At 44.5% G+C, this 53,815-nt stretch carries 40 protein-coding genes (1 of these 40 only partly in view); 18 read left to right on the top strand and 22 right to left on the bottom strand.

Going from position 1 to position 53,815, the window contains the following annotated elements; translation table 11 throughout:
• Positions 1–86: 86 nt before the first annotated feature.
• The 3 genes from R7Z10_RS09350 to R7Z10_RS09340 all read right to left on the bottom strand — a co-directional run bounded on the left by R7Z10_RS09350 (position 87) and on the right by R7Z10_RS09340 (position 5,110).
• Positions 87–1,760, bottom strand: a complete 1,674-nt coding sequence (locus tag R7Z10_RS09350) for an alkaline phosphatase D family protein (protein WP_318056239.1) — start codon at positions 1,758–1,760, stop codon at positions 87–89.
• A 329-nt stretch (positions 1,761–2,089) separates the two neighbouring features.
• Positions 2,090–2,467: a hypothetical protein gene (locus R7Z10_RS09345; protein WP_005377965.1), complete on the bottom strand. Its 378-nt coding sequence runs from the start codon at positions 2,465–2,467 to the stop codon at positions 2,090–2,092.
• 288 nt (positions 2,468–2,755) lie between these two features.
• A complete protein-coding gene (locus R7Z10_RS09340) occupies positions 2,756–5,110 on the bottom strand; it encodes a helicase-related protein (protein ID WP_318104694.1) in 2,355 nt (784 codons plus the stop codon).
• Between the two features lie 213 nt (positions 5,111–5,323).
• On the opposite strand from R7Z10_RS09340, the gene R7Z10_RS09335 reads away from it, so the two are divergent.
• From R7Z10_RS09335 to R7Z10_RS09325, 3 genes are all read left to right on the top strand, one after another.
• Entirely contained in the window at positions 5,324–7,012 is a 1,689-nt protein-coding gene (locus R7Z10_RS09335; RefSeq protein WP_005377977.1) for an NAD-dependent malic enzyme, read from the top strand.
• A 154-nt stretch (positions 7,013–7,166) separates the two neighbouring features.
• Positions 7,167–7,901, top strand: coding sequence for a vancomycin high temperature exclusion protein (locus R7Z10_RS09330; RefSeq protein ID WP_005388862.1), 735 nt, complete (start codon positions 7,167–7,169; stop codon positions 7,899–7,901).
• Positions 7,902–8,120: 219 nt separating this feature from the next.
• Positions 8,121–9,491 carry a DASS family sodium-coupled anion symporter gene (locus R7Z10_RS09325; RefSeq protein WP_017634863.1) on the top strand — a complete coding sequence of 457 codons (1,371 nt, stop codon included), beginning with the start codon at positions 8,121–8,123 and terminating at the stop codon, positions 9,489–9,491.
• A 142-nt stretch (positions 9,492–9,633) separates the two neighbouring features.
• Here R7Z10_RS09325 and R7Z10_RS09320 read toward each other — a convergent pair whose 3' ends face one another.
• Positions 9,634–10,971 (bottom strand): GGDEF domain-containing protein, encoded by a 1,338-nt coding sequence (locus R7Z10_RS09320; protein WP_031781257.1) that lies wholly within the window; start codon positions 10,969–10,971, stop codon positions 9,634–9,636.
• A gap of 333 nt (positions 10,972–11,304) precedes the next feature.
• On the opposite strand from R7Z10_RS09320, the gene R7Z10_RS09315 reads away from it, so the two are divergent.
• On the top strand, positions 11,305–12,129 hold the full coding sequence (locus R7Z10_RS09315; protein WP_318104689.1) for a DUF2797 domain-containing protein: 825 nt from the start codon (positions 11,305–11,307) through the stop codon (positions 12,127–12,129).
• A gap of 90 nt (positions 12,130–12,219) precedes the next feature.
• On the opposite strand, the gene R7Z10_RS09310 is transcribed toward R7Z10_RS09315, so the two are convergent.
• Both R7Z10_RS09310 and R7Z10_RS09305 read right to left on the bottom strand, forming a co-directional pair.
• Positions 12,220–13,455 carry a cysteine desulfurase-like protein gene (locus tag R7Z10_RS09310; protein ID WP_005377986.1) on the bottom strand — a complete coding sequence of 412 codons (1,236 nt, stop codon included), beginning with the start codon at positions 13,453–13,455 and terminating at the stop codon, positions 12,220–12,222.
• A complete protein-coding gene (locus tag R7Z10_RS09305; protein WP_193837436.1) occupies positions 13,439–14,095 on the bottom strand; it encodes a 2OG-Fe dioxygenase family protein in 657 nt (218 codons plus the stop codon). Before R7Z10_RS09305 ends, R7Z10_RS09310 begins: the two co-directional genes overlap by 17 nt.
• Before the next feature lie 359 nt (positions 14,096–14,454).
• Here R7Z10_RS09305 and trxB point away from each other — a divergent pair, with 359 nt between their 5' ends.
• From trxB to cydC, 3 genes are all read left to right on the top strand, one after another.
• Positions 14,455–15,414 (top strand): thioredoxin-disulfide reductase, encoded by a 960-nt coding sequence (gene trxB / locus R7Z10_RS09300; protein ID WP_318104687.1) that lies wholly within the window; start codon positions 14,455–14,457, stop codon positions 15,412–15,414.
• 103 nt (positions 15,415–15,517) lie between these two features.
• Positions 15,518–17,305 (top strand): cysteine/glutathione ABC transporter permease/ATP-binding protein CydD, encoded by a 1,788-nt coding sequence (gene cydD, locus R7Z10_RS09295; RefSeq protein WP_318104684.1) that lies wholly within the window; start codon positions 15,518–15,520, stop codon positions 17,303–17,305.
• Entirely contained in the window at positions 17,298–19,019 is a 1,722-nt protein-coding gene (gene cydC, locus R7Z10_RS09290) for a cysteine/glutathione ABC transporter ATP-binding protein/permease CydC (protein WP_285334930.1), read from the top strand. The genes cydD and cydC overlap by 8 nt, the downstream gene beginning before the upstream one ends.
• Before the next feature lie 97 nt (positions 19,020–19,116).
• Here cydC and R7Z10_RS09285 read toward each other — a convergent pair whose 3' ends face one another.
• The 3 genes from R7Z10_RS09285 to R7Z10_RS09275 form a co-directional block, all read right to left on the bottom strand.
• The gene (locus R7Z10_RS09285) at positions 19,117–20,448 is read right to left on the bottom strand and encodes a D-serine ammonia-lyase (RefSeq protein WP_318104680.1); all 1,332 of its coding nucleotides are present in this window, start codon (positions 20,446–20,448) and stop codon (positions 19,117–19,119) included.
• A 90-nt stretch (positions 20,449–20,538) separates the two neighbouring features.
• Entirely contained in the window at positions 20,539–21,633 is a 1,095-nt protein-coding gene (serC, locus tag R7Z10_RS09280) for a 3-phosphoserine/phosphohydroxythreonine transaminase (protein ID WP_031781349.1), read from the bottom strand.
• A 137-nt stretch (positions 21,634–21,770) separates the two neighbouring features.
• A complete protein-coding gene (locus tag R7Z10_RS09275) occupies positions 21,771–23,039 on the bottom strand; it encodes a DUF945 family protein (protein ID WP_064368075.1) in 1,269 nt (422 codons plus the stop codon).
• 186 nt (positions 23,040–23,225) lie between these two features.
• On the opposite strand from R7Z10_RS09275, the gene R7Z10_RS09270 reads away from it, so the two are divergent.
• From R7Z10_RS09270 to R7Z10_RS09260, 3 genes are all read left to right on the top strand, one after another.
• On the top strand, positions 23,226–25,166 hold the full coding sequence (locus tag R7Z10_RS09270; RefSeq protein WP_318104678.1) for an ATP-binding protein: 1,941 nt from the start codon (positions 23,226–23,228) through the stop codon (positions 25,164–25,166).
• Positions 25,163–25,660 carry a response regulator gene (locus R7Z10_RS09265; protein ID WP_285334934.1) on the top strand — a complete coding sequence of 166 codons (498 nt, stop codon included), beginning with the start codon at positions 25,163–25,165 and terminating at the stop codon, positions 25,658–25,660. The genes R7Z10_RS09270 and R7Z10_RS09265 overlap by 4 nt, the downstream gene beginning before the upstream one ends.
• Before the next feature lie 291 nt (positions 25,661–25,951).
• On the top strand, positions 25,952–26,500 hold the full coding sequence (locus R7Z10_RS09260; RefSeq protein WP_005378006.1) for a hypothetical protein: 549 nt from the start codon (positions 25,952–25,954) through the stop codon (positions 26,498–26,500).
• A gap of 193 nt (positions 26,501–26,693) precedes the next feature.
• Here R7Z10_RS09260 and R7Z10_RS09255 read toward each other — a convergent pair whose 3' ends face one another.
• Positions 26,694–27,281, bottom strand: coding sequence for a TfoX/Sxy family DNA transformation protein (locus tag R7Z10_RS09255; RefSeq protein ID WP_318104674.1), 588 nt, complete (start codon positions 27,279–27,281; stop codon positions 26,694–26,696).
• A 369-nt stretch (positions 27,282–27,650) separates the two neighbouring features.
• Here R7Z10_RS09255 and R7Z10_RS09250 point away from each other — a divergent pair, with 369 nt between their 5' ends.
• From R7Z10_RS09250 to R7Z10_RS09230, 5 genes are all read left to right on the top strand, one after another.
• Positions 27,651–28,571, top strand: coding sequence for an HDOD domain-containing protein (locus R7Z10_RS09250; RefSeq protein WP_285334935.1), 921 nt, complete (start codon positions 27,651–27,653; stop codon positions 28,569–28,571).
• Between the two features lie 146 nt (positions 28,572–28,717).
• Positions 28,718–29,623, top strand: a complete 906-nt coding sequence (locus R7Z10_RS09245) for a lysine exporter LysO family protein (protein WP_285334936.1) — start codon at positions 28,718–28,720, stop codon at positions 29,621–29,623.
• Between the two features lie 208 nt (positions 29,624–29,831).
• Positions 29,832–30,344: a hypothetical protein gene (locus R7Z10_RS09240; RefSeq protein ID WP_017634875.1), complete on the top strand. Its 513-nt coding sequence runs from the start codon at positions 29,832–29,834 to the stop codon at positions 30,342–30,344.
• 211 nt (positions 30,345–30,555) lie between these two features.
• Complete coding sequence (gene panP / locus R7Z10_RS09235) at positions 30,556–32,202, top strand: pyridoxal-dependent aspartate 1-decarboxylase PanP (protein ID WP_047100728.1); 1,647 nt, start codon at positions 30,556–30,558, stop codon at positions 32,200–32,202.
• A 311-nt stretch (positions 32,203–32,513) separates the two neighbouring features.
• A complete protein-coding gene (locus R7Z10_RS09230; protein ID WP_005378021.1) occupies positions 32,514–33,368 on the top strand; it encodes a MurR/RpiR family transcriptional regulator in 855 nt (284 codons plus the stop codon).
• A gap of 76 nt (positions 33,369–33,444) precedes the next feature.
• On the opposite strand, the gene R7Z10_RS09225 is transcribed toward R7Z10_RS09230, so the two are convergent.
• Positions 33,445–34,689, bottom strand: coding sequence for an iron-containing alcohol dehydrogenase (locus tag R7Z10_RS09225; RefSeq protein ID WP_017820842.1), 1,245 nt, complete (start codon positions 34,687–34,689; stop codon positions 33,445–33,447).
• Between the two features lie 377 nt (positions 34,690–35,066).
• On the opposite strand from R7Z10_RS09225, the gene R7Z10_RS09220 reads away from it, so the two are divergent.
• Together R7Z10_RS09220 and R7Z10_RS09215 are read left to right on the top strand one after the other, a co-directional pair.
• The gene (locus R7Z10_RS09220) at positions 35,067–35,333 is read left to right on the top strand and encodes a GrxA family glutaredoxin (protein ID WP_005378026.1); all 267 of its coding nucleotides are present in this window, start codon (positions 35,067–35,069) and stop codon (positions 35,331–35,333) included.
• 175 nt (positions 35,334–35,508) lie between these two features.
• Complete coding sequence (locus R7Z10_RS09215) at positions 35,509–37,191, top strand: aspartate:alanine antiporter (RefSeq protein ID WP_005378028.1); 1,683 nt, start codon at positions 35,509–35,511, stop codon at positions 37,189–37,191.
• A 78-nt stretch (positions 37,192–37,269) separates the two neighbouring features.
• Here R7Z10_RS09215 and fabV read toward each other — a convergent pair whose 3' ends face one another.
• From fabV to R7Z10_RS09175, 8 genes are all read right to left on the bottom strand, one after another.
• On the bottom strand, positions 37,270–38,472 hold the full coding sequence (fabV, locus tag R7Z10_RS09210) for an enoyl-ACP reductase FabV (protein WP_005388648.1): 1,203 nt from the start codon (positions 38,470–38,472) through the stop codon (positions 37,270–37,272).
• Between the two features lie 174 nt (positions 38,473–38,646).
• Positions 38,647–40,929 carry an acyl-CoA dehydrogenase gene (locus tag R7Z10_RS09205; protein WP_017634878.1) on the bottom strand — a complete coding sequence of 761 codons (2,283 nt, stop codon included), beginning with the start codon at positions 40,927–40,929 and terminating at the stop codon, positions 38,647–38,649.
• Positions 40,930–41,000: 71 nt separating this feature from the next.
• Complete coding sequence (locus R7Z10_RS09200; protein ID WP_053306960.1) at positions 41,001–41,636, bottom strand: TetR/AcrR family transcriptional regulator; 636 nt, start codon at positions 41,634–41,636, stop codon at positions 41,001–41,003.
• 717 nt (positions 41,637–42,353) lie between these two features.
• Positions 42,354–43,505 (bottom strand): Na+/H+ antiporter NhaA, encoded by a 1,152-nt coding sequence (gene nhaA, locus R7Z10_RS09195; protein WP_005378034.1) that lies wholly within the window; start codon positions 43,503–43,505, stop codon positions 42,354–42,356.
• Between the two features lie 330 nt (positions 43,506–43,835).
• Entirely contained in the window at positions 43,836–44,960 is a 1,125-nt protein-coding gene (locus R7Z10_RS09190; protein ID WP_318104669.1) for a lipocalin-like domain-containing protein, read from the bottom strand.
• Positions 44,960–47,413, bottom strand: coding sequence for an ABC transporter permease (locus tag R7Z10_RS09185; protein WP_017820845.1), 2,454 nt, complete (start codon positions 47,411–47,413; stop codon positions 44,960–44,962). Before R7Z10_RS09185 ends, R7Z10_RS09190 begins: the two co-directional genes overlap by 1 nt.
• Complete coding sequence (locus R7Z10_RS09180) at positions 47,394–48,065, bottom strand: ABC transporter ATP-binding protein (protein WP_005378040.1); 672 nt, start codon at positions 48,063–48,065, stop codon at positions 47,394–47,396. The genes R7Z10_RS09185 and R7Z10_RS09180 overlap by 20 nt, the downstream gene beginning before the upstream one ends.
• Before the next feature lie 187 nt (positions 48,066–48,252).
• A complete protein-coding gene (locus R7Z10_RS09175) occupies positions 48,253–49,629 on the bottom strand; it encodes an MATE family efflux transporter (protein WP_017820846.1) in 1,377 nt (458 codons plus the stop codon).
• A gap of 94 nt (positions 49,630–49,723) precedes the next feature.
• On the opposite strand from R7Z10_RS09175, the gene R7Z10_RS09170 reads away from it, so the two are divergent.
• The gene (locus R7Z10_RS09170; RefSeq protein ID WP_017634881.1) at positions 49,724–51,175 is read left to right on the top strand and encodes a DUF2867 domain-containing protein; all 1,452 of its coding nucleotides are present in this window, start codon (positions 49,724–49,726) and stop codon (positions 51,173–51,175) included.
• A gap of 30 nt (positions 51,176–51,205) precedes the next feature.
• On the opposite strand, the gene R7Z10_RS09165 is transcribed toward R7Z10_RS09170, so the two are convergent.
• From R7Z10_RS09165 to rsuA, 3 genes are all read right to left on the bottom strand, one after another.
• The gene (locus R7Z10_RS09165) at positions 51,206–51,868 is read right to left on the bottom strand and encodes a DUF2913 family protein (protein ID WP_017820847.1); all 663 of its coding nucleotides are present in this window, start codon (positions 51,866–51,868) and stop codon (positions 51,206–51,208) included.
• Entirely contained in the window at positions 51,868–53,070 is a 1,203-nt protein-coding gene (locus tag R7Z10_RS09160; RefSeq protein ID WP_017820848.1) for a Bcr/CflA family multidrug efflux MFS transporter, read from the bottom strand. Before R7Z10_RS09160 ends, R7Z10_RS09165 begins: the two co-directional genes overlap by 1 nt.
• A gap of 436 nt (positions 53,071–53,506) precedes the next feature.
• Positions 53,507–53,815, bottom strand: partial view of a 16S rRNA pseudouridine(516) synthase RsuA gene (gene rsuA, locus R7Z10_RS09155; RefSeq protein WP_017820850.1) — the end only. Its footprint extends 393 nt past the window's final position; the window shows 309 of its 702 coding nt (coding positions 394–702); its start codon lies off the right edge, out of view; its stop codon occupies positions 53,507–53,509.

Genomic DNA, 53,815 nt, shown 5'->3' with positions numbered 1-53,815 from the left:
CTTTAAAATACAAAACGCCCGATGAAGTACATCGAGCGTTTTAGTTAAAAAGTGTCAACCCATATCAGGACGGGTCAAGGCTCAGTTTAGCCGATATTTAACGTAGTGCCATCTGTTGTGGAGGCTGACTTGGTCGTCACCTGATATGTTTTGTCTTTAATCGTTGATACGAAATACCAGGTCGACTCTGCTTTGTCGGGCGTAAAAGTAACGCGCATAAAGCCACGCTGTTTGATGTCTGCCCACTGTAATTCTGACACTAAGTGCGGCAGCGTGTATTCCATTTGAGCGATCGCGACAGGGTCTAACGCGAGGTAGGCCTCTAACCCAGGGGAACTCACAGAGCTAGTCGCAAACTCTACCCCGATAGGATGCTTAGATATGTCTTTAAGCTCACTTGCCCATGCGTTGTGCGTATCTCCTGCCAAGCAGACAAAGTTACCACTGCTGGCTTTGGCCAGTTGATAAACTTTCTCTCGCTCAACGTAGTAACCATCCCATGCATCTAGGTTATATGGCAAAGCAATGGTATCTAAACTTGGGTCAGAGAGATAACCCGTAATCGCAGAGTTTACCGCTAATAACGCCTCTGTTTTTTGTTCTTCAGTGGCAGTAAACAATTGAAACATCGCGGTCATAACCGAACTTGGCAACTCCATACGAGACATTAACACTTGTTGCCCTAGCACATTCCAAGTTGCGTCGTGCGTACTGAACGCATCCATCAGCCAAGCGAGTTGGTCACCGCCTAACAGCTCTCGGTCTTGACTGCGCGACTGAGCAACTAAACCGCCAATAGCTTCCATCGTTGGTGAGCTGAGCGAGAAATAATCCAACGGTTTATCACGCCCCACAAGTCGCGTGTCGAGCATCATCAAATTGACTAAACTTCCAAACGAAAACTGACGGTAAATCAGCATGTTTGAGAAAGTGTTTTCACGAACGGGCAACCATTCTGTCCACGCGGCAGCCGCAGATGCACGACGATCATTAAAACTGCCTTCCTCTTCTTGATGGTTTTCCGCACCATTTTTCCAAGTATCATTTGCAAGCTCATGGTCATCCCAGACAGCAATCATTGGTAGGCTCGCATGTAACGCTTGCAGATCAGCATCTTGGCGATATTGCGCATACCGTTTTCGGTAATCATCTAAGGTAATACATTCAGTGCCTTTGCTTGGCTCTCGCCCTAGTGCCTCAGCATCTTCACTAGCGTAGCCACCAGCACCATACTCATAAATGTAATCACCGAGATGAAGCACCACATCAAACGGGTCTTGCTCATGTTGATTTAAAATCTCTCGATACACATGGAAATAGCCAGCAGGATAGTTTGCACAAGAAACAACCGCCATGGATGCCTTTTCTACACCATCCTCTGGTAATGTTTGAGTTTGCCCGACTTCGCTAGTGACATCTCCAACCATGAATCGATAGTAGTAGCGAGAATTTGCGTTGAGATTTTGAACATCGACTTTTACCGTGAAATCTCGGCTCGTGTCTGTGGCAAAAGTGCCACTTTGCACGATATCAGTAAAATTTTCGTTAGATGAAACTTGCCAGCTTACATCTGCGTAGCTCGCTGAGGTTGTAACACGAGTCCAAATGATTACTTGTGTTTGAGTAGGATCTCCACTCGCCACTCCGTGCTCAAAGGTAACCGCAGCAGATTCACTAGCATCGCTACCACAGCCCACCAGCCCGGTAACAATCGCCGTTGAAGAGGCAGCTTTCATAAAGTCTCGACGAGACAAAGACATATTGACTTCCTTTCTTATTGTGTTTGTTTTTATGCCCAAATGACGTGGTGACTCGATCATCCTTGTATGCCAATAAGGGACGTTAATTCGAACTTACAGTACCAACCACTTAGTCGGTAATTTGTCCTAAAAACACAAAGTTAGAAGCTAGTTATGACAATTGCATTTCCAAACGTTACATTTTTGTTAATTTAAGTGCAAATACTCTATATTCATCACATTTCCTAAGACCTGTGACAAAAACCTCAAAATAAAAAGCGACCTACTTTGAGGTCGCTTTTCATTGCACTATTGTTAAGTAGTACATCGATGAAGTGGAAATACTCAGCCTAAAACTTGATGTTAAGGACATCTTGTTCTGACGTATCCACCTTCAACTGACTGCGAGATTCTATGTACTCGATTTGCTGAACATCGAGCGAATATGGCATAACGACTCGCAATTCATTGATCCCTTCATGTTTAGCTAGCTGGGTTAAGCGGACCAAATTGGATTCATCACTTTTACGAGAAGACATCGATTTTAATGCGGCATCCCACAACCGATCTTCAGGCTTGCTCAATTCCGCAATGTTCTGTTTCCACATCAAACCGAAAATAGGCGCGATGGTGGCAAATGCCTCTAAAAAGGTCCATTTCTTACTACCTGTCGCTCCTAAAAAGCTAGTGTAGTCGAATTCAATGCACGTCTTTCCTTGTTGATCCATTCTATGCCCCCGACACTCGAAAATGAGATATACCAAATATCGTTCAACTGTTTTGATATAGCAATGGGATATAAAACATTCGTCTTTTATGCCCTAATATACATACAAAAGGAAATATTAAAACCAGCTTTGTAACAACTGATGTACAGCTTCGCCATATATAAGCATTCAATTGATTAATATTTCAATTAAGAAACTAAAAACAACACACAAGTAACGCTATCAATATGAAATCATTATAGATTCACCAAGAAAATATCAATTCTTGTCACAACGTCATCCGCCGACCTACTTCACATCAATCACTCGACTGGCCTTTTTATACTGTATCTTCCAACCAGCCCAGCGTGGCAGCTCCCAACGCTTCGGGTCTCCCTTACGGTTTCCCTCTCGATAAACGACCTGTACCAGCTTGCGAGACGCGTAATACTCGACATCTAGTTGGAGTTCTGGCAGCGAAAGTTCTAAAGGGTACTGCTCCGTGAAATCGTCGTATTCCCATTCTGGAACACCGTTAAATGTTAAGTCTTCTGGTTCAAACAACGCCATATCATCGATATTTTCAACGCCTAGTGTTTCCAACTGATCCTTTAACCAGCTAGAAAATGTCAAGGAGGCCAAGCCGTTAACCTCTTCTCCTTCGGCATTAAGGCCCAATGCGTTATAGAGCTTCCAGTGTTGTATTTGCTGTTTTCTTTGAGAAGCAAAACCTGGTAACAGTGTCTCGTCTTCTATCATTTCGACAATAGACTGAACTGCCACATCACCTTTTAACGCTTGATGTTCAGTACAGATTATTCGCCCGGCGTAGACCAAGTGCATCGTTGCTCTTGGGGTCTCTTCTTCATAATTCGTCTCACCTTGTTGCCACTCCCCTAGCTCAAGTTCGCGTAATAACGTCAGCGGGATAGGCATCATAACCGATGCGAGGTTTAGTGTTTGCTTAACACCTCGTCCTGGCACGCTATGGCTATCTAGCACGATGGCCGCTTCTTCTTTATCAGGAAAGCGGCTGTTACGCCCAACCAGCATCTCGACTACGCCATTTCCTAGAGCATCCCTTCGACGAGCTCGTCGGACAAACACAAGCTCAGGGTGCAATGAGGCGATGGAGAAAAAGAGCGCTTCACGTTTATATCGAGAGGCAACGTCAAGTTCCGGCAATTCAAACACTTCTCGCATTTGTTTCGCTAAACCTTGTGCCTCTTCGAGCGCGCTAGCATCAATGATAATGCCTGAGAGTTGCTCCCCCCGAACCAAACGGATCAACAAAGAGACATCACATCCGTATGGCTCCTCTTGAGATAGAAGCTCAGCAACTTCACCACTTTGTCGCTGATAGAGCTGCGCAGGCACAGATAAGGCGGCAGCCAAATCAATCATTGCTTCCTTCTCTGGCTTCGCTTGAATTCTGGTAACGAGATCGGCAAACAGTGCATCAATGGGTAGTGGATATACTTTTCTACCATGCTGCGTGACATTGCCATCCTCATCAATCGCTTCCATAGATAACAACGTCGAATGAGATGCCTCTAGCGACTTTGGAGGAATTGAGTCGAGAAAATCGAGTGTTGAAAGACGGTACCCACAACAAGCCGCTGCCAGCATGGGCTCGACGAGCTCTTCTCTGTGTAATTCTGGAGGTGTCACCAACTCTAAAGGCGCGTGCTCACCATATAGACGAATACAAGCCCCTTCGGTAACGCGACCTGCTCGCCCCATTCGCTGCGCGGCACTGGCCTTAGAAATGTTGGTTAATGTCAGTGCTGTACGTCCATTTCGTTGTACAGTTCTGCGCTCTAAACCACTATCGATTACCACACGGATATTAGGAATGGTCAGAGAGGTTTCCGCGACGTTGGTTGCCAATACGACTTTCCGTTGCTTTTGTACCGTCAGCGCACGATGTCGTTCTTCATCACTGACCGAGGCATGAAGTTTAACCACCATGACATCACTGCTGCTTTGTAGCATCTGCGCGCATTGGGCGATCTCTTTACGTCCTGGGAGAAAAACAAGAATATCGCCATCTTCATCTTCCAGTGCTTCTTTTACCGCTCCGACAACCTCCTGTTCACATCCCTTTTTGTTCGGTAAATAGCGGCTGTCTGTAGAACGATGTGTCACCGTGACTGGAAAGCAACGTCCCTCCGAACTCAGGCGCTTAGCATTCAGGTAACGAGCAAGCTTTTCGCCTTCTAAGGTAGCGGAAGTGACGATCAATCGATGTTGATTTTCTTGCTTCAAAATGGCGGTTAATAGATCAATATCCCAGCGTCGCTCGTGAAATTCGTCCACTATCACGACATCAAAGTCTGCTAGCTTGTTTTCCGAAAACCAACGCAGTGCAACCCCCGGAGTCACAAATACAACTTCGGTTTTTTCATCAAAGTAGGCATGAAGCTTGACCGCGTAACCGACTTTGCGACCTATTGGCTCTCCAGATTGCTCCGCAAGAAATTCAGCCAGCGAGGTACAAGCAATTCGACGTGGTTCAATAACCAGAACGCGTCCGTGTTTTGCCGCCCACATGGGCAAGCGGGTAGATTTACCCGACCCGGTTTCGGCTTCCACCACAAGATGGTTAAGGCTTACATGATGGTCAAACTCGGCTTGCAGGCTGTCGATAGGTAGTTGAAACATAGAAATTGGATTTGATTTGATGATGCAAAACATTATACCCAAGTAAAAAAATCCTGCTTTAGGTATCTCTAAACAACCAATATTGCCGATATTTTCGTCGGTATCTGAATTTTTTTGCGACATTACATTGATGTGCATCAACGCATGTTTACAACTAAATAGTGAACCCGTTAAAATTTGGTGCGCATCCTTCAACCCTACATAAGGCACCCAATGAACAACGATAAACGCCCACTATATATTCCATATGCGGGTCCGGCTCTTTTAGCAACCCCTCTTTTGAACAAAGGCAGTGCATTCTCTGCTGAAGAACGTAGTTCATTCAACTTAGAAGGTCTGCTTCCAGAGTCGACCGAAACTATCCAAGAGCAGGTGGAACGTGCCTACCAGCAATACAAAAGTTTCGAAAGCGATATGGATAAGCACATTTATCTGCGTAACATCCAAGACACCAACGAAACATTGTATTACCGCCTAGTGCAAAATCACATTTCTGAGATGATGCCTATCATCTACACGCCGACTGTTGGCGCAGCATGTGAAAACTTCTCTAACATTTACCGTCGTGGTCGCGGTCTGTTCATTTCATACCCGAACCGTGATCGTATTGACGACTTGCTGAACAACGCAGCAAACCACAACGTTAAAGTGATTGTTGTGACAGATGGCGAACGTATCCTTGGCTTGGGTGACCAAGGTATCGGCGGCATGGGTATTCCTATCGGTAAACTGTCACTATATACCGCGTGTGGTGGTATCAGCCCTGCTTACACGCTACCAATCGTGCTTGATGTGGGTACCAATAACCCGCAACGCTTAGCTGATCCGATGTACATGGGTTGGCGTCATCCTCGTATTACGGGTGCAGAATACGATGCATTTGTAGAAGAGTTTATCCAAGCGGTACAGCGCCGTTGGCCTGATGCTTTGATCCAGTTCGAAGACTTTGCTCAGAAAAATGCGATGCCTCTTCTAGAGCGTTACAAAGACCGCGTGTGTTGCTTCAATGATGATATTCAGGGTACTGCAGCTGTTACTGTTGGTTCTCTACTTGCAGCTTGTAAAGCAGCAGGAACTCAGCTTTCTAAACAACGTATTACCTTCCTAGGCGCAGGTTCTGCTGGTTGTGGTATCGCAGAAGCGATCATCGCACAAATGGTATCGGAAGGAATTTCTGACGAGCAAGCTCGCTCACAAGTTTACATGGTTGACCGTTGGGGTCTGTTACAAGAAGGCATGCCTAACCTTCTTGATTTCCAACAACGCTTGGTGCAAAAGCATACCAATACGAAAGAATGGGAAAATGAAGGAAATGGCTTCTCACTACTCGATGTAATGCGTAACGCGAAGCCAACGGTACTAATTGGTGTTTCTGGTGCTCCTGGCCTATTTAGCCAAGAAGTCATCGAAGAAATGCATAAACACTGTAAGCGTCCGATTGTCTTCCCACTGTCGAACCCAACAAGCCGCGTGGAAGCGACACCGAACGACATCATTCGTTGGACAAATGGTGAAGCACTGGTTGCAACAGGTAGCCCATTTGAGCCAGTGGTTCATGAAGGTCGCACTTACCCTATTGCACAATGTAACAACAGCTACATCTTCCCAGGCATTGGCCTTGGTGTACTTGCTGTCAATGCAAAACGTGTCACTGACGAGATGCTAATGGAATCAAGCCGCGCGCTCGCAACATGTTCTCCTCTAGCAATCAACGGTCGTGGGGCTCTACTTCCACCACTGGAAGAAATCCACTTAGTGTCGAAAAAAATCGCATTCGCCGTTGGTAAAAAGGCAATTGAACAAGGTGTCGCATTAGAAATTACTGATGAAGCATTGAACGTGGCGATTGAACAGTCGTTCTGGCAACCTGTTTACCGCCGTTACAAACGCACTGCGTTCTAAGCTTGAGACAATTCGTTTAATAATTAGCCCCTACCATGTAGGGGCTTTTATTTTTTTATCATCCTAACCAGATTTTGGCATAAATGGGCTTCTCTCTTTTTGTTTCTATCAGATATGATGAGAACTACATTTTTAGTTAAGGATATAAAACGTTTTGTTGTTTTCTCGCATAAGATCAAAGTGGAAGCTGAAATTTTCCTGGAAGCGATTTGCTTTGATTTTGTCGATCTCTGCACTTAGTCTGCTTGTTTCTGTTATAGCCATCGACCGGTGGGTGGTTTTACAAGCCAAAGAGAGCATTTTCACTGAATACGAGCAAATCCCTCAACATGAGGTTGCCGTAGTTCTTGGTACCAGTAAATACATCGGAAAGATCCTCAACACTTACTACACTCATCGCATTAATGCGGCGATTGAGCTTTACAACCAAGGCAAAGTAAAACAGTTTTTATTGAGTGGTGATAACGCCCACCGTTCATACAACGAACCGTGGACAATGAAACGCGACTTACTTAAAGCAGGCGTGCCTGAAGAAGTGATTCACCTTGATTATGCTGGCTTTCGTACCTTAGATTCGATTGTACGAGCAAAAAAAATTTTTGCTTCGGAGCGATTTCTGATTGTGACTCAACGCTTTCACTGCGAACGCGCACTGTTCATCGCTGATGCTTACAGCATTGATGCGCAGTGTCTCGCGGTAGCAGGGCCGACGGCCAACAAGCAAAAAACATCGATGCGTGTTCGAGAACTGCTAGCCCGTGTGAAAGCGTTTTTAGACCTGTACATTATCAATACGCAGCCTAAGTTTCTTGGCCCTCAAGAACCTATCGTCGCAGTAAAAGAGCCAAATAAAGCAGCTAACGAGCCTCTTCAAGTCCCCGTCGAATAGAGGAATAACGTGGCTCACAAGCCTAGTAACATTTCTATAAAACAAATGGGTAGTTTTCTACCCATTTCCAATTCTCAACATCACACTTTCTAATTTGCTCTACGATTCAGGCAAAACTCTTTTTCGCATTCAAAGTAACATTTCATCAATAAATAACTACAAGTCAGTTACTTTGCCATAAAAAAACCGACAAAAGGCAATGCAAAAGGAGCACTACCCATGACCGCACTCGCTGTGACATTGAAGAATTGGTTCTTCACTCGCAACAGCATGATTTTGAACGCGAATATCCTATTGTTCATTATCTTGTTTAATACCTTACCCTTTGAACCACAAGTAGTAACCGGCCTGAGCATCTTAGTTTTTGTTGCTATTTTGTGGCTAACCGAAGCGATTCACGTCAGCATTACTGCGCTGCTCATACCACTACTTGCGGTATTTTTGGGTGTGTTCAACACTCAAGCCGCACTGAATAACTTTTCCAACTCCATCATTTTTCTATTTTTGGGTGGTTTTGCACTAGCTGCGGCTCTACATAAACAAAAGTTAGATCAAGCTATTGCAGATAAAGTACTATTGCTGGCAAGAGGAAAAATGTCTGTCGCTGTATTCATGCTATTTGGTGTGAGTGCTGGCCTGTCAATGTGGATTTCAAACACCGCCACCGCCGCGATGATGTTACCGCTTGTGCTGGGTGTGATGACAAAGCTAGACGCCAAGAAAAACCACAACACCTTTTTGTTTGTTCTACTCGGTATCGCTTACAGTGCTTCAATTGGTGGTATTGCAACACTGGTTGGTAGCCCACCAAACGCAATTGCAGCAGCTGAAGTTGGCCTTAGCTTCACTGAATGGATGAAGTTTGGTGTACCTATTTCCCTAGTATTAATGCCAATCGCTATCCTCGTATTGTACACGATGACTAAGCCTGACCTTAGCCACAAGTTTGACCTTGACCATCAACCAGTCGAATGGACAAACGGCAAAATGATTACGTTGGCGATTTTCTTACTGACCGTAACTTTGTGGATATTCAGTAAGCCTATTAACGCTATGCTGGGTGGCTTCGCGAAGTTCGATACTCTTGTAGCCATTGGCGCCATCCTTCTACTTGGTGCTTCTCGCGCCGTCGAGTGGAAAGATATTGAGAAAACAACCGACTGGGGTGTGTTAATCCTATTTGGTGGTGGTATCTGTCTGAGTAACGTCCTAAAAGCAACCGGAACAAGCGTATTTTTGGCTCATAGCTTGTCAGGCTTCCTTGAGCAAGCCGGTATTCTCTTAACGATTCTTGCAGTGGTTGCTTTTGTTGTCTTCTTAACTGAGTTTGCGAGTAACACCGCCAGTGCTGCGCTACTTGTCCCTGTATTTGCGACCATTGCAGAAGCCTTAGGCATGTCTCCGGTTATTCTCTCTGCACTGATTGCCGTCGCTGCATCTTGTGCATTTATGTTACCTGTTGCAACACCTCCAAACGCGATTGTGTTCGGTACGGGTCATATCAAGCAAAAAGAAATGATGCGAATTGGTTTCGTATTAAACATTGCCTGTATTGCTGCACTAACGCTTTTCGCTTGGTTGTTCTGGTAAAAATAGCAAGTTCGATTAGCACTACACTGCTGCTCACGGTAATCGTATCGATAACCCAAACTTCCCCCCTAAGTGGTGTTCAGCAGTTTCCCTCTTGGTGGCCAGTTGGCCACCTTTTTTCTTTCCTTTTAGTGAACGGCTATCAGGCTTGCTTCTTTTCGCAAGCAAGTAAACCATAATGAGCTTCCACTCGGTTGCGACCATTGCGCTTCGCCTGATACAGCACTTCGTCAGCTCTCGCCATGGTTTCTGAGACGCGTTCATTCTGCATTTGGGCAACGCCAATACTGCAAGTTAATGATTCACCGTGCACCCACAAATGATCCTCCACATTTTTGCGAATCATTTCTGCCTTCTCTAACGCTTGTTCAATATTGGTATCAGGGCAAAATACGACAAACTCTTCGCCGCCCCAACGAACGAGTCGATCGTCTGAGTAAATAGAAGTCGCTACCACCATGACAAATTCGCGCAATATGTCATCCCCCATTTGGTGCCCAAATTTGTCGTTCACCTTTTTAAACTTATCCAAGTCCAAATAGAGAATACTGAAGGTGTTATGCCCCCAGCGAACCTGACGAGATTGTTGTTCCAGCCAGTGTTGCACAGCATATCGGTTCATCGCGCCCGTCAAAGCATCTCGATGCGCTAGCTCTGCAAACTCATAGTTTTGAGCTCGCAAAGTATCATTCACCTTTTCCAAATGACGGTGACGCTTTTGCGCTTTTTCATAAGCCACTCTATTTTTTCGTAACTCATGCAGTGAAAAAGCCAGTCCAAGCGCCATCCAAGAGAGTAATAATGCATACAACAATGTTTCTTGCGCAAGGTAAGCGCCTTCAAACTCAATTTTATCAATCACAATTCTATGTTTACCAAGTGCCGCACCAGACCCAGTTGCAATATCAATACGTGTGATGTTTGAAAATTCAGGTGCAGAGTGCTCAATCGCGACTCCGTTATCTGCTAACCACCAGGTCATCACCTGAAGATTTTTAATCGGAATTTCGACAATATCGCTCGAACCCGACGGAGAAAACTGCATGCCATTATATTTAATGGTGTACTCGTCGTCCGGCTTGGAATACTCAGAATTATAATTGCGAAGATACAAACGTAGGTCGTGGCTAGGGTTAGCCCCTATTCCTGCCTCTTCATATCGCACCTTCAATCGAATCGTATGGTAGTTGGAAAGGTCAATACCCTGTGTTGGCGTTGCTGAATCGGTATAAACCGAGATTCCGCAGTAAGGCCAAGCATACGAGCTCTGCTTTAGTTCACAGCTAAGGACTAGGCTTTGCCGATCGTATGTGATATCTGCCTCACTCACACCTCCTTCACTGGCATCTTTAGTTGCATAGATATTGAAATGCTCAGGTGTAATGGTCAGCTTTCGCGTATCGCCAAGCACACTATAAAGGGCAACCAAACTGATAGTGCAAATAGAAAGAGCAAAGATAAAGTTATGGATCCACTTCATGGGCAAGTGACCTGCTGAGATTATACAATACGTGGGGTTCAATAATTTCAAAAATGAAATCAAGATGATTTATCAAGAAATAAAATCGCTTTTTCATTCAATTCTTAGTTTCGACACATGGTAACGGATTTTGAACCGTTATCACGTTTTAAAATTTCTAAAAAGTGCAGCCCAACTTCTATTTGCGAAGCATTTCACAGCCATAATTTTTAGAAAATAAAACACGATGCATAATAATTTAGTGCAAGACATTTACTTTAAAGCTCCTGTCAACCCTGCATCTCTTCTCCACTTCAGTATATACTGTGCAAAAACACAATAATGAGTAATGTCATGTCATTAATTGCAACTGGCACGCTAAACAAAATGCGTGCTTCTCTGGACGGTGCCGTCAACTACCGTCTTCCTGTCGGTGAGGAAGAAATCGACTTAACTCCTTTTCTGGGTAAAACGCTCACACTGATTCACACTGGCAATATTTTTTGTTGCTCATGTGGAAAGAAAACGAAAAAGAGTTATTCGCAAGGCCACTGTTTTGTATGCATGAAAAAGCTAGCAAGCTGCGACATGTGTATCATGAAGCCAGAGACCTGCCACTACGATCAAGGGACTTGTCGCGAACCACAATGGGGTGAAGAGAATTGCATGGTGGATCACTTTGTCTACCTGTCCAACACATCCAGCTTAAAAGTTGGTATTACTCGTCATACTCAAATCCCGACTCGTTGGATTGACCAAGGCGCGACTCAGGGCTTGCCAATTTTTAAAGTAAAAACTCGCCATATCTCCGGTTTAATTGAAGTTGAACTGGCGAAACATATCGCAGACAAGACCAATTGGCGCACACTGCTAAAAGGTGACGGTGAACCTATGGCATTGCAGGACCGTTTTGCTGAGCTATTGCCTTTAGTCGAAGAGAAAATTGCCGAGATAAAACAGCAATTCGGCGAAGATGCCATTGAAGTATTAAACGAAAGCATTACCGACCTTAGCTACCCGGTACAACAGCACCCAACGAAGATCACTTCGCATAACTTCGATAAAAACCCGGTTGTTACTGGCACTTTGCAAGGCATCAAAGGTCAATACCTCATCTTTGATACCGGCGTTATTAATGTAAGAAAATTCACTTCCTATGAAGTTGAAGTTAGTGAGTAATCGCTTGCAGAACGCGTTGATTCAAATAAAAATGAAAAAAGCTCGATTTTGACTCGAGCTTTTGTTTTTCTATTAGGAAGAAATCGTTAGTTATGCGTCAAGGATGCTTTCTAGCACATCGAATAACATATCGACTTCTTCTATTGTGTTGTAATGCATACAACCAATTCGCACTACACCACCCGATTCTTCTAAACCAAGTTGACGAACTAAGCCCAACGCATAAAAGTGACCATTCCATACACAAATGTTATGTTCACCCAGTGTTTTCGCGATGAACTCTGGAGAATATCGGTCAAACGTTAGCGCAAAAGTTGGCGTGCGGAGTTGGCTATCTTCCTTTGCGATACCGAATAGATTGACACCATCTAATGCATTCAAACGCTGCAAGAAACGCTCACTCAAGCGCTGCTCATGTTGTTCATACAGTTGGTAGCTTTGCTCCAACCGTTGGCGAAGAGGTAAACCGACTTCACCAAATTGAGCCAGATACTCAACCGCAGAAACGACACCAGCAAGACCTTCAAAACTTTGCGTTCCTGTTTCAAATCGACCAGGGCCTATATTAGTGGCAGGCTCGACTTTGTAAGGGCGAATACTGTGGAGCCACTGATCGGCTATGTAAGCAATACCAACGTGCGGTCCGAAAAACTTGTAAGCTGAGCAAGCTAAAAAGTCACAACCTAACGCTTGAACATCAACCAAATGATGAGGCGCATAATGGACGGCATCCACATAAACTTGTGCCCCAACATTGTGCGCCATGCTGACTACTTGCTGTACATCCACAATAGAACCCGTCGTGTTCGATGCATAAGTCACAGCGACAAGGCGCGTTTTATCAGAAAGAAGGCGGCTTAAATGCTCCATATCCAGCGTACAATCTTCTTCGTTGATACGAACTTGATGAACCGTAACGCCTTTATCTTCTGCCGCTTGCTGCCAGCTGGATACATTTGAATAGTGATCCAAAGCGGAGACAATGATCTCATCTCCTGCTTGCCAATCTCGACTAATCGCGCGACTAAGCTGAAAGGTTAGTGAGGTCATATTGGCACCGAAGACAATATTGCCAGATGAAGGGGCATTAAGTAGCGCCTGAGCCGACTCACGCGCATTTTGCATTACGTCAACGGTCACTTGGCTAGAAAAATAATGCCCGCCTAAGTTAGCGTTGAAACGACCTAAATACCCAACCATGCTGTCTAGTACTGGTTGAGGCACTTGTGAGCCACCTGGACCATCAAAAAACGTCACGGGCTTGTCGTTGTGGTATTGAGCCAACGCCGGAAATTGCTCTCTGATCTGATTAAGATTGAAGTTCATTACGCTTATCCGTAGCAGTAAGTACAAATACATCCATATGGCCCGCTTCGTCATCAATAACAGAGCGGATTGGGCACGCGTTATGCCACAGCTTGCTATCAGCCAAGATTGCGACCTCTCCGGTTTCTAGCACTTTACGGAAAAATGGGGCTTGGTTATGGCTGCTGTACAGCATGATGTCGCCACCGATGATGTTATGGCGTCCCACACCAACCATTGCAATGTGATCAAAACCGTCTTGGTGCACACCTTCAGGTGCTACTTGGGTTTCTTCTTCCAGTGCCCTGATACGGATTTGGTGAATTTCTATTTCTTGACCGTTTGGCAGATGATTCACATTGACAAACAATTCACACATTTCCCGAAAGCCATCGCTGGTAAGAATATCCTTCTCAATTGGCTCGAATTGTCTTACTACATCACCTTGAAATCGGTTGATATCAGAGGATTGAACAAAGCTATTTTTATTTAAGTCGATGACTTTGCCGTTATCAAAACCAACCACAGAATAACGTCGTAGTCGATACTGACCATCTGCATGTTCGGTACGAGGCAGTTCTTCAAACGATGGGGAAAGCTGCTCAATTGCTGCCATGCTGAGCTGTGTTAAATGTAGAGTATTCTCACGTGAATGTAACATCATTTGCTCCTTTAATGAGGTACATTAATTAACATTTAATTTACACACTAGGTTACGCAAATATTCTGCAATTACCAGCTTTTAACGTTGATAGCTTCAACAAAACGACGAAAACAACACAACAAACCAAGTCAAACCGCAAAAACAGAGCCATGTTTCAGTTTTACGCTTTGACAACATTTGAAACTAGACTTCTCTACTACGAATAGAATTTTATGCTAGAAGTCAACGTTCTCTATCAATATTTAGTGGGTTCTAATCTATAACCAATTATTCGATCACAATCGTTGTTTATGCTTTTAAAGCACTAAGAATTTCCATACAATCGAGGGAAATGTTACGCCCTTTTTGGAGCCATAATGAGCGACGTAAAACACTGTAAATTATTAATTCTTGGTTCTGGTCCTGCAGGATACACAGCTGCCGTCTACGCAGCGCGTGCAAACTTAAACCCTGTGCTTGTGACGGGAATGCAACAAGGTGGTCAGCTAACCACCACAACTGAAGTTGAAAACTGGCCAGGCGATGCTGAGGGACTGACAGGTCCAGCATTGATGGATCGCATGAAAGAACACGCCGAGCGTTTTGAAACTGAAATCGTATTTGATCACATCAATGACGTAGAGCTATCACAACGCCCATTTCGTTTAAAAGGCGACTCAGGTGAGTACACTTGTGATGCCTTAATCATATCTACCGGCGCATCAGCAAAATACCTTGGCCTTGAGTCTGAAGAAGCATTTAAAGGTCGCGGCGTTTCTGCTTGTGCAACCTGTGACGGTTTCTTCTACCGTAATCAGAAAGTTGCAGTTGTGGGCGGTGGTAACACGGCTGTTGAAGAAGCGCTATACCTATCTAACATTGCGTCAGAAGTTCACCTGATCCACCGCCGCGATTCATTCCGCGCAGAGAAGATCCTTGTGAAACGTCTGATGGATAAAGTTGAAAGCGGTAATATCGTTCTTCATACCGATCGCACTCTCGATGAAGTACTGGGCGACGATATGGGCGTAACGGGCGTCCGCATTAAAGACGTGAACAGCGGTGCGACAGAAGATATCGATGTAATGGGTGCATTCATCGCAATTGGCCACCAGCCAAACACACAAATCTTTGAAGGCCAAGTAGACATGAAAGATGGCTACATCATCGTTCAATCAGGTATTGAAGGCAACGCAACACAAACTAGTATCGAAGGTGTATTTGCAGCTGGCGACGTAATGGACCACAACTACCGTCAAGCGATCACCTCTGCAGGTACAGGTTGTATGGCTGCATTAGATGCTGAACGTTTCTTAGACTCACTTGGTGACAAATAACTTTTCACATTTGTGTCATATCCTTAAAGCCCAGCGGTATTCCCGCTGGGTTTTCTTTTGTATACTACCGCCTCATTAAAACAATTATCATTAAGCCTTCACGATGGATAAGAAAAAGCAAAGCAGCTTGAATAAGTGGCTGAAGCAACAAAGTAAGTTAGCCAAGCGCTGGCTTATGATTGCGATAGGCCTAGGCGTACTTTCAAGCGTGTTTTTATTGGCTCAAGCAGCCCTGCTCGCCTCCATTCTGCACCAGTTAATCATTGACCAAGTCGACAAAGCCGACCTCATTTGGCATTTTGTTGGGCTCGGTGGCACGGTTATCGGTCGAGCTGCTTGTACCTGGGGTCGAGAGCTTGCCGGTTACCGTTGCGGGGAGCAAATTCGAGTTTATATTCGCCAACTCATTTTAGATAAAGTTCATAAACTTGGGCCAGCTTACATCAAAGGCAAACCTGCTGGCAGTTGGGCAACGCTCATCTTAGAGCAGGTAGAAGATATGCAAGATTTCTTCTCACGCTACTTGCCTCAAATGTCATTATCGGTACTAGTGCCTTTCATCATTTTGGTTGTCGTATTCCCAGTAAACTGGGCAGCAGGCTTGATCTTCCTGGTCACTGCACCACTAGTGCCTATTTTCATGGCACTGGTTGGGATGAAAGCCGCAGAAGCAAACCGTAAAAACTTTAAAGCAATGCAGCGTTTGTCGGGTCACTTTTATGACCGCTTGCAAGCAATGACGACCATTCGCTTATTCGATAGAACAAAATCTGAAACTGAAACTCTTAAGGGTGCTTCGGAAGTCTTTCGTACTCGTACCATGGACGTTCTGAAAATCGCGTTTCTGTCTTCTGCGGTGTTAGAGTTTTTCACTTCTATTTCTATCGCAATTACCGCTGTCTACTTTGGCTTTAGTTATATCGGGGAGCTCGATTTCGGCTACTACGGCGCAGGTGTTACGCTCTTTGCTGGTTTGTTCATTCTGATTCTTGCTCCAGAGTTTTATCAGCCATTACGTGATTTGGGCACGTTCTATCATGCGAAACAGCAAGCGGTTGGCGCAGCAGAAAGCATTGTCGAGTTTCTGGATTTGGAAGTCGATCAAATCAAAGATGGTACCCAAGCGTTAGATAAAAACAGCCCTATCCATATTGAAGCGGACCAGTTAACCATTTTTAGTCCGGAAGGTAAGCAGCTCGCAGGTCCCCTATCCTTCTCTCTTGAAGCCAACAAAAGTACAGCGTTGGTTGGACCAAGTGGCGCAGGTAAAACAAGTTTAGTAAACACCATCCTCGGTTTCATGCCTTATCAAGGTAGCTTGAAGATTAATGGTTGTGAATTGTCGCAACTGGATCTAGCCACATGGCGAGAGGCAGTAAGCTGGATTGGTCAAAACCCGATGCTATTACACGGTAGCATTCGAGATAACATCACACTAGGTAAGCACAATATTAAGGATGCAGACGTACATTCTGTGTTGAATGACTCTCACGCTGCTGAATTTGTTGAAATGCATGGGTTGGATTATCCGATATCTGATCGTTCTGGTGGTTTATCTGTCGGCCAAGCGCAGCGTTTAGCACTGGCTCGCGCCATGCTACAAAATGGTCGTTTTTGGTTATTAGATGAACCAACCGCAAGCTTAGATGCTCGCAGTGAAAAACTCGTGATGGAAGGCATTAACAAGTATGCGCATGCCACAACGAATTTGATGATTACTCACCAACTTGCGCCTTTACAAAACGTATCGCAAATTCTTGTTATGCAGGACGGCCAGATTGTTCAACGTGGTGATTACGCCACACTGTCGACAGAAGATGGCTTATTTAAAGACATGTTGGAAGCGAACCTCGCACAACGTGAAACAGACAAGGGGAACTTAGATGCGTGATTTACTCCCTTATCTAAAACTCTATAAAAAACACTGGTTTGGTCTTTCGCTAGGTATGCTACTGGCATTTCTGACCTTAGCGGCGTCTATTGGCTTATTAACGCTATCAGGTTGGTTTATTTCAGCCGCAGCGGTGGCAGGCTTGACGGTTGCTCGTGAGACCTTCAACTACATGTTACCAGGTGCCGGGGTACGCGGCGCTGCAATGGCTCGAACCGCAGGTCGATGGGGAGAACGTGTCGTTAGCCACAATGCAACGTTCAAGCTGCTTACCGATCTACGCATCTTCTTCTTTAAGAAACTTGCACCACTGATTCCGGGTCGTGTTTCTACGATGCGTGATGCCGATCTGCTCAACCGCCTAGTAGCGGACGTAGATGCGATGGATCACGTATACCTTCGACTTATCAGCCCTGTCGTGATTGGTATTTTTGGCATATTGAGTTTAACGGCTGTCCTGGCGTTCTTTGATTGGCATCTCGCCCTACTGCTTGGCTCGATTCTTACCGTCATGTTGTTTGTATGGCCAGTGCTGTTCTATAAACTGGGTAAAAATAATGGCGAGAATCTCACTCATCATAAAGCGCAATTGCGAGTGGCGACACTGGACTGGCTTCAAGGCTACAGTGAACTGAGTATCTTTGGAGCAGAAGAACGTTATCGTAATCTCATTCTAGAGAAGCAGAAGCAGTTGCTGTCTAACCAATTTGTGAACGCGAATTTAACGGGCATGGCTTCAGGCCTGCTTATGCTGGTGAACGGCCTTACACTGGTTGTGATGCTTTGGTTTGCTGCAGACGGCGTAGGTGGTCGTGCTCCTGATCCTTGGATTGCGCTGTTTGCGTTTGCAACCATGGCGAGCTTTGAGATTCTGATGCCTATCGCGGGCGCATTCCAGTATCTCGGTCAAACGTTGACCTCTGCTCGTCGTTTAAATGAAGTAATTTTGGCTGAACCTGACGTTGTCTTCCCTGAGCAGTCGAAACATAAAGACACAACGTTAGACATTGAATTCGACAACATAGATTTTACTTACCCTGACGGTCAGCAAAAGGTACTGAAAGACTTGTCACTCTCACTACCGTTGGGCACTAAAACTGCAATTGTAGGTCAAACAGGTTCAGGTAAATCAACACTGATTCAGCTTCTTTGCCGCTACTGGGATGTTAACCAAGGTGAAGTTCGAATCGGTGGTGCAAAACTGCAAGATTGGAGCGAGTCGGACCTGCGAGCAGCAATGACTGTGGTCAGTCAACGCGTAGATGTACTAAACGGGACACTACGTGACAACTTACTCATGGCCGCTCCGGATGCAAGTGATGAGCAACTGTCTACTATTTTACAAAAAGTCGAGCTTGGCGGACTTCTTGAAGAACCGGGGTTAGACGCTTGGTTAGGCGATGGCGGCCGTCAGTTATCTGGTGGTGAGAAACGCCGAATCGGTATTGCTCGAGCATTGCTACGTGATGCCCCAATCCTACTCTTAGATGAACCGACTGAAGGCCTCGATAAGCGTACGGAACAAAAAGTGATGGCGCTTTTCAATGAACACTTTGCTAATAAGACAGTAGTATTCATTACACACCGACTGATAGAGCTAGAAAGTATGGATAGCATCTGTTTGATGGAACAAGGTGAGATCATCGAGCAAGGCGACCATCCAACGCTACTCGCTCAAAAAGGTCGTTACTACCAGCTATTACAATCTCTATAATTCGATTTTCAGTGACGAGAAGGGCTCATCAAACGATGAGCCCTTTTGTTATTCCTGTATTATTAGTTACCTAATTAAGCACGTATACAGTGCTGATTTACCGACCAGATTTTTTGAGATAAGCCGCCATTTCATCTTCCGGAACCATGCCCCCACCTGTTGCCCAAACAAGATGTGTTGCGTTTTTGAGTTTTTCTTCGTCAAATTTCATTCGAGACTGATAAGCATGGTTATTCGAGACGTGCACTGCCCCAATCATACCGGCTAATGCAGAAGGCTCTAGATTAATACCTTCCAGTTCACTTAACTCACCCAAGTGGTGATACATACGAGCGTCATCAATGGTGTAAAAACCATCAAGTAGCCTTTCCATCGCTCTTCCGACAAATCCCGAGGCACGCCCGACTGCCAAGCCATCAGCGGCGGTGATGTTATCGATACCCAAATCTTGTACCGAAATATCGTCATGCAAGCCTGTATGTACGCCCAACAGCATGCACGGGGAGTGCGTTGGCTCCGCGAAAATACAATGGACATGCTCGCCAAACGCTACCTTCAAGCCAAATGCCACGCCACCAGGCCCGCCGCCAACACCACAAGGAAGATAAACAAACAATGGATGATGCTCATCAACCACGATTCCCAAGTCATCAAACTGCTGCTTAAGACGCTCACCCGCAACAGAGTAACCTAGAAACAGCGTCCGTGAGTTTTCATCATCGATAAAGAAACAGTTGGGATCTTTTTCTGCCTCTTTACGACCTTGCTCGACAGCAATACCATAATCTTCTTGGTGCTCTACGACATTAACACCATGTGACCGGAGCTTATTTTTCTTCCATTCCCGCGCATCCGCAGACATGTGGACTGAAACTGAAAAACCCAGCTTCGCACTCATGATGCCGATGGACATACCAAGATTGCCGGTTGAGCCAACCGCAATACTGTACTGCTTAAAAAACTGCCGAAACTCATTGCTGAACAATTTGCTGTAATCATCGCTTTCACAGAGCAAGCCGGCTTCAAACGCCAACTTTTCTGCATGAGTGAGCACTTCATAAATACCACCTCTCGCTTTGATCGAACCAGAAATTGGCAAATGACTGTCTTTTTTGAGCATTAAATGGCCCAATATTGGTGTGTCGTATTGCTGCTCCAAACGCACTTTCATATTGGGAATATCCACCACTGCGGACTCAATAACGCCACGCGACGTTTCCGTTTCGGGAAACGCTTTCATCAAATAAGGCGCAAATCGTGCTAGCCGTTCACTCGCCGCTTGAATATCTTTTTCATCTAACCCGACATGAGGTAAGCCTTCCTCCAAGGAAGTGATATGGGGGTTAAACCAACAAACCTCTTCAAGATCAATAAGTGCTGCCAAGAGTGGGAACTGCTTAGTCAGCGCTTCAATATTTGCCTTGGTCATTTTACCTTCCTGGAATGATGTGAGTTGAGATAAACAAAAGCGCCGCAATAGCGACGCTTTGGAGAACAAATATCAGTTATCAGTTTGAGCTTACGCGTAGTTTTTCTCAAACTCTTGCATGAAGTCTACTAACGCTTGAACGCCTTCAAGCGGCATTGCGTTATAAATGGATGCTCGCATACCACCAACTGCTCGGTGACCTTTTAGCGCTTTCAGCCCTTTAGAGTCTGCTAGCTCAAGGAAGGTTGCATCCAGTTCAGGCTTAGCAAGTTGAAATGGCACGTTCATCAAAGAACGGTTTGCTGAGTGCACGCCATTACGGTAGAAATCAGACTGATCGATGTAATCATACAGTAGCGCGGCTTTAGCGCGGTTCACTTGCTCAATCGCTTTTACTCCGCCCTGTGCCTTCAGCCATTTGAAAACAAGACCAGACAGGTACCATGCAAAGGTTGGTGGCGTGTTGAACATTGATTCTTTTTCGGCCAAAACAGTGTAATCCAAAATACTTGGTAGTACCTGCTTCGCCATACCTAATAAATCATCGCGCACGATAGCAATAGCAATGCCGGAAGGACCAATATTTTTCTGAGCGCCCGCGTAAATCACACCGTATTTCGACACATCAATTTCACGAGAAAGAATTGTCGAAGACATGTCAGCAACAATCGGTTTGTCGGTGATAGGAAGATCGTTAATCTCAATACCATCAATGGTCTCATTTGGACAGAAGTGAACGTAAGCCGCTTCTGGAGCAATTTTCCATTCACTTGCAGGTAGAACCGCGACTTTCCCGTTGATTTCTGTTTTTGCATCAAACACGTCTGGTTCGCAGTATTTTTTCGCTTCAGCTACCGCGCTTTCAGCCCAATAACCACCATCGATGTAAGTTGCCGTATCGGCATCACCAAGTAAGTTTAGAGGAACAGCAGCAAACTGAGCACGAGCACCACCTTGGCAGAACAGCACTTTATAGTTGTCCGGAATATTCAGAAGATCACGTAAATCCTGCTCGGCTTCTTCTGCAACTTTGATGAACTCTTTGCTTCGGTGGCTGATTTCCATGACCGAAGTGCCAAGACCTTGCCAATCGATTAGTTCCTTTTGTGCTTGCTGCATAACTGCTTTAGGCAGACCTGCTGGCCCTGCACTGAAGTTAAATACGTTGTCCGTATTTTGTTCCATGATGCTCATTGCTCCTGCTATGTAAATATTAAGAAATTAATATCACGTTTTCGCAGTGATAAAAACAAGAAAAGAGGTCTTACGACCTCTTTTTAAAGACTAAGCGTTGAATTGGAACAAATTCGCAACAACACGAATTACTGTTGTTGCATCAAAGCAGGCATAAGTAGAGCCACCAATGGGAACTCATGCCCATTTTCGAACTTCAATTTGCCTTCACCAATTTCTGCTTTTAATTGATAACCGCCCTCTACTTTTTCGATCAACTCCATAATAAGGAGCTCATCAATCCCTTCTTGAATAAATGGGTAATGCGTTACTAATTCATCAGAGAAGTAAGTGCTAAGTTCACCAGTAGTGGCCGTCACCAACTTCATTGGATCTTGAGTAATATGCTCAGTACCTTCAGGGATGGATAGTTGCCACTCGTTGTGGAACTTGCCGTCACCGAACGCGAGTGAAAGCTCGTTCACGGATAAATCAAAACCTTTGCTAAACAGCGTATCGACATGCGGCAATAAATTCGCAATTTCCTGCTCATCTAGCATAGGAGAGCCTTGATAGATAGACATAATTTGATCAAAAGACTGGCTATCCACATCTGCAATTGAGAAATCCAACTTAAAGTTATCGACATCCGTCCCATCAGTTAAACGTAGTTTCTTAGCATCTAGGTTTAATTGACTGTTCAGCTTATCACCAGACTCACTCATCGTAGTGTTACCACGGTAGCTCGCATTTTCAATCAAAAAGACAGGCGTTAAGTTCGCATCAACCACATCTAGCTTCTCTAGAGAGAAAGATTGCTCGCCTAACCAGTAGCCTTTTGCTTGCTTTCCTTTACCTTGCCCTGTCAATGCATTCAGATGAAGCTCTTCACCGTTTTCAAAATCCACTTGAACAGAAGGAACGGAAACTTGGTAATTGAGATCACCCAATACCGTCACATCACCTGTTACTTTTGCAGGGCTTGTAGAAACAGAAACGCCTTGCGCTTCGTTACGATAATGCCAACTGTCTAGGTCGAGGATAAATGCTGTATTGCCATTTAGTTGAGTCTGGCTATGCATCGTGAGAGGCAAAAAGTCATTGTCCACCAATTTTGAATCTGCTGTTAGGCTTGTTAGACCGTGGCTAACATCACTGGTTACGTCAAACGTCGTTGGCATACCATCACGCTCTAACTGCGTTTTAAGCTCAGGATCAACAACTGAATAACGAGTCAGCACGACTGAAGACAAATAGCCACGCTGATACTCGACCACTTCGCCTTTAATCATTTCATCATTCATATTGGTAATACCATCTTCAATGATGGACTGACCAATTTGTCCGACAGCCAATGGCCAACACAGTGCTAATGAGATAGCACCACCAATGGCGCCGATTTTTTTAAGATTTTGCATAACGTCACTTATTAGATATTTTCGGTCAGTCTACCCCAAACCACCTGCGGAGAAAACATTGAGACAAATCAGACTATTGATGCTTATTCTAGTCCATTAATCAGGAATCATACTTGGCTCCCACTCATCATGTCCTTTTATTGTTAAAGTTTGCGTGGCGAAGTTTTAACCGGAGCTAAAACATCTGTGAATCGTTATGCTGTGTTGTGTCTCGACAACAACCCAATCAGTGCTGAACAGTTTCGATTGGAGCTGTCTGCCTTCTCAAGTAAGTTTGATATTTTTTCTGTCGAATCGATAGAAGAGGCTCAAAGCGCTTTAGAGTATCTAGAAGAAAGAGAACAGACTGTTGCTTTAGTTATAGCGAGCCATCACGCTCATTTTAACGGCGTGGATTTTCTTATTGGTTTAGACCGGATGCCACATACCGAGCAAGCAAGAAAAATTCTTATTAGCTGCTCGTCTGATATAGAGGCAATTCTCACTGCCGTTAATGAGGGCAGGCTCGACCACTGCCTCACTAAACCTTTGCCAGATCACGTCTTATTTAACACAGTGCAAAAAGAGCTGACCCAATTTATCTTGCGAAATGGCAAAGAAGACCTGCTAAGTTACAGTCAGATATTGGATCATCACAGCTTGTTGCGAGCGCACATCAATAACCAGATGAGCCATTATCAAGCCGGATTCTTACACGACTACCACTCGATGTCTGATGCCGAGTTAGCCGAGCAAGTGATCTCCGCTCTCCAGCAATTTTTCAAAGATAATGACGAAACAAGAGCTTGCCGTACATACTCACCTGAACACTTATTAACCGTGGAAGGCGAGCCAAATTGCTTTTTGTGGTTTATCACCGAAGGTGAAGTGGCTCTGTACAAGCGCGATGAGCAAGGCATGCAGCGAGAGGTTGTACGCCATAACAAAGGGAATATTGTCGGAGGCATGTCGTTTGTTACTGGGGAATGTTCTTTCTCGACAGCTCTAACACTAACCAAAACAGAAGTTATCAAACTCGATCGCAACGTATTCAATAAAGTGATGCAAAGCGACTCAAACTTACTGCCTCTTTTTACAAACTTGCTTTTACGCCACTTCAACCGCCGATTGCAAAGAAGCATCAACACCAAACTGCAACTTCAAAAAACGCTCGAATCTTTAGAATCAGCCCACCAGCAGCTCATTGAAAGAGAAAAAATGGCGATGCTTGGTCAATTGGTTGCTGGAGTGGCCCACGAACTAAACAATCCAGTAGCCGCGATATTAAGGGGCGTAGAGAATTTAACGCATACACTAGAACGATTACTTAACGATGCGCCTAGTTCCGATATACAAAGCAAAGGCATTGAATTACTGAGCAAAGCGCAAACCTCAAAACCCGCTTCAACCGCCGAGCTCAGATCACGCGTAAAAGCGCTTAGCCATATACTTCCAGACAGAGCATTAGCAAAGAAAGTGGTGAGCCTTGGTTTAGAATCCGATCACGAGCTACTTACCCAACTAACGAGAAAGCAGCAAGCGTCTTATCATGCCCTCAATACACTTGAGCAATACCACAAAGCAGGTTCTACACTTCGCTCAATTAATGTCTGTGCAGCACGAATTGCTGATATGGTAAAAAGCCTGAAAGGATATGCTCGGTCAGATGATGAAACCCTGCACTATGCCGATATTCATGAGGGTATTGAAGACACCTTGGTGATTTTCGAGAACAAACTAAAAATGCACCAACTTTCAACCGACTATGCAAACTTGCCTTCCATCCTTTGTCAACCGATCGCACTCCAACAGGTGTGGACGAACTTGGTCTCTAACGCCATTGACGCATTTCCAGAAAAAGGGGTGTTAAACATACAAACACGCCTTGTAGAAAAAGAGCACACACATTATGCCGTTATCTCATTTGAAGATAATGGATGTGGCATTCCTGAGTCGCAAAGAGACGCCATTTTCGAGCTGAACTTCACCACAAAAAAAGAAGGTAACTTTGGCTTAGGCATCGGGCTGTCCATCTGCCAGCAAATCGTAACAGCACACAGAGGGTGGATTGACGTCGAATCAGAGATCGGCCAGTTCACACGAATGACCGTCTGGTTACCAGTCATCGAAGAAGGAGATGAAACATGACCAAGTATCTAATTTTATGTGTCGATGACGAACGAGAAGTCTTGGATAGCGTGCTCCAAGATCTTGCTCCCTTCGAGGAGAACTTTGTCGTCGAAGGAGCGGAATCGGTGACTGAAGCTCGGCAAGTGATTGATGAGATGGCGGAAGAAGAAGTTCAGCTTGCGCTCATTTTATGTGACCACATTATGCCGGAACAAACTGGGATCAGCTTCTTAATCGAACTCAGTCAAAATGGTGACACAAAAGCAGCGCGCAAAGTTTTACTCACAGGACAAGCTGGTTTGGAAGACACCGTAGAAGCCGTAAATAACGCGAGTCTCGATTATTACATTGCCAAACCTTGGAAAGGCGAAGCATTGAGAAAGGCAATCGTGTCTCAGCTTACCGCGTTTGTGATTGAGAATGATGATAACCTGCTATCCTGGACTCAAATCCTTGATTCTGAGGCAGTCCTCAACGCCATGGCAGAAAGAAGAGCAAGCTTTGGCGAGTAATAAAGTGTTTGGTTCTAACTTGAACTCAACGATGCTCATTGAACCACCTTACCTCGCATAGTAGAACGAGGTTAGAAAAACATCGTTACTTGTTCGAGTGAAATTCTCGGACACTACGTATATGGCGTAGTTTTTGCTTAAACCAAGGAACTATTAAGTTAATTGACAAAACATCGACACATTTTTGTTGGTCGTGGACCTTCCTTTTTATTATGATGTCGGACAAATCAGATTACGGTTCAAGTGGTTGCTTGAATCCATGGAAATAATGAACAAGGTTTATCGTTAGTTATGCGTAAAACACTATTAGCCGCTGCCTTACTAGTGGCATCAAGCCATGCCCTAGCTGCAAACGATCGCAATGCGCCAGCAACTATGAGCAACTTTAGCTACGACTATTTCGAAGCACGTATTGGCGCAAGTCCTGTGACATTTGGTGCTGGATTCAGCAAATCAATTCACCCGAACGCGCATGTTATTGCTCGTATTGACTCTGAGTTTGAAAGTGATTTTGACTCAGCTGCAGGCTTTGGCTTCCATTCTCCGCTAAACAACTGGGCAGATCTTACTGGTGAAATGCTAATGCGCGTTGTGCAACCTTCGAATGAGAGCAGCACAGATGTTGGTATGGAGCTTAACTTAGGTGTTCGCCAATGGTTGGGCCCTCAATTAGAAGTAGGCGGCAAAGTCGGCTACGTTTCTATCGATAACGATGACGATTGGACTGGCTCTGCCTACGCTCGATTCCACTCAACAGAGCTTTTCTCTTTGGGTGCTGAAGCACGTATCAACGATTTTTACGGTGATCAGGTAATGTTCACTACGCGTTTTAAGTTTTAAGATTTGTGCTGTAAGAAAAGAGCAAATTAAAAAAACAAAAACCGAGGTCTCTGCCTCGGTTTTTTTGTCTAATTTAATGACTAACTCAATGAAGTGGTAAAAAACTTCAACGTCCTTTTTCCGCTTTTCACACTTGCCTTTACGACCCGCTAACTCCATCGAAACGAGTCAATCATTGTGCGATCAGCTTCGCTTAGTCACACAGTGCCAATAACTGTTTTTTACGCGGCTCTTGGATCAGTTTCCAATGTACGCCATCAGTTGCACCAGCAAATTTCCACAGTAGCTTTACATCAACATCATTACCGTAAGCCGTTTTAACTTTGTTGAAGACTTTTACAGGTCCAAGTTCTAAAAAGGTTTCTACGTCATCAACACCGGCTTTCTTGACCATACGTTCAAGGGTTAGTTGCATGTTGGGTAAGTCTCTTAAGCGCCTACTGGCAGAGGACTTTTGATATTTCTGTTCCTTAATTGAGTATTCAATTGATTTCTGTACCAGTTCATCAAGCCCTACATATCCGGATTCGAATAAATCGGTTACATCATAATAATTTACGGTTGCCGTCGTCTGTTTTTTGACGTGCTTATACTTCTCACAGCTCAGTTGAGTAAACACTTCATCTAGCCCATTACCACCACGTAAGTAGCAGCAATCATTGCTGACAAGCGCAAACATAGCATCATCGGTGAATAAACCAATACCACCGAACATAGAACGTTTTTGGTACTCACTGAAGGTGCGTACATATTTAAAAAAAGCTTGGTCTGTCATGTCCATTGACCTCTTTAATCTGAATAAATTACCCCGATTAGCGATGTCACCAGATAAACAGCAGCTTATAGCGAATTATAAATGTCGATTTGTTGGCGATATTTTTGTGAGTTGTGCTCACCAACTTGCTTAATCATACTTAACGTTGAAAAATAAGTTAGGACATAGGTCACATATAAAAAAGTATAAATTCTGCATACGTGATTAGTTTCACACTTATTATTCGTGTGGTGATATTTTTTTGACGCATAGCATGCCTAAAACGCGCCATCATTATGATCTCGCTGGCAATTACGGGCACATAATACGCATTTAATTGATAAAGAATACGCTGTAAGGGTACACTGTACGAAAGATCTCAAGTACAGCGTCACAATGGAACATTTATCATTTTTTTGGCTGCCAAATAATAAAGATAAGCTTATAAACGCACTGGAATCCGAGTTTGCTCAGCTGGTAGAACAGTCCATCTCCACGGGTAAGATTTCGTTACCTCCTATTCCTGATGTCGTGCTTAAAATTCAGCAGTTATGTGTTGAAGAACACACCACGATTGCCGATGTTGCTAACTGTTTATTGGAAGATCCCGGATTAGCAGCGGTCGTTTTACGAGTCGCTAACTCTGTGATTTTCAATCGCAGAAATATCACCTGCAACGACTTAACTACAGCGGTATCTCGTCTCGGAATACTTCGTGTACGTGATATTGTTACCGCACAAGCGATTGAGCAACTTAAACACTCAGTTAATCTCACTAAAGAATGCAATGCCATCTTGGTGAAGAGTGCCGCGATATCGCGTGAGCTCGGTGCCGTCATGGTGATGTTGGTTCAATCGTTTCGTAGCCACGAGCCAGGCACTTATGGTCATCTAGAGCAAGAAAAGGCGTTATTGGTCGGTCTATTAGCCGATATTGGGTTATTTTGCCTAATTAATGAGTACCACTTGTACTTAGATAGGGGCAATTACTTAGACCCAGATATTGCATTGCAAATCTTCCAAACACGTTGTTCTGCCACAAGTAAACTAGTGCTTGAGCGTTGGGGATTTGACAACGACTTCAGAGAAGTATCCTCAAACGAAAAATACGAGTTAACGCGACCAGAAGTGAGTTATCTTGACATCGCTAGAATTGCGCATCATTTATTGATGTTCCGCAATCACGATGAACGCATTGACGAACATGAAGTTGAATTCAACGTAACTGGTGCAGAAGTCTTGTATGAACTTAGTAACATGAGTGATACTGACTTCAATGATCAAATCCGTGCTGTACTCAATGCAAGCGGTTTGTAATTTATCGCTTTCTGATAATACCTTATCCGCGATAAAACGATTCGCTCAAGGCTGAGCTGTGTGTGGTGAAATGTCTCTAATTTCAACCGATAGATAATTTGATTTATGCGTGTTGATGTTATCTCAAAAAGGAATCATTGAGCTTTATGTTCTCAGGGATGCTATTTATTTTCGCTCCGCTTGTGGTGGGGTATCTAATTCCTATATCTCGATCTTCGTTATTGGAGAAGATCAATCAGTCAACGTCCTACCTTATTTACGTCATTTTGTCGTTGATGGGTCTTAGTTTGGCGGCGCTCGATAATTTAAGCAGCAACTTACAAAGTATTCTCCTCTATGCGAGTACGTTTTTTTTGTGTCTAAGTGCCTGCAACCTGTTGGCTCTGCCTATTATTGATAAAATTATTCCACTCCAGACCAATCAAAATCAAAAGAAGCTACCGTTATCTTCGATGGCTTTAGAGTCTGTTAAGCTTATCGTGGTCGTTGGCGGCGGGTTAGTGGTTGGCCTGCTGTTACCCATTGATTTGAGTTGGGTAGATACAGCAAGCGAATGGATACTCTTTCTACTTCTATTTTTTATTGGTATTCAGCTGCGCAATAGTGGACTTACTCTGCGTCAAATCCTATTAAATAAACAAGGAATGGCCATTGCGGCTGCTGTCATCGCAACATGTATGCTTGGTGGCGTTCTTGCAGCGGTGCTTTTGGATCTTCCTCTTTATCAAGCACTCGCAATGGCTTCAGGTTTTGGCTGGTATTCACTCGCAGGTATTTTAATGGGTGACGCTTTTGGTCCGGTATTTGGTGGCGCGTCGTTCTTGATTGAATTAATGAGAGAGCTAGTCGCACTGGTTGCCATTCCTCTCTTTATTCGTAGCTATCCGTGCACCGCAATTGGTTACGCCGGTGCAACAGCAATGGACTTCACCCTACCCGTTATTCAAACCACCGGTGGTGTGCGTTGTGTTCCTGTTGCTATCGTAAGCGGCTTTATTTTGAGTTTATTGGTACCAGTTATGATGCTTTTCTTTGTATCACTTGCTAGCTAGATCTCAGGTTTTCGCTTTAACATCCATTACAATACGGCAAAAATTTAAATACCCAGTTAACGTCAAAGTGGTCAATATTTTTTGGCAAGACCCCTCTTTCTTTTCGTCATTCAGCCCAACGATTTGTCACGACCAAATAGAAAGAAGGGAGAAACATCAACTGATGTGCATTGCGTTAATAAAGGGATAACAACCAGAAGGAAGAAGAATGAAACGCTTTGTCGTTGCAGCGCTCCTCGCTACAAGCTCAACTTTTACGCTTGCCGCAGATCAACAATGTCTTGCTAGCAAATACGATGGCTACGTCGATGCCTCACTACAGTGGTATCAAGATCTTGTTGATTTGACGGTTACCCAATATCCAGATCTGAAAGAAGTTAGTCAATGGTTCTTGGATGGACGTAAACATCACTTTGAATTAAACCGCGAAGCGGTTCACTACTTTCTAGAGAACGACCCTAGCCGCGTTGCGACGGAACAGCCAATCGAAGCATGGTTAAAACTAGAGCAACATGACGTTAAGCAGTTAGCGACCCGAAGCGATAAGTTAGGTGAAGTTGCAAAACAGACATTTAGCGACCGTCAATCAACTAACCACCCAAAAAACTACGAGCTTCGTTCAGCATTCGCTGATCTGCTTAGTCATCCCCAACAAATTGATACCGCACTTAATAAGTACAATCAGTCAATAGAAAAGATTGAAAAGCAGAAATGTGACTAAGATTGCTCGCATTAGTCGTTGATTAGAATTCGATAACATCAGAGTGTTTTAACGTTCTCAATCTAGAATTTTTTAATGTGAATATCGTAACCTTCACCTAAAATTTTCATTTCTACAACTTGGGTTTCAACAATTAAAACGGGACTTTGCGCCCGTTTTAGTTTAGATTGTGCCGCTCGCATTACCAAAATAACTACAAAGATTCTTTGCTATGGTTAAGGAACAAAAAACCGCTGATGTTAGCTTTGAGAGCTTGCTAAAGATCTTCACTGTCCCAGAAGGTCCGGACTCAACGTTAACTAAAATTGACGAGAGCCTCTCGCGAAATCTAAATCAATTTCTTCGTGAACACATCGTGGCAGAAGAAAAGCCTTTACGCGAAATCGAAAAAGACTTTTCTTCTGCTCAGATTCCTGAGCAGCCAGAGTTTGTGTCAGATCATACAGAGCACTTACTCGACACTTTGGTGTCGCACTCAGTTCACACATCTTCACCAAGCTTCATTGGTCATATGACATCGGCACTGCCTTATTTCTTGATGCCACTTTCAAAGATCATGATCGCCTTAAACCAAAACCTGGTAAAAATAGAGACTTCCAAAGCCTTTACGCCACTTGAGCGTCAAGTTTTGGGTATGCTGCATCGCTTGATATATGGTCAGAATGATACTTTTTACAATCAGTGGATGCACAGTGCAAACCACTCATTAGGCGCATTTTGTTCCGGCGGCACCATTGCCAATATCACTGCGCTTTGGGTAGCACGTAACAAAGCGTTAAGAGCCAATGGCTCATTTAAAGGCGTTGAGAAGGAAGGCCTTTTTAAAGCCATGAAGCACTATGGCTATGATGGCTTAGCGGTGCTAGTGTCTGAGCGTGGTCACTACTCCCTTAAGAAAGCAGCCGATGTATTAGGGCTAGGCCAAGAGGGCTTGGTTGCGGTTAAAACCGATGCCAACAACCGTATTATTGTCGACGACCTTAAAGCGAAAATTGTTGAGCTCGAAAAACAAAACATCAAACCTATTGCTGTTATTGGTGTGGCTGGCACAACAGAGACAGGTAATGTTGATCCATTGCCTGAAATCGCTGAAGTCTGCCAAGCCCACGGCTGTCACTTCCATGTGGATGCCGCATGGGGTGGCGCAACACTTATGTCTAACCATCACCGTCATCTTCTTAAAGGTGTGGAAATGGCAGACTCAGTAACTATTGATGCACACAAGCAGCTCTATATCCCGATGGGCGCTGGTATGGTTCTGTTCAAAGACCCTGACGCAATGAAATCCATAGAGCATCACGCTCAATATATATTGCGCAAAGGTTCAAAAGACCTAGGCAGCCATACACTAGAAGGCTCACGTTCGGGCATGGCGATGTTGGTCTACGCCGCAATGCACATCATAAGTCGCCCAGGTTACGAGCTTCTGATTGACCAAAGCATTGAAAAAGCTCGATACTTTGCGGATTTAATCAAACAGCAAGATGATTTCGAGTTAGTTTCTGAACCAGAGCTTTGTCTGCTCACATACCGTTATTTGCCGCCATTCATCCGTGAAGCATTAGCACAAGCAGAAGGCTCACAAAAAGAACAACTGAATGAGCTGATCAATGAGTTAACACAGTTTATTCAAAAGCGTCAGCGCGAAACGGGCAAATCGTTCGTTTCACGTACAAGACTGAACCCAGACCAATGGCAACGCATGAATACGATAGTGTTTCGAGTGGTTTTGGCAAATCCACTGACCACAAAAGAAATTTTGAGCTCAGTGCTTGATGAACAACGCGAAATCGCCAAGCAAGCACCAAATTTGATGAAAAGAATTCAACAGCTGGTTGTTGATATTCAATCGTCTTAACGGCCAGATCGAGTTACATCAATTTGAAATTTTTTTTCGTTTTGATGTAACTCAAACATCATTATCGTGCGACTAGCGCAACAAAACTTCGTTTACACATCCAATTCTGTAGTTTTTACAACATTTTGTTTGAGGCCTGTCAAATTCTCACTAAATAGTACCCGTTATTGGTTTAGACTGATTGAAGATCAGGTTTATACTGATTCTATGGCGCTGGTTGTTTTCGTTAACGCCCCACTCTACTCCGGAATCTTCGTGTTTCCTTTCGTTAGCAGAGCCAGCGAGTTGTTCTCTATACCCTCGTGAACACTATGAATACATTAGAAAAAATTCAAAAAAACCTGGAGAATTTCAGTAAGTCAGAGCGCAAAGTTGCGGAAGTAATTATGGCGTCTCCACAAACTGCAATTCATTCAAGCATTGCAACGCTGGCTAAAATGGCCGACGTTAGTGAGCCCACTGTAAACCGCTTCTGTCGTCGTCTGGACACCAAGGGCTTTCCAGATTTTAAGCTTCACTTGGCACAGAGCCTAGCCAACGGCACCCCTTACGTTAACCGTAATGTGGAAGAAGACGATGGCCCAGACGCGTACACCCATAAGATTTTCGAATCGACGATGGCGTGTTTAGATGTCGCGAAAAATAGCCTAGATCCAATGCAAGTGAACCGTGCGGTCGATTTGCTAACGCAAGCGAAGCGCATTTCATTCTTTGGCCTTGGTGCATCATCTTCTGTTGCCCGAGACGCACAAAACAAGTTTATTCGCTTTAATATTCCAATTACTTGTTTTGAAGATATTGTTATGCAGCGCATGAGTTGTATCAACTGCAGTGATAATGATGTTGTGGTTCTTATTTCTCATACCGGTCGAACAAAGAGTCAGGTAGAAATAGCGAACCTTGCTCGTGAAAATGGCGCAACGGTTATTGCGATTACAGCGAAGGATTCTCCTCTAGAAAAGGCAAGCTCGCTGGCCATCACGCTCGATATTCCAGAAGATACCGACGTTTACATGCCAATGGCAAGCCGAGTTGTACAAATGACAGTGATTGATGTGCTAGCAACTGGCTTCACTCTTCGCCGTGGTACAGGTTTCCGTGAGAACCTAAAACGCGTAAAAGATGCGTTGAAAGACAGTCGCTATGACAAACTAAGCCAGTACTAAGCACTAAAGCTTAGTCAATACTTTATCTAGGGGAGCTCAAGGCTCCCCTTTTGTTTTAATGCTGCTAAGGGAGCAATCACCCTAAGTCGTTGACACTCGATAAGTCCGTTCTTGATTCCAGTACTTCAACAGAACTGACATGTTGTGCACTCTCAGCTGCGCACTCTCCGCTACAATCACAGACTTGCTGTAATATGTGTATCAAACGTTCCTGATTAAGAGGTAAAGGATTCCCTTTGATTGCCATTGATTTAAGCGCATCATTCGCCACTTGCTCAAAAGAGGTTTGGCATACTCCAAATTGAGCCAGTAGCGGTAACGCTAACTTATCTAGCACCATATTTACCCAAAGAATTCCATCGTGTTCGTTAGCATTTACTCGCTCAGTGACTAATTGGGCCAGCTTGCGATAACGACTTATCACATCATTCCTACCCGCGAGTTTAGCGGCGTTAATGTTCTCCTGCATCACGTGCGGAGCTAGGCGAGCCGTAATAACGCTATGGGGGGCGTCTAACTTGCCTCCTAACGCCGATGCTAACCCATGAGCGGCACCTAATTTGGCATTAGTAATCGCCATACCACCAAGCAATGCAGCGAACGATAAATCAGAGCGCGCCTTATGATTATCTTGCTTACAAGCGGCAATCACTGAACGGCTTAAACGGCGTAGCCCCTCTTCGCAGACCATATCAGTAAGAGGGTTTGGCTCACCACACACATACGCTTCCATTAAATGAGTGAACGCATCCATTGCGCCACGTCCAGATGTGTATTGGTCGGTCCCGTAAGTAAGTGTCGGGTCTACAATGGCAACGTCTGCGAGCATATCAGGGCTTCGAAGACTCACTTTCACTTTATCTTGTCCAGATTTCAGCACAGCATTTCTGGTCACTTCTGAACCGGTGCTTGCTGTCGTAGGAATTGCAATAAAATGAAGAGGCTTTGCTTTTAAAGGGACGCTTCTTCCTACCACTTCTACGTAATCGTAAACATTGCCTTGATTGGGAATAATGGCAGCTAAGGCTTTGCCCATATCGATGACGCTGCCACCACCTATCGCAACCACCATATCAGGTTGGAATTTTCTACCGAGCACTGCGGTCTCTTCTACCATCGTGATGTATGGTTCACCAACGATAGCTACGTGCTGGTAACGCATATTTTGAGCTTTAAGATATTGGATAATGGGGGCGGCTCGTTGGGTATCCTGCCCAGTAACCAGCAAAACACTGTAGCCAAATTGGTTAATAACGGATAATGAAGATTGAAGTGCACCTTCACCAAATATAATCCTTGTTGCAGTCATAAACTGAAACATACACACCCTCCCAAAAGAATATACCCAAATAACCTCTCGCCCTCTGATTTAACACTTATGTAAGAGTTGAAGTTATTTGCGTATAGCCAAAATAGATTGCTATTTTTTTAAACAAAAAAAATTGACCAATTCCACCTTGCCATCATTAACCCTTTAGAATGTATGTTTTTTATGCGTCACTTCACATACTTCAGAGCCGTAAAATAAGAACGCGCGTTTAGTTTTTATTCGATAGATTTCACCTATAGAACCAAGAGGTAATTGCCGCTTTATTTCCGTATCTGGATCGGGCATAGTTACTCCAACAAAAGAAAGCGCACTCAGCCGCTATGTTTTGTACGCTTTCAAAAAAGAATAGATTTAGGAGAAATAAGATTATGTTCGTTGTTATCTTTGGTCGCCCTGCATGTCCTTTCTGTGTTCGTGCAAAAGAGCACGCAGAAACGCTAAAAGCAAAACGTGATGACTTCAACTACCGTTACGTTGATATTCACGCTGAAGGTATTTCTAAAGCAGATCTTGAGAAAACAGTTGGTAAACCAGTTGAAACCGTTCCTCAGATCTTTATCGACCAAGAGCACATCGGTGGCTGCGACGAGTTCGAAGCATACGCGAAAGAGCACCTAGGTCTATTTGACGAGTAATAAAGACTGTTTTCAAAAAAGCCGCTTCATGCGGCTTTTTTATTATTTTTCAGCTGGTTATTACGTTAAGTCAACTAATGGTAAAACCTAAAAAAATTCACTTATCTTTTTGCTATATTTAGTTACAATTCACAGTTCTTAATCTTTTTTGGCACACACTCTACCGAGCCACACAGTGAACATAGACGTCGTATACCTTCTCGAGCAAAACCCTATCCTTCTAATCTTCGTCGTATTAGCCATTGGCCTTGCCATCGGAAAAATTCGATTTGGCAAATTACAACTAGGTAACTCTATTGGCGTTCTTATTACCTCTTTGGTAATGGGCCACCTTGGTTTCTCATTTAATGCAGAAGCTTTAACCATTGGCTTTATGCTGTTTATCTACTGCGTTGGCATTGAAGCTGGACCAAACTTTTTTGGTATATTCTTCAGAGATGGTAAGCATTATTTTATTTTAAGCATGACTGTTCTCGTGTCTGCGGTCAGCTTAACGTATGGCTTGAGTCACTATTTCGGCCTCGATTTTGGCTTATCCGCCGGTATGATGGCAGGCGCATTGACCGCAACGCCAGTACTGGTTGGTGCACAAGATGCTCTTAACTCTGGCCTTGCGACTATACCGCGGAATATGGAATTTTCTCTGGTATTAGAAAATCTATCCGTAGGCTACGCGATGGCTTATCTGGTCGGCTTAATTAGCATGATCATGTTTGCTAAATTGTTGCCAAAACTGCAAAAACAAAACCTTTCTGATTCCGCGCAGCAAATCGCACAAGAGCGTGGCCTTGGAAATTCAAGCCAGAGAAAAGTGTATTTACCCATTATTCGAGCTTACCGAGTGGGCCCAGAGCTAATTGACTGGACTGATGGTAAAAACTTGCGAGAACTGGGTATTTATCGTCAAACTGGCTGTTACATTGAACGAATCCGTCGCAATGGTATTCTCGCCCACCCAGATGGTGATGCTATCTTGCAAGAGGGAGATGAAATTGCACTGGTTGGCTTCCCTGACAGCCATGCTCGCTTAGATCCTAGCTTCCGTAATGGTAAAGAAGTATTCGACCGTAACTTGCTTGATTTGCGCATCGTTGAAGAAGAAATCGTCGTAAAAAGTGACGCTATCGCTGGTAAGCGTTTATCGGATTTGAATTTGTCTGAGTTTGGCTGTTTCTTAAACCGCGTAGTTCGCGCTCAGATTGAAATGCCTATGGACTTAGACATTGTGCTCGCTAAAGGGGACGTCCTTCAAGTGAGCGGCGAGAAAAGCCGAGTACATGGACTGGCGGAAAAAATCGGTTTCATCTCGATCCACAGTCAAATGGCCGATTTGCTCGCTTTTTGTAGCTTCTTTATTTTGGGTATTCTGTTTGGCCTCATCACAATGACGTTCGGTCAGGTGTCTTTCAGTTTGGGTAATGCGGTGGGTCTTCTGTTGTCCGGTATTACGCTTGGTTTCTTACGAGCAAATCACCCTACTTTCGGTTATGTCCCACAAGGGGCGCTGAATATGGTCAAAGATCTAGGGTTAATGTTCTTTATGGTCGGAATTGGTCTAAGTGCAGGTGGAAAGATGTTCGAGCACCTAACGCAAGTAGGACCAAAAGTCATTGGTTTGGCATTTATTGTCAGTGTTGTGCCTGTAGTTCTGGCTTACTTAGTTGGCGCACACGTACTCAAGATGAACCGTGCCCTGCTCTTCGGTGCCATTATTGGCGCCCGTACTTGCGCTCCGGCTATGGATGTCGTTAACGACTACGCTAAGTCCACCATCCCTGCCCTTGGTTATGCGGGTACCTATGCGATTGCGAATATTTTAATGACGTTAGCTGGTACGATTCTGATAATACTAAGTTAATACTCACTTTGACTATGAAATATAAAAAGGCGCTCAATGAGCGCCTTTTGTTTATTGGTTATCTAGTCTGTGATTCGATTAGATTTGAATGAAGTCTGCTTCAACTGCTGGATTCACATCCGCTTCGTAATCTACGCCTTCAACGCCGAAACCAAATAGTTTCAAGAACTCTTCTTTGTACTCAACGTAGTCAGTCAGCTCTTTTAGGTTCTCAGTCGTAATTTGAGGCCATAGCTCACGACAGTGCTGCTGAATGTCGTCACGAAGTTCCCAGTCATCCAGACGTAGGCGGTTCATCTCATCAACTTCTGCCGCGCTACCGTCTTCTTTGTATAGACGTTGGCTGAACATACGGTAGATTTGTTCCATACAGCCTTCGTGTACACCTTCTTCGCGCATTTTCTTGAATACCATTGCGATGTACAGTGGCATAACAGGAATTGCAGAACTCGCCTGAGTTACAACAGATTTAAGTACCGCAACATTGGCACTGCCGCCTGTTGCTGCTAACTTGTCGTTTAGCGCTTTCGCTGCACGGTCTAGGTCCATTTTTGCTTTACCTAGTGCACCATCCCAATAAATTGGCCAAGTTAGTTCAGTACCAATGTAGCTGTACGCGACGGTCTTACAACCTTCAGCAAGAACACCAGCATCAGACAACGCATTGATCCAAAGTTCCCAATCTTCACCGCCCATTACCGTGACAGTGTCTTTGATTTCTTCTTCTGTTGCTGGCTCAACGCTAGCTTCGATGATCACATCTTTGTTGGTATCAACAGCCGTTGATGTGTAAGTTTCACCGATAGGTTTAAGAGATGAACGAACTAATTCACCAGTTTCTGGCATTTTACGTACTGGAGATGCCAGTGAGTAAACCACCATATCGATTTGACCTAAGTCTTCTTTGATCAGCTCGATAGTTTTCTGTTTCGCTTCATTTGAGAAAGCGTCGCCGTTTAAGCTTTTTGCGTACAGACCTTCTTCACGCGCTAGCTTTTCAAAAGCAGCCGCATTGTAAAAACCTGCTGTACCTGGTTTCTTCTCAGTACCTTCTTTTTCGAAGAAAACACCGATAGTTGATGCACCGCCACCAAATGCCGCAGCGATACGAGAAGATAGACCGTAGCCACTTGATGCACCAACAACAAGAACACGCTTAGGTGCGTTTTTGATTGGACCTTGCGCTTTGGTGTACGCAATTTGTTCTTTTACGTTAGCTTCACAACCAACAGGGTGCGTTGTAGTACAGATAAATCCACGAATTCTAGGTTTGATGATCATATTCAACTTCCTTTAAAAAACCTTGTTAGGATAAAAGTTTCGTTGGGATTTCGCATCTAATTTCTGTAAAAATGCTCTTAAAAGGCAAGTGGTTGGAGCACTATCCCACCATCCACTCCCCAAGAATACAAAAAAGCACCTCATTGAGGTGCTTTTCTTAACATTAGTTGTCTATTATGCCGCCGGATTCAACTGCGACTTTTTTGGGCTATGAGTTCGCACTTCAGAAAAGTCATGACTAAAGTGGTCAACTTGAATCGCCTTGTAGCGCAATTTATCTGCAGCCATGATTTGATCAATTTCTTGCTCAGTTAACACGCCTGCTTCAAATGCTTGCTGCAAACGGTCATGCAGCAAACCTTTACGAGCCACTTTACCATCCTTCGCAGCCTTCATAAGTTTACGCTCCAAAGGTTTAATGTCGTACATTGCAAGGAATGCATTCTCCATTAAGCCTACGCTGTCATCCTCTGATTTTCCGATGTAGCACAGATGCGTGAGGCGATCACGTTGCGCGCCTGGCGTCATCATCGCTTCAGCCAAATTCACACACAGCTCATCACTTGGCTTATTGAAATGATTACCAAGCGGGAACAATAGCCCCTTAAGCACACCGCCAACGTATTTCACAGGGAAGTTGGTGTAAGCCTCATTTAATGACTTAGAAGCGTTATACAAACAGTGTTGAACAGCGTAATGAACGAAGTCTAGATCGCCTTGCTGACGGCCTTCATCTTCATACTTTTTCAAGGCAGCAGATGCCATGTATAGATAGCTTAATCCATCACCCAAACGTGCGGAGATCATTTCTTTACGCTTCAAGTCTCCACCTAAGGTTAACATCGCAAAGTCTGCACTTACTGCAAGTGCACGACTGAGACGAGTAATATCTTTGTAGTATTGCTGCGTTGGGCCACTCATGTGCGCGTTAACAAATCGAGAACCAGTTAGTGCTGCACCAAATGCACCGAATGTATTACCGAGCGCGTGCTTGATGTGTTTAAAGAGTAAGTTGTCAAATTCTTTCGCACCTTGTTCAGAATCTGGATTCGCCGCGGCTTCCATTTCTTTTAGAACATATGGGTGACATCGAGTCGCACCTTGACCAAAAATCATCAGGTTACGAGTCAGAATATTCGCGCCTTCAACAGTGATAGCAACCGGGATACCAAGGTAATGTTTAGCAAGATAGTTCATTGGACCATCTTGAATCGCACGACCCGCATGGATATCAAACGAATCATTTAGAATGGTACGCGCGATTTCCGTCATGTGGTACTTGGCAATCGCGGTTACAATCCCAGGTTTTTCTTTCATATCGAGAGAAGTCGTCGTTAGCGTACGCGTCGCTTCTAGTAGGTAAGTAAGACCACCAATGCGCCCCATTGCTTCTGCAACACCTTCAAACTTACCGATCGACATTCCAAACTGTTTACGCACGTAAGCATAAGCACCTGTTGTACGTGTAGTAAGGTGACCAATCGCTGTGCCAAGCGCTGGGAGAGAGATACCGCGACCAGCAGAAAGACACTCAACCAGCATACGCCAACCTTTACCTGCATAATCAGCGCCACCGATCAACCAGTCCATAGGGATGAAGACATCTTCACCACGAGTAGGACCATTCATAAACGCAGACCCCAGAGGATCATGGCGTTCGCCTATCTCGACACCTTCATGGTCAGCGGGAATCAACGCACATGTAATGCCAACCTCTTTCTTGTCACCAAGTAGCCCTTCAGGATCTTGCAGTTTAAATGCTAACCCGAGCACTGTCGCAACTGGCGCAAGCGTGATGTAGCGTTTATTCCAACTAACTCGCACGCCAAGCACTTCTTTGCCTTCATGGGTGCCGTAACAAACCACGCCTTGATCAGGTATGCCACCCGCATCAGAACCCGCTTCAGGGCCAGTTAGGGCGAAACAAGGGATGTCTGTACCATCAGCTAAACGAGGCAACCAGTAATCTTTTTGCTCTTGCGTACCATAGTGCGATAGCAGCTCACCAGGGCCAAGAGAGTTCGGTACCATTACCGATACCGCGGTACTGATACTTCGAGTCGCAATACGAGAAACAATGGTTGAGTTCGCCAAAGCGGAAAATTCACGACCACCATATGCTTTCGAGATGATCAAAGAGAAAAATCGCTCTTTACGTAGGTACTCCCATACTTCAGGCGGTAAATCCCTGTCTTCTTTGACAATCTTCTGGTCATCAAGCATTTCTAGCAGAGTTTCAAGCTCATTATCCATAAATGACTGCTCTTCTGCCGTCAGTGTAGGCGTTGGATAATGATGCAATGTTGTGAAGTTTGGCTTGCCTGAGAATAGTTCGGCATCCCACCATACACTACCCGCTTCCATCGCCTCTTTCTCGGTGCTAGACAGAGGTGGCAATACTTTTTTGAACACTTTAAAAGCCGGGTCACTAATCCATTTTCTTCGTAGAGAGCTCATAGTTCAGATCCTTTTGTTCACGTAACCGCTCGGGGTATAATCTTATTATTGGTTTAACTTTCTTATTTGTCTTATGCCAACTGCTTTGCTGACATTCCTGCTGACAAATATGGAATCAGTAAATCGACGACAGATTTCACATCGACTTCCTTTTCAAACTTACTTTCTGCCAGCTCCGAAAGAGCTTGGCTTGAAGCCATCGTAAATACACAGGTTCCTAACGTGAAGTGCAGTCGCCAAAACAAATGTTCTTCACATAGTTCCGGGTTCGCCTTCATTATCGAGAAAGTGAAAAGGTTCAGTACCTCTTCGTATCTGGTGGTAATGAACCAGCGTAGATGACCTTGAACGTCTGTATAACCGCGGCCAATTAACAACATAAATAGCGCAGTACCATTTGGGCGTACATCATTTAATGTACGTAAAGGTAATCGCAATGACTCAAAGACATCGTCCATGTTGTAGCTATCGCGCGTGTTTAACTCAATTAATGAAGTCTTAATGCTCGGCATTAGTGCTTCTAAATACCTATCTAAAACCGCTCTAACCAGCGTTTTTTTATCGCCAAAGTGATAGTTTACCGATGCTAAGTTAACGTTAGCTTTACCTGTTATCGTTCTTAGCGAAGTATCATTAAAGCCATGTTCAGCAAAGAGTCCTTCTGCGACATCGAGTATTTTTTCTTTTGTTGATGTTCTCGGGGCCATTTTAATCACTCGTATTAAACAACTGTTTGAAAATATACTCCCGAAACTTAAGATTAACAAATGATTAACATCACACTTTAACCAATTGGTCTGACCAGACAGTAAAAGGTGTGATCTAATCTTTTGAAATTCAATCGAATACTCCGGTGAAGCTTATCAGAAGAAAACGATCAAATTTCTCAGTCCATCGCAATTGAAACGCTAACAATAGCCTTGGCGGCTCGGAGTGAGCGACGAGAGTATGAAATACATCTTCGGTTCTCGGGGAGATAAAATGAGAAACACAGAAGTTAGTAACTTCGCCAAGTTGGTAATCCATCTCGACTTTTCTATTACTTTCGGGTGTGTAAGAAGCTAGAAAGCATTAAGTAGAAATTTTTTGAAAAAAAATGGAACTGTTTGGAAAAGGCTCGGTCTGAATATACGTAACAGTTAGGGCATTTGAAGTTTCACTGGCCGTCAAACTTGTTTCCATCTAATTGTTACGTTGCTGCTTTTTTCTTATTAACTCCTATGTTTGTATCCGCCCAGTCAAATTTTCGGCTGGGCTTTTTTTCGCCTGTAGATTTACCAAGCGCCTCTTTCGATGATTTGCCCCAACTCCATAAGCTAGACCTTAGTTGGTCACAAAAGTAACCACCCTGAAGTGGTTGATGTGCCGATCTGCAGACATAAAAAAGCCTCCCGAATGGGAGGCTTTACTAAACAGTGTGTATCTTACGCTTGCGCTTTCTTAGGCAAAGAAAAGTGCAGTAACGCGTAGCCAAGTAACGCGGCTGTCGTCGAGCCCATTAAGATGCCTAGTCGAGCATAGGTATCAAACTCAGGGCTTACATTTCCAAACGCTAAAGAGGAAATGAATATAGACATTGTAAAACCGATACCACACAACACAGAGACCGCAAAGATATGCTTGAAGTTAATGCCTTCCGGTAGCTTAGCTACACCCATTTTCACAGCAGCCCAACTAAAGGTGAAGATACCTAGAGGCTTACCAACCAGTAGCCCCAAAGCAATACCTAATGGCAGCATTGAAGTTAGGCCTGACATCGATACGCCTTCTAGCGAAATCCCCGCATTTGCAAATGCGAATAGAGGTAAGATACCAAATGCCACGTATGGATGAAGTGCGTGCTCCATGTGCTTAAGTGGGGAATGTTCGCCCTGTTTACCCTTAAGAGGAATAGCAAAGCCGATCACTACGCCTGCAAGTGTTGCGTGAACACCAGATTTAAGTACCGCAAACCATAAGATCGCGCCGACTATCATGTATGGTGTCAGTTTCGTTACTTCCTTCGCATTCAACATGAACAGGACACCAGTCATGATGAAGCCAACAAGCAGCGCCATGCTAGAAAGATCACCTGTGTAAAACAGTGCAATAATAACAACCACGCCTAAATCGTCGATAATAGCGAGAGCTAACAAAAACACTTTAAGGCTTACTGGTACGCGCTTACCTAGTAGCGCCATGATACCTAGAGCAAATGCAATATCCGTCGCAGCTGGAATGGCCCAGCCAGAAACCGCCTCTGGGTCGTTAGCATTAAACGCAACGTAAATAAGAGCAGGGGCTAACATACCACCAACCGCCGCAATAGCAGGGAAAATTGCGGTTTCTTTTGATTTTAGCGCTCCTTCAAGTAGCTCTCGCTTCACTTCAAGGCCAATAAGTAAGAAGAAAACAGCCATTAGGCCGTCATTAATCCAGTGAGAAACTGACATACCGAATACATAAGTATGCAGTACAGATTGATAAGTTTCGCCCAGCGGTGAGTTAGCAATGGTCATCGCAATTGCCGCTGCAATTACGAGAAGAATACCACCTGCTGATTCCATTTTGAAAAAGTCACGAATGACATCGTTCATGGTTTCGTCCTTATATTTATTATCTTAATAAACGATTAACAAAGAGTGATAAGAGTGTATAGCTGTCGAAAACTTTAGAATAATCGCTTCTTCAGAGTATAAACTTCGGTTTTTTCGATGTTAAGTTTACTATACATCGTATTTTCCAACATGACACTCAATTTTGATCGGAGATCGTATTTGTACTTGTCGCACCAAATATTTATCAAGATGATGAGAAAATCAGCATAACACGGCTTGTACCATCATGATAACCCCGTACTTTTGAGAAAAAGCCAGGAAGCTTCGCGCACTAAAAAACCACCCGTAGGGGGTGGTTTTCTTCACAACTCAATAGCCTGTCAGCTGCATAAAGCCCCAAGCCTCATTGGAGCCGGAAGCTAAAGTAGGCCCTTCCCAGTAAGGTATTACAAAGGGTAGCCACATATCTGACTTGATAATGCGGGTAGTCAAATTAATTTGATGCTTCGGAATATTGATAATCCACTGCAAAGGTAACCTTCTTCCATTGGATAAACCGGTCACTTGCATTGGTTTAATACTGATATCATCGTCTGAGAGGTTGATGACTTTACCTGAGCGTGTCGACAACGTGCCAAATACGTGCGGTGTTTGCCCATGGTGACGATAACGGCTAACAGTTAATGCTCGACCATCATCTAAATTGAAAACAAACCAATCCCAGCCTTGTTGCCCCTCACCAATTAAGCCGCTGCCCCATTCTTTTTGCGCCCATGCAGAACCCGTCACTGAGAATCGCTTACCATTTAAGCTTAAGCTGCCTTTTACTTTTAAAAATGGAGCACTGAAGCTAAAAGAAGCAACAGATTGCAACGCATGTTTAACTTGGAAGCCTTTGTCTCCATTCACCACAAAGGGGCCGCTTGTCATGGTATTGAGCTCAAGTCCAAACGTATCAGTATTCACATTCAAGTTGCCCGGGAAAGGCGTCGCACCGAGTGATCGCCAAGTCCAATTATCAATCCATAACCTGAAAGGACGATTGATCATACCAGCTTGGCCTATCCCGCCTCTAGCTACCCGTTGCTCTTTCCATACATGCGAACCATGACTGACGACAACATGTGAAATGTACAATTGAGGGTTCTGCCAACCGCTGGTTTCTCGCTCGTCCGTCGCAACCCTGAAATAGCTCCATTGAACATTGTAGATCTTGCCTTGCTCATCTTTTAATTTCGCAAAGTAGTGCCACCATTCATGCTGATACTCGGGATGAAAGCGAAAGTCTGAGGGTAAAGAGACATGCTCATTAGGTAGTACAGGCTCGAAAATCGTTTGATTTTCACGCGTTAAGATAGAATCAAGTTCGCTTTCTCGTATTGCTGTCGCCTCTAACCAAAAAGTTGAGTAAAAAGCAGCCCCAGTCAGAAACGCGAACGTAACAACAATGAGCGTTGAAACCAACAAGCGTTTTTTAGAGCCCATTTTTTTCATTACAACGCGTCCCTTAATGACTTCATCGGTGTACTTTTGATCATTCTAATAACTGGCAATGCGCCAGCAACCATAATGGCAAGCATCGCCCAAGCAATGGTTTGAGCATACTCCCATGGAATCGTTTGAAGCTCTAGAGACCAGCCAAATGATTGCTTAATGATAATATCAACGATCAAATGTGCGAGCGCCAAGCCGAGCGGCACTGCAATAATCGCAGAAATGGCTCCGAAGACGAATAGCTGCAAACCACCTAATACGACAAGTTCTTTTCCGGACACACCCATGCACCTTAATAAGGAAAAATGCCGCTGCCGTGAAAGCTCTCCTGCCAACGTCGCAAAGAATAAACCAAACACGGCAATAATCAGCGTGATATTGCCCAAGGTTCCCGCTATCGCAAAGGTATGATCAAACACTCTCATTGCTTGGCTATAAATATTACCGTTATCAAACACACGATCTTGCGGGAGACGGAATACATTCTCTAAGCGATTTTTCAGCCCTTCTCCATTGACGTTATCTTTTAATACTACGCCAAGACCAACATTACCCGTACCTGCAAATGCATACAGCCAATTCCGGTGCGACATCATCACCTGGTTATATGGGTTTCCATAATCGTAGTAAACGCCTACGACTTGCCAATCACCACCAAGCGGTTCTTGCAAGTTAATGAAATCGCCAGGGCGGATATCCAACTTCAAGGCCATCGACTCACTGACCATTAAGCTCTTGGTAGCGTGCAGTTGATACCAGTAATTTGGGACACCTAACTTGACGGTAAGTGAGTCTAACTCACCTTCAGAAGAGCCCGTACTCACAACTTGCAGAGCACCATGCTCGGTCGGCATATCTTTTTCCCAGCGCCACCAAACCGAGTTCACCTCTGGCTGATTCTGGAGCCATGCGCTCATCCTAGCGGCTGAATTGTTGGTCGGATAGATGTACACATCAGCCGCTAATCGCTGATTTAGCCACTTATCGGTTGTATCTCGAAAGCTTCCGACCATTGTTTCTACACCAATGTTTGCCGCCAGCGCTAACATAAACGCCATCGTAGCCACACCGCGATAGCTCATGCTCGCTGCTGCATCAGCAAAAAACCAACGGACACGAACCCATCGCATGGTATAAGAAAAACTTTGGAACATATGCCACATAATAAATGGCATAAACAACGCCACACTAACCAACATCAGAGCAATAATAGCAAAGCCGGTTTCTTGTGTTTTCGGGGCCTGATATACCGCTATTGCAGCGACACAAAACGCACACGCCGCAAGCGCCTGCCAAGAGAACTCTCTTCCAGCAAATCGCATTAGCGACAGTCGAGAAGAAAGGCGGATTGGTTGTGACTTCAGCAAACGGATTAATGGCCACAGACACGATATCAACGCACCCATCGCTGCCATGATTAGGCTATATAAGCTAGATTGCCATGACCATCCTATGGTTAAACCTACGTTGGCATCATACAAATCACTCAGGCTCGAAGACACTGCTGGGATAAGTTCATTCGCTAAGATCAAGCCAAAAAAGTTACCACACGCCCACGCAATAAAGACGAGCAAAGACAACTCTAGCAATAAGGCTTGCGCTAACTGTGTTCCGTTAACACCAGTCTGTCTCAAAATACCGACCAAACGTTGTCGCTGAATGAAAGACAGAGACATCGCTTGATAAAAAATAAACAACCCAACCAAAAACGACAGCATTCCCATCGCGGTGAGATTCATATGGAATGCGTTAGTTAGCGACTCAAGCTCAGTACGCGTATTCCTAACAAGCGTCATTCCATTTGGCAGCATGTTTTTCAGTGCTATTAGCTTTTCCTCTGGCATTTCACCACAAGAAATCGCAGACAAACCTGAGCTCCGCTTGAGCATACGCAACAACGATATATCAGTAACCAGCCGAGTACCCGAAAGCATCTTGTCCTTATCTACTTGAATAGGCCCAAGACGGCTTCCGTCATTCATCTCAATGAAGTCCCCATCTTGCCAACCCATGTAAGCGGCCAAATCTTGACTAACGAGAATAGGATAAGGAGGCTTCATTAGTGATAAAACCGGCATCTCACCTAGCGATTTTCCTTGTTGTAGTGGGATCATCGCGACAGGATCTATCCCCACCAACATCAGGCTCATATCGGTCTTGGCATCTAGATGAAGCACGTCAAACGGTGCACATTGGTTAAACCCAGCTCGACGTAACTGAATATAGAAACCTTGAGGAATTTTATTGGCAGAGTGCTTCGTTCGGATTCGGTATGGCAAAGGATTAGAGAAAAGCTTTTCCCCAGTGGCATAACTTTGTTTTGCATGCTGGTTGATAGAAGTAACACCAACAAGGAGGGACACGCCTAAAGTTAATCCCAGCCAGACAAGAATAATTTGTAGAGGGTAACGACGGTAATGACCGAGTAGTGCCTTAACTACGGGCCATAACATGTAGCTGCCCTCCTTGAAGTCGAATCTTTCCTTCCATATGGGCGGCCACTTTTTCACTGTGCGTCACTAACAGCAAAGTACACTCCAGTTGGCGAGCGAGACTCGTTAGTAAGCGCATTACTGCTTCTGCGTTTCGCTCATCTAGGCTACCAGTTGGCTCATCAGCAAGCAGGATTTTGGGTTCCATATAGAGTGCACGAGCAATCGCCGCACGTTGTTGCTGACCACCAGACGCCTCTTCCGGATAACGTCCTAGCAATGGCATTAAGTCCAAAGCAGAAAGAATTTGACGCCACAACTCTTTATCTTCCGGCAGACCTTTTAACTGACGACAAAAACGAATATTGTCGGCAATATTAAGTGTAGGAAGCAGGTTGAATTGTTGGAAGATATTACCAATATTGTTGCGGCGATAAAGGGTTCTTAAATGCTCCGGTGCTTCATGCATAGCAAAATTTGGAAACTGCACTTCACCAGAGTCAGCAGTATCTAATCCGGCGATTAAATTCAGCAGAGTACTTTTACCCGAACCACTTTCCCCCATCAGAGCAACTTGGTCGCCTTGCTGCAATGTTAATTCTGCCCCTTGTAATACAGGGTGAAACTCTCCCCCGTCTACATAGCCTTTACATAGGTCTGACAGTTTTAACATTGATTATGCCGCTCGGATGGTGTTTAAAAATTGGGATCAGAATCTACACTAAAATCCTGTTAGTAGAAAGTATTTTGAATGCTTGATCACACTATGGAAGTACAAATGCAACTCGATTCACTTTCTGTTGCTAATTTTGTTGACGTTTTGAGCAGATTTTTGCAGCCAAAATAAACTCTGTTCCTCCTTACTGGCCAATCAGGTTTTTCATCCATTTTCGGCTAACCATTCTTGGCAAGCAAATCGCCCACTTCACAACTTCTTCCGTCAAAAAGAGTAAGTAAACCCATTGTGGGTCCCAATTGAGATAAATCGCTGCAAATGCTGCGAGTGGAATCCCGATCACCCACTGCGCCAAGATGTCTTGATACAAACAAAACTTAACATCACCGCCCGCACGTAATACACCAACAATCGCCATCATCGGCACCGAGCGTAGCACGACACCCAACGCAAGAATCACCATAAACTGTTCAGCTAGCTCGCGAGTGTCTGTTGTCAGTGCACTAAACGCATTAAGGATCCATTGATTTGACACTATCAACAAGACGGCGACCACAAATGCGATAAGCACATTCAAAATGACCGTAGCCCATGCTTGATAATAAACGGGTTCAAAATTACGAGCGCCGAGCTGGTTCCCGACTAGAACTGCAGCCGCATTCGATAAACCAATCATCATCGCCAATGCGATCGACTCAACAGGTGTCATTACGGAAAGTGCCGCCAAACCTTGTACACCTGCTTGCCCCATGATGGCGTGATAAGCAAACAGCCCACCAGCCCACGCCAAGAAGTTAAATGTGGTTGGCAAAGAGAGGCTCAAGAAACGCGTAATTTTATCTAAGACCAATCCTGCGCGTATATCATCCCAACCAAATGCGATTATGTGTTTTTTCAACCATAGATAACCAAACAAGCAACCTACTTCGATCGCGCCACTGATTACCGTTGCGATCGCTGCTCCCGTAATACCCAGAGCAGGAAAGCCTAATTGACCAAAAATTAAAACCCAGTTAAGAAACACATTAGATAAAATGCCTATACCACTAAAAAAAGTGCTTAGGCCTGGTTGGTGCATCGCCCTTAGGCCCACCGACATACTGGCCACACATGCAACAGCAAACATGCTAACCGACGAAATAATGAGATAGCTGGCCCCTAATTCAATCACTTCTTGTGAATCGGTAGTCAAGCTCATGATGAGTTGTGGAAAAACAACAAACAAAGCAACAGCAATCGCAGCAAACATCATTGCGATCATCCATGTCAAAGCGGTACTGCGACGCACCCCAACTTTATCGCCAGCCCCCCAATATTGAGCGGTTAACAACGCACCGCCCGTTGTCACCCCAACTAACATGATGGTGGTGACGAAAGTCGCGCGCGCAGCAACTCCAACAGCGGCAATTTCTGCTTCACCAAGCTGACCAAGCATAAGAACATCGACGAGGCTTCGGCTAGAAAACATCATGCTTTGCAGTGTAATTGGTAACGCGATTGCAAATAAACGACGTAAGAATGCTTTATCTGCGTGTATTGAGAGTTGAGAAAGAAAAGTCACAAGCGCTCCAACGACAACTTATTGATAGAATGGGGAAAGTGTCTCATGATTATACTCTGTGGTGTTTATTCCACCAACGATAAAAGGACAGATAATGAAAAAGGTGTTGGTGCTAGGCGCCTCGGGTTACATTGGCTCTCAACTTCTTCCGTTACTTTTAGATAAAGGTTACGCCGTCACAGCAGCGGCGCGACATATTGATTATTTAGAGTCAAGAACTCAGCCTCACCCTAATTTAACGTTAAGGTATCTCGACTTGGCTGACGCAGAGACCACGAAGGCTGTAGTGAACGATTTTGATTTAGTCTTTTTTCTCGTGCACGGGATGGCTCAAGGTGATGACTTTGTTGAGTACGAACTAAACCTTGCTTTGAACTTCAAATATGCGTTGGAACAAAGCTCCGTCGAGCATGTTGTATATTTGAGTGCCATTCAACCTCAAACCGGAAACTCTCGCCATTTAGCCGCTCGTAAAGCCACGGGAAAAATAATTCGACAGTCTGGTGTTCCAGTAACTGAATTGCGTGCTGGCGTTATCATCGGCCCCGGCTCTGCCGCTTTCGAAATCATGCGTGACTTTGTCTACAACTTACCTATTTTGATCGCGCCTAAATGGGTCGACTCAAAAGCGAACCCTATTGCCTTGCCCAATCTCAACCACTATTTGTTGAAGTTAGCAGAAGCTCCCTCTCCAGAAGAAAGTCAAATTTATGAAGTTGGTGGGCCAGATACACTTAGCTACCGCGAACAGTTCAAAGTCATTTGCCGAATCACGAACAAGCCGTATCGACTGTGGTCGACCCCGCTACTTACTCCGAAAATGGCATCGTACTGGCTAGGTTTAGTTACCTCAGTGCCAACTAGTATCGGTAAAGCATTACTTGCTGGCTTAGAGCACGACTACATTGCAAACTCCAAAGCGATTGAAGAACGATTTCCTCAAACGCTGATCAGCTACGAGCAAGCGGTAACTGATACCATTCAAGATGAAGGCACATTTGTACGCAGTAATGTCTGGGGGTTTGAACCCGCAGCGCTTCGTCGATGGCAACCAGGATATGGTTATTACCCAAAACAAGCTGGAGCGAGCATTAAAACTCATGCCTCCGCTGCGGCATTATGGAAAGTGGCGCAAAAGATCGGGAGTCGCGAAAAAGGCTATTACTTTGCCAACATCTTGTGGCGTACACGTGAATGGCTCGATATCTTTTTTGGTGGCGGAAAACCGATTCGCGTTTCTCCTCCTGGACCAGAGCTTAAAGTCGGTGATTTTATTGACTCTTGGAAAGTGATTCGCTGCGATAATAATCAGTTTCTTTCACTGTTTTTTGGTATGAAAGGCCCAGGCCTTGGGCGTTTAGAAATTACCATCAAAGATCTCGGTGACGAACGAGAGCTGGATATTACCGCCTGGTGGCACCCGCAAGGGTTTCTTGGGCTGCTTTATTGGTTTGCAATGATGCCAGCCCATCTTTTCATATTTAAAGGCATGGTCAAAGCCATCGCGAAAGAAGCAAACCGTTTAGAAAACAAAAAGCCCCAATAACAGGGGCTTCTAAACACTCAAAATGTCACTTTAGTCAGCTTTGAACGAGAGTGGAATTTCGGCTAACTGGTTGCCTTCGTTTGCTGGAAAAATAAGGTACTCGCCATGGTATTTCACCATCGATTTGTAGTCTGTTACCTTATGAACCATAAAGCCCGCTTGCGCTGCTTTCTCAACAAACTCAGCATGATTGCCACGCACAAACCAACTCATTGGCTTTACGAGCAACTCGCCATCAAAACAGCTTTCGCATTGGTCTGCACATAACGCTAAAGAGTTTTGACCTTCAGTGAAGATTTGTACTTTGCCGCACCCAATCAGTTGCTCAGATGTTGAGACTTCCCAGCCTGCTTGCTCCATCAAATCAAGAAAAGACTCAATATCTGAATCTTTGAACACTTTGGAGTCTTCACCTTCAGGGAAGAATTGCGCATAAAAAGAAGAAATACGTTTAAAGATAAACAACAAACCAGCATCGTTCCCCTTTGAGCGACCTGCTTTTTGCCAACGCGTTAAGTCATCGCCTACCGTACGTCCGAAACGTTGTGATTTTAGCGCCTTTGTTACCCAACGCACTAAATAATGGTTATTCGCAACAGGGGCATTGGCTAACTTACCTGAGCGATGCTCTTGATCTAACTCTTCAAGTGCTGAGTTAACCAAGTTTTGAATTTCTTTGGTGTAATTCGACATTACGCCTTTCTTCCTAAAGTCCAATAAAACAGTGCTGAAAGCACAGAACAAGCAAACATCACGATGATCATCGGCCAAGCAACATTCCCGGGCAGTGATGCCACCAGCGCACCAACCAATGAACCGATACCGAATCTTAATGTCCCCGCTAGAGACGACGCCGTACCCGCCATTGATGGGTAACCACTTAAAAGCAGCGCCATCGCGTTACTACCTATCGTCGACAATGTACCGATAAACAGCACAACAAAAGGCACAATGCCCCATAATCCGAAGTCCATTAACCAACTTACGAATAAACCAATCCCCGCCAAAAGTTGCACGAACAACCCAAAACGAAGCATGGCATGGGAACCCACTTTCTTCACCAAGCGACCATTAATACTGGTCATGATGATCATCGCCACAATGTTCAAACCAAATAGGTAACCAAAGTGGTCTGGTCGAACACCATATAAATCAATATAAACAAACGAACCCGCCGTCAAAAATGCAAACATTCCGGAAAATGAAAACGCACCTGAGAGCATCAAACCGATCGCTTCAGGATTGGAGCATAATCTGGCGTAGTTTCTCAGCGTCGTGCGGAAACGAAGAGGCTGACGATTTTCAGGCTGTAACGTTTCAGGGATTTTCCAAAGTACGAGAAAAATCACAACTACAGCGAAAATAGCTAGTACCCAAAAAATGGAACGCCAACCAAACCAAATCGCGAGATGGCCACCGATCATCGGTGCCACCAACGGCGCAATAGTAATGACCAGAGTAACGAAGGACATTGCGCGTGCAAAGTCTTCACGGTCAAACATGTCACGCACGACGGCTTGGATAATGACCGCCGCTGCCGCGCCAGCAAAACCTTGTGCCGTACGTACATAGGTCAGCGCATCAATGCCATTTGTTGTCGCACTCACAACAGCAGCCAAGCCGAAGAAAAGTACGCCTAAAATCAACACAGGTCTGCGACCAAAGCTATCGGCAAGCGGCCCGTGAATTAACTGGCCGATCGCAAAACCCGCGGTATAAGCCGTCAACGTAATCTGAACCGCGCCAGGCGCGACCCCCAAATCTTTCGCTATTGTCGGCATCGCAGGCAAATACATATCGATCGCCAAAGGCGTCAAAGCACCAATCGCTCCTAGTACCAGAAACAATAGAAAACTGATTTGGGATTGCGGAGCACTTTGAGCTTTTTCTGTCATTCTTTTACCTCTTGTTGGAGCCCTACCGTCAATACTTGCAGAACAAAGTGAAAATAACGGAAGTTCTCATATCGCTGAATGTAGAAGCCAAAAACCTGTTCTATCCAACGTTCGAGAATCATAAGGGCAAATATGTACCAAGGTGTGACCTTGACGAACTCGACATAGAAAAGCATGTGAAAGCGAAATGTGTTTATGGGAAACAAACACAATGCAGTAAAAATGATGGCGTTGACACCATCATTCCATTCACCGTAGCCGAAGGCTTTGCAATAAGAGTATGCATGCATCAGCTAAATGCAAAGGCATATCACTGAGATGAGTAAGCACACCGGAATTGTCTAGGCACTAATTTTGGTAGGAAAATTTATTTTGAGCCAATTCCTACCAAAAGGCTAGTTCCTATTAGGAACTAAAGAATTTCCCATGCCGACAATTAATTCCAAATAGAATCAATTTCTTCTTGCGTGAGGTAGCGATAATCACCTGGTTCTAGTGCCTCATCAAGTTCGATAGAACCAATACGCTCACGATGTAAGTACTCAACTTTATTTCCTAACGCCGCGAACATACGTTTCACTTGGTGATACTTACCTTCCACGATAGTTAACAATACTTCATTCTCAGCCTCGTTCACGATTTCCAAACGAGCAGGCAATGTTGCTTCTGATTCATTGCGCAAAATGATGCCTTGTTCGAGCTTTTCCTCGTAATCTGGCTGAATAGCATCGACGAGCCAAACACG

The sequence above is a fragment of the Vibrio sp. Vb1018 genome (genome assembly GCF_033338775.1).
GTDB lineage: Bacteria > Pseudomonadota > Gammaproteobacteria > Enterobacterales > Vibrionaceae > Vibrio > Vibrio alginolyticus.
Note: the sequence above shows the minus strand (reverse complement) of the source record. Positions and strands in the feature narration are given on the sequence as shown.

What these genes read in the sequence shown, in the direction of transcription:
- R7Z10_RS09350 (WP_318056239.1), bottom strand. Translation starts at nt 1,760, where the DNA reads ATGTCTTTGTCTCGTCGAGACTTTATGAAAGCTGCCTCTTCAACGGCG.
- R7Z10_RS09345 (WP_005377965.1), bottom strand. Translation starts at nt 2,467, where the DNA reads ATGGATCAACAAGGAAAGACGTGCATTGAATTCGACTACACTAGCTTT.
- R7Z10_RS09340 (WP_318104694.1), bottom strand. Translation starts at nt 5,110, where the DNA reads ATGTTTCAACTACCTATCGACAGCCTGCAAGCCGAGTTTGACCATCAT.
- R7Z10_RS09335 (WP_005377977.1), top strand. Translation starts at nt 5,324, where the DNA reads ATGAACAACGATAAACGCCCACTATATATTCCATATGCGGGTCCGGCT.
- R7Z10_RS09325 (WP_017634863.1), top strand. Translation starts at nt 8,121, where the DNA reads ATGACCGCACTCGCTGTGACATTGAAGAATTGGTTCTTCACTCGCAAC.
- R7Z10_RS09320 (WP_031781257.1), bottom strand. Translation starts at nt 10,971, where the DNA reads ATGAAGTGGATCCATAACTTTATCTTTGCTCTTTCTATTTGCACTATC.
- R7Z10_RS09315 (WP_318104689.1), top strand. Translation starts at nt 11,305, where the DNA reads ATGTCATTAATTGCAACTGGCACGCTAAACAAAATGCGTGCTTCTCTG.
- R7Z10_RS09310 (WP_005377986.1), bottom strand. Translation starts at nt 13,455, where the DNA reads ATGAACTTCAATCTTAATCAGATCAGAGAGCAATTTCCGGCGTTGGCT.
- R7Z10_RS09305 (WP_193837436.1), bottom strand. Translation starts at nt 14,095, where the DNA reads ATGTTACATTCACGTGAGAATACTCTACATTTAACACAGCTCAGCATG.
- trxB (WP_318104687.1), top strand. Translation starts at nt 14,455, where the DNA reads ATGAGCGACGTAAAACACTGTAAATTATTAATTCTTGGTTCTGGTCCT.
- cydD (WP_318104684.1), top strand. Translation starts at nt 15,518, where the DNA reads ATGGATAAGAAAAAGCAAAGCAGCTTGAATAAGTGGCTGAAGCAACAA.
- cydC (WP_285334930.1), top strand. Translation starts at nt 17,298, where the DNA reads ATGCGTGATTTACTCCCTTATCTAAAACTCTATAAAAAACACTGGTTT.
- R7Z10_RS09285 (WP_318104680.1), bottom strand. Translation starts at nt 20,448, where the DNA reads ATGACCAAGGCAAATATTGAAGCGCTGACTAAGCAGTTCCCACTCTTG.
- serC (WP_031781349.1), bottom strand. Translation starts at nt 21,633, where the DNA reads ATGGAACAAAATACGGACAACGTATTTAACTTCAGTGCAGGGCCAGCA.
- R7Z10_RS09275 (WP_064368075.1), bottom strand. Translation starts at nt 23,039, where the DNA reads ATGCAAAATCTTAAAAAAATCGGCGCCATTGGTGGTGCTATCTCATTA.
- R7Z10_RS09265 (WP_285334934.1), top strand. Translation starts at nt 25,163, where the DNA reads ATGACCAAGTATCTAATTTTATGTGTCGATGACGAACGAGAAGTCTTG.
- R7Z10_RS09260 (WP_005378006.1), top strand. Translation starts at nt 25,952, where the DNA reads ATGCGTAAAACACTATTAGCCGCTGCCTTACTAGTGGCATCAAGCCAT.
- R7Z10_RS09255 (WP_318104674.1), bottom strand. Translation starts at nt 27,281, where the DNA reads ATGGACATGACAGACCAAGCTTTTTTTAAATATGTACGCACCTTCAGT.
- R7Z10_RS09250 (WP_285334935.1), top strand. Translation starts at nt 27,651, where the DNA reads ATGGAACATTTATCATTTTTTTGGCTGCCAAATAATAAAGATAAGCTT.
- R7Z10_RS09245 (WP_285334936.1), top strand. Translation starts at nt 28,718, where the DNA reads ATGTTCTCAGGGATGCTATTTATTTTCGCTCCGCTTGTGGTGGGGTAT.
- R7Z10_RS09240 (WP_017634875.1), top strand. Translation starts at nt 29,832, where the DNA reads ATGAAACGCTTTGTCGTTGCAGCGCTCCTCGCTACAAGCTCAACTTTT.
- panP (WP_047100728.1), top strand. Translation starts at nt 30,556, where the DNA reads ATGGTTAAGGAACAAAAAACCGCTGATGTTAGCTTTGAGAGCTTGCTA.
- R7Z10_RS09230 (WP_005378021.1), top strand. Translation starts at nt 32,514, where the DNA reads ATGAATACATTAGAAAAAATTCAAAAAAACCTGGAGAATTTCAGTAAG.
- R7Z10_RS09225 (WP_017820842.1), bottom strand. Translation starts at nt 34,689, where the DNA reads ATGTTTCAGTTTATGACTGCAACAAGGATTATATTTGGTGAAGGTGCA.
- R7Z10_RS09220 (WP_005378026.1), top strand. Translation starts at nt 35,067, where the DNA reads ATGTTCGTTGTTATCTTTGGTCGCCCTGCATGTCCTTTCTGTGTTCGT.
- fabV (WP_005388648.1), bottom strand. Translation starts at nt 38,472, where the DNA reads ATGATCATCAAACCTAGAATTCGTGGATTTATCTGTACTACAACGCAC.
- R7Z10_RS09205 (WP_017634878.1), bottom strand. Translation starts at nt 40,929, where the DNA reads ATGAGCTCTCTACGAAGAAAATGGATTAGTGACCCGGCTTTTAAAGTG.
- R7Z10_RS09200 (WP_053306960.1), bottom strand. Translation starts at nt 41,636, where the DNA reads ATGGCCCCGAGAACATCAACAAAAGAAAAAATACTCGATGTCGCAGAA.
- nhaA (WP_005378034.1), bottom strand. Translation starts at nt 43,505, where the DNA reads ATGAACGATGTCATTCGTGACTTTTTCAAAATGGAATCAGCAGGTGGT.
- R7Z10_RS09190 (WP_318104669.1), bottom strand. Translation starts at nt 44,960, where the DNA reads ATGAAAAAAATGGGCTCTAAAAAACGCTTGTTGGTTTCAACGCTCATT.
- R7Z10_RS09185 (WP_017820845.1), bottom strand. Translation starts at nt 47,413, where the DNA reads ATGTTATGGCCCGTAGTTAAGGCACTACTCGGTCATTACCGTCGTTAC.
- R7Z10_RS09180 (WP_005378040.1), bottom strand. Translation starts at nt 48,065, where the DNA reads ATGTTAAAACTGTCAGACCTATGTAAAGGCTATGTAGACGGGGGAGAG.
- R7Z10_RS09170 (WP_017634881.1), top strand. Translation starts at nt 49,724, where the DNA reads ATGAAAAAGGTGTTGGTGCTAGGCGCCTCGGGTTACATTGGCTCTCAA.
- R7Z10_RS09165 (WP_017820847.1), bottom strand. Translation starts at nt 51,868, where the DNA reads ATGTCGAATTACACCAAAGAAATTCAAAACTTGGTTAACTCAGCACTT.
- R7Z10_RS09160 (WP_017820848.1), bottom strand. Translation starts at nt 53,070, where the DNA reads ATGACAGAAAAAGCTCAAAGTGCTCCGCAATCCCAAATCAGTTTTCTA.